Source organism: Oceanospirillum sp. (assembly GCF_982874595.1).
This window is the reverse complement of the sequence record NZ_CEYNZH010000001.1, coordinates 57,672-115,342: the sequence shown is the minus strand read 5'-3', so window position 1 is coordinate 115,342 and position 57,671 is coordinate 57,672. Positions and strand designations below refer to the sequence as shown.

General features: G+C 51.2%; 55 protein-coding genes (2 of these 55 cut by a window edge). 34 read left to right on the top strand and 21 right to left on the bottom strand.

Translation table 11 applies throughout. The features are described 5' to 3' along the window. Window positions 1–831, bottom strand: the 5' portion of a protein-coding gene (gene hemC / locus AC4GL5_RS00525) for a hydroxymethylbilane synthase (RefSeq protein WP_490380829.1). 108 nt of this gene lie to the left of the window's left edge; 831 of the gene's 939 nt are visible here — the first part of the coding sequence; the start codon lies at window positions 829–831; the stop codon falls past the left edge of the window. 347 nt (window positions 832–1,178) lie between these two features. Between hemC and argH the strand changes: the two genes are divergently transcribed. The 7 genes from argH to AC4GL5_RS00490 all read left to right on the top strand — a co-directional run bounded on the left by argH (window position 1,179) and on the right by AC4GL5_RS00490 (window position 7,387). Further along, complete coding sequence (gene argH, locus AC4GL5_RS00520; RefSeq protein WP_490380828.1) at window positions 1,179–2,609, top strand: argininosuccinate lyase; 1,431 nt, start codon at window positions 1,179–1,181, stop codon at window positions 2,607–2,609. A gap of 1 nt (window position 2,610) precedes the next feature. Beyond that, entirely contained in the window at window positions 2,611–2,733 is a 123-nt protein-coding gene (gene lptM, locus AC4GL5_RS00515; protein ID WP_490380827.1) for an LPS translocon maturation chaperone LptM, read from the top strand. A gap of 90 nt (window positions 2,734–2,823) precedes the next feature. Further along, on the top strand, window positions 2,824–4,077 hold the full coding sequence (lysA, locus tag AC4GL5_RS00510; protein ID WP_490380826.1) for a diaminopimelate decarboxylase: 1,254 nt from the start codon (window positions 2,824–2,826) through the stop codon (window positions 4,075–4,077). Between the two features lie 79 nt (window positions 4,078–4,156). Continuing rightward, window positions 4,157–4,987 (top strand): diaminopimelate epimerase, encoded by an 831-nt coding sequence (gene dapF / locus AC4GL5_RS00505; RefSeq protein WP_490380825.1) that lies wholly within the window; start codon window positions 4,157–4,159, stop codon window positions 4,985–4,987. After that, window positions 4,984–5,682: a DUF484 family protein gene (locus AC4GL5_RS00500; protein ID WP_490380824.1), complete on the top strand. Its 699-nt coding sequence runs from the start codon at window positions 4,984–4,986 to the stop codon at window positions 5,680–5,682. Before dapF ends, AC4GL5_RS00500 begins: the two co-directional genes overlap by 4 nt. 23 nt (window positions 5,683–5,705) lie before the next feature. Further along, window positions 5,706–6,665, top strand: a complete 960-nt coding sequence (gene xerC, locus AC4GL5_RS00495) for a tyrosine recombinase XerC (protein ID WP_490380823.1) — start codon at window positions 5,706–5,708, stop codon at window positions 6,663–6,665. 8 nt (window positions 6,666–6,673) lie between these two features. Then, the gene (locus tag AC4GL5_RS00490; protein WP_490380822.1) at window positions 6,674–7,387 is read left to right on the top strand and encodes an HAD family hydrolase; all 714 of its coding nucleotides are present in this window, start codon (window positions 6,674–6,676) and stop codon (window positions 7,385–7,387) included. A gap of 45 nt (window positions 7,388–7,432) precedes the next feature. On the opposite strand, the gene yihA is transcribed toward AC4GL5_RS00490, so the two are convergent. Next, window positions 7,433–8,020, bottom strand: a complete 588-nt coding sequence (gene yihA, locus AC4GL5_RS00485; protein WP_490380984.1) for a ribosome biogenesis GTP-binding protein YihA/YsxC — start codon at window positions 8,018–8,020, stop codon at window positions 7,433–7,435. Between the two features lie 404 nt (window positions 8,021–8,424). Between yihA and AC4GL5_RS00480 the strand changes: the two genes are divergently transcribed. The 6 genes from AC4GL5_RS00480 (at window position 8,425) to AC4GL5_RS00455 (ending at window position 13,598) form a co-directional block, all read left to right on the top strand. Then, entirely contained in the window at window positions 8,425–9,027 is a 603-nt protein-coding gene (locus AC4GL5_RS00480) for a c-type cytochrome (protein WP_490380821.1), read from the top strand. A gap of 200 nt (window positions 9,028–9,227) precedes the next feature. Beyond that, window positions 9,228–9,860 carry a thiol:disulfide interchange protein DsbA/DsbL gene (locus AC4GL5_RS00475; RefSeq protein ID WP_490380820.1) on the top strand — a complete coding sequence of 211 codons (633 nt, stop codon included), beginning with the start codon at window positions 9,228–9,230 and terminating at the stop codon, window positions 9,858–9,860. A 261-nt stretch (window positions 9,861–10,121) separates the two neighbouring features. Next, the gene (locus AC4GL5_RS00470) at window positions 10,122–10,679 is read left to right on the top strand and encodes a TRAP transporter small permease subunit (protein ID WP_490380819.1); all 558 of its coding nucleotides are present in this window, start codon (window positions 10,122–10,124) and stop codon (window positions 10,677–10,679) included. Continuing rightward, entirely contained in the window at window positions 10,679–12,073 is a 1,395-nt protein-coding gene (locus AC4GL5_RS00465; protein WP_490380818.1) for a TRAP transporter large permease, read from the top strand. The genes AC4GL5_RS00470 and AC4GL5_RS00465 overlap by 1 nt, the downstream gene beginning before the upstream one ends. Before the next feature lie 103 nt (window positions 12,074–12,176). Beyond that, window positions 12,177–13,022: a DUF2971 domain-containing protein gene (locus AC4GL5_RS00460; protein ID WP_490380817.1), complete on the top strand. Its 846-nt coding sequence runs from the start codon at window positions 12,177–12,179 to the stop codon at window positions 13,020–13,022. An 87-nt stretch (window positions 13,023–13,109) separates the two neighbouring features. Further along, complete coding sequence (locus AC4GL5_RS00455; protein ID WP_490380816.1) at window positions 13,110–13,598, top strand: DUF411 domain-containing protein; 489 nt, start codon at window positions 13,110–13,112, stop codon at window positions 13,596–13,598. Between the two features lie 97 nt (window positions 13,599–13,695). Here the strand turns inward: AC4GL5_RS00455 and ettA are convergent, their stop codons facing one another. Together ettA and lpxL are read right to left on the bottom strand one after the other, a co-directional pair. After that, on the bottom strand, window positions 13,696–15,357 hold the full coding sequence (ettA, locus tag AC4GL5_RS00450; RefSeq protein WP_490380815.1) for an energy-dependent translational throttle protein EttA: 1,662 nt from the start codon (window positions 15,355–15,357) through the stop codon (window positions 13,696–13,698). Window positions 15,358–15,507: 150 nt separating this feature from the next. After that, window positions 15,508–16,419 carry an LpxL/LpxP family Kdo(2)-lipid IV(A) lauroyl/palmitoleoyl acyltransferase gene (gene lpxL, locus AC4GL5_RS00445; protein WP_490380814.1) on the bottom strand — a complete coding sequence of 304 codons (912 nt, stop codon included), beginning with the start codon at window positions 16,417–16,419 and terminating at the stop codon, window positions 15,508–15,510. A gap of 244 nt (window positions 16,420–16,663) precedes the next feature. Here lpxL and AC4GL5_RS00440 point away from each other — a divergent pair, with 244 nt between their 5' ends. Then, a complete protein-coding gene (locus AC4GL5_RS00440; protein ID WP_490380813.1) occupies window positions 16,664–18,070 on the top strand; it encodes a cache domain-containing protein in 1,407 nt (468 codons plus the stop codon). A gap of 101 nt (window positions 18,071–18,171) precedes the next feature. On the opposite strand, the gene fabI is transcribed toward AC4GL5_RS00440, so the two are convergent. Further along, complete coding sequence (gene fabI, locus AC4GL5_RS00435) at window positions 18,172–18,939, bottom strand: enoyl-ACP reductase FabI (RefSeq protein WP_490380812.1); 768 nt, start codon at window positions 18,937–18,939, stop codon at window positions 18,172–18,174. 225 nt (window positions 18,940–19,164) lie between these two features. Continuing rightward, entirely contained in the window at window positions 19,165–20,964 is a 1,800-nt protein-coding gene (gene olsF / locus AC4GL5_RS00430; protein WP_490380811.1) for a bifunctional ornithine lipid synthase OlsF, read from the bottom strand. Window positions 20,965–21,146: 182 nt separating this feature from the next. Between olsF and AC4GL5_RS00425 the strand changes: the two genes are divergently transcribed. Continuing rightward, complete coding sequence (locus AC4GL5_RS00425) at window positions 21,147–21,578, top strand: PaaI family thioesterase (protein ID WP_490380810.1); 432 nt, start codon at window positions 21,147–21,149, stop codon at window positions 21,576–21,578. Window positions 21,579–21,605: 27 nt separating this feature from the next. Here the strand turns inward: AC4GL5_RS00425 and AC4GL5_RS00420 are convergent, their stop codons facing one another. The 4 genes from AC4GL5_RS00420 to AC4GL5_RS00405 all read right to left on the bottom strand — a co-directional run bounded on the left by AC4GL5_RS00420 (window position 21,606) and on the right by AC4GL5_RS00405 (window position 25,032). Further along, window positions 21,606–22,259: a class I SAM-dependent methyltransferase gene (locus tag AC4GL5_RS00420; protein WP_490380809.1), complete on the bottom strand. Its 654-nt coding sequence runs from the start codon at window positions 22,257–22,259 to the stop codon at window positions 21,606–21,608. Window positions 22,260–22,375: 116 nt separating this feature from the next. Next, window positions 22,376–22,948 carry an LPP20 family lipoprotein gene (locus AC4GL5_RS00415; protein ID WP_490380808.1) on the bottom strand — a complete coding sequence of 191 codons (573 nt, stop codon included), beginning with the start codon at window positions 22,946–22,948 and terminating at the stop codon, window positions 22,376–22,378. 242 nt (window positions 22,949–23,190) lie between these two features. After that, a complete protein-coding gene (gene serA / locus AC4GL5_RS00410) occupies window positions 23,191–24,420 on the bottom strand; it encodes a phosphoglycerate dehydrogenase (protein WP_490380807.1) in 1,230 nt (409 codons plus the stop codon). Window positions 24,421–24,717: 297 nt separating this feature from the next. Next, the gene (locus AC4GL5_RS00405) at window positions 24,718–25,032 is read right to left on the bottom strand and encodes an MGMT family protein (protein ID WP_490380806.1); all 315 of its coding nucleotides are present in this window, start codon (window positions 25,030–25,032) and stop codon (window positions 24,718–24,720) included. A 244-nt stretch (window positions 25,033–25,276) separates the two neighbouring features. Here AC4GL5_RS00405 and AC4GL5_RS00400 point away from each other — a divergent pair, with 244 nt between their 5' ends. The 3 genes from AC4GL5_RS00400 (at window position 25,277) to AC4GL5_RS00390 (ending at window position 28,079) form a co-directional block, all read left to right on the top strand. After that, window positions 25,277–26,248 (top strand): ABC transporter substrate-binding protein, encoded by a 972-nt coding sequence (locus AC4GL5_RS00400; protein WP_490380805.1) that lies wholly within the window; start codon window positions 25,277–25,279, stop codon window positions 26,246–26,248. Window positions 26,249–26,397: 149 nt separating this feature from the next. After that, the gene (locus AC4GL5_RS00395) at window positions 26,398–27,288 is read left to right on the top strand and encodes an ABC transporter permease (RefSeq protein WP_490380804.1); all 891 of its coding nucleotides are present in this window, start codon (window positions 26,398–26,400) and stop codon (window positions 27,286–27,288) included. Then, entirely contained in the window at window positions 27,285–28,079 is a 795-nt protein-coding gene (locus AC4GL5_RS00390) for an ABC transporter ATP-binding protein (RefSeq protein WP_490380803.1), read from the top strand. The genes AC4GL5_RS00395 and AC4GL5_RS00390 overlap by 4 nt, the downstream gene beginning before the upstream one ends. Before the next feature lie 93 nt (window positions 28,080–28,172). Here AC4GL5_RS00390 and AC4GL5_RS00385 read toward each other — a convergent pair whose 3' ends face one another. The 3 genes from AC4GL5_RS00385 to AC4GL5_RS00375 form a co-directional block, all read right to left on the bottom strand. Beyond that, a complete protein-coding gene (locus AC4GL5_RS00385; RefSeq protein WP_490380802.1) occupies window positions 28,173–29,204 on the bottom strand; it encodes a type I asparaginase in 1,032 nt (343 codons plus the stop codon). An 89-nt stretch (window positions 29,205–29,293) separates the two neighbouring features. Further along, on the bottom strand, window positions 29,294–30,688 hold the full coding sequence (locus tag AC4GL5_RS00380; protein WP_490380801.1) for an aspartate ammonia-lyase: 1,395 nt from the start codon (window positions 30,686–30,688) through the stop codon (window positions 29,294–29,296). A gap of 179 nt (window positions 30,689–30,867) precedes the next feature. Continuing rightward, window positions 30,868–32,358 carry an alanine/glycine:cation symporter family protein gene (locus tag AC4GL5_RS00375; RefSeq protein ID WP_490380800.1) on the bottom strand — a complete coding sequence of 497 codons (1,491 nt, stop codon included), beginning with the start codon at window positions 32,356–32,358 and terminating at the stop codon, window positions 30,868–30,870. Window positions 32,359–32,589: 231 nt separating this feature from the next. Here AC4GL5_RS00375 and AC4GL5_RS00370 point away from each other — a divergent pair, with 231 nt between their 5' ends. Further along, complete coding sequence (locus AC4GL5_RS00370) at window positions 32,590–33,405, top strand: helix-turn-helix domain-containing protein (protein ID WP_490380799.1); 816 nt, start codon at window positions 32,590–32,592, stop codon at window positions 33,403–33,405. 158 nt (window positions 33,406–33,563) lie between these two features. Next, entirely contained in the window at window positions 33,564–34,088 is a 525-nt protein-coding gene (locus AC4GL5_RS00365) for an outer membrane beta-barrel protein (RefSeq protein WP_490380798.1), read from the top strand. A gap of 69 nt (window positions 34,089–34,157) precedes the next feature. Here AC4GL5_RS00365 and radA read toward each other — a convergent pair whose 3' ends face one another. Then, window positions 34,158–35,534, bottom strand: a complete 1,377-nt coding sequence (radA, locus tag AC4GL5_RS00360) for a DNA repair protein RadA (protein WP_490380797.1) — start codon at window positions 35,532–35,534, stop codon at window positions 34,158–34,160. Window positions 35,535–35,806: 272 nt separating this feature from the next. On the opposite strand from radA, the gene AC4GL5_RS00355 reads away from it, so the two are divergent. The 3 genes from AC4GL5_RS00355 to AC4GL5_RS00345 all read left to right on the top strand — a co-directional run bounded on the left by AC4GL5_RS00355 (window position 35,807) and on the right by AC4GL5_RS00345 (window position 38,535). Beyond that, entirely contained in the window at window positions 35,807–37,078 is a 1,272-nt protein-coding gene (locus AC4GL5_RS00355) for an O-acetylhomoserine aminocarboxypropyltransferase/cysteine synthase family protein (protein WP_490380796.1), read from the top strand. Between the two features lie 94 nt (window positions 37,079–37,172). Beyond that, entirely contained in the window at window positions 37,173–37,787 is a 615-nt protein-coding gene (locus AC4GL5_RS00350; protein ID WP_490380795.1) for an acyloxyacyl hydrolase, read from the top strand. A gap of 160 nt (window positions 37,788–37,947) precedes the next feature. Next, window positions 37,948–38,535, top strand: coding sequence for a peroxidase-related enzyme (locus AC4GL5_RS00345; protein WP_490380794.1), 588 nt, complete (start codon window positions 37,948–37,950; stop codon window positions 38,533–38,535). 94 nt (window positions 38,536–38,629) lie between these two features. Here the strand turns inward: AC4GL5_RS00345 and AC4GL5_RS00340 are convergent, their stop codons facing one another. Both AC4GL5_RS00340 and hemE read right to left on the bottom strand, forming a co-directional pair. Beyond that, the gene (locus AC4GL5_RS00340) at window positions 38,630–38,986 is read right to left on the bottom strand and encodes a hypothetical protein (RefSeq protein ID WP_490380793.1); all 357 of its coding nucleotides are present in this window, start codon (window positions 38,984–38,986) and stop codon (window positions 38,630–38,632) included. A gap of 65 nt (window positions 38,987–39,051) precedes the next feature. Then, window positions 39,052–40,116, bottom strand: coding sequence for a uroporphyrinogen decarboxylase (gene hemE / locus AC4GL5_RS00335; protein WP_490380792.1), 1,065 nt, complete (start codon window positions 40,114–40,116; stop codon window positions 39,052–39,054). Between the two features lie 274 nt (window positions 40,117–40,390). On the opposite strand from hemE, the gene ribA reads away from it, so the two are divergent. Beyond that, window positions 40,391–41,038: a GTP cyclohydrolase II gene (gene ribA, locus AC4GL5_RS00330; RefSeq protein ID WP_490380791.1), complete on the top strand. Its 648-nt coding sequence runs from the start codon at window positions 40,391–40,393 to the stop codon at window positions 41,036–41,038. 99 nt (window positions 41,039–41,137) lie between these two features. On the opposite strand, the gene dxs is transcribed toward ribA, so the two are convergent. The 3 genes from dxs to AC4GL5_RS00315 are packed head-to-tail and all read right to left on the bottom strand — an operon-like array spanning window position 41,138 to window position 44,230. Beyond that, complete coding sequence (gene dxs, locus AC4GL5_RS00325; RefSeq protein ID WP_490380790.1) at window positions 41,138–43,084, bottom strand: 1-deoxy-D-xylulose-5-phosphate synthase; 1,947 nt, start codon at window positions 43,082–43,084, stop codon at window positions 41,138–41,140. 18 nt (window positions 43,085–43,102) lie between these two features. After that, window positions 43,103–43,978, bottom strand: coding sequence for a (2E,6E)-farnesyl diphosphate synthase (ispA, locus tag AC4GL5_RS00320; RefSeq protein ID WP_490380789.1), 876 nt, complete (start codon window positions 43,976–43,978; stop codon window positions 43,103–43,105). Between the two features lie 9 nt (window positions 43,979–43,987). Further along, window positions 43,988–44,230 carry an exodeoxyribonuclease VII small subunit gene (locus tag AC4GL5_RS00315; protein WP_490380788.1) on the bottom strand — a complete coding sequence of 81 codons (243 nt, stop codon included), beginning with the start codon at window positions 44,228–44,230 and terminating at the stop codon, window positions 43,988–43,990. Between the two features lie 348 nt (window positions 44,231–44,578). Between AC4GL5_RS00315 and pomA the strand changes: the two genes are divergently transcribed. Both pomA and AC4GL5_RS00305 read left to right on the top strand, forming a co-directional pair. Further along, window positions 44,579–45,355, top strand: coding sequence for a flagellar motor protein PomA (gene pomA, locus AC4GL5_RS00310; RefSeq protein WP_490380787.1), 777 nt, complete (start codon window positions 44,579–44,581; stop codon window positions 45,353–45,355). Window positions 45,356–45,442: 87 nt separating this feature from the next. After that, the gene (locus AC4GL5_RS00305) at window positions 45,443–46,363 is read left to right on the top strand and encodes a flagellar motor protein MotB (RefSeq protein ID WP_490380786.1); all 921 of its coding nucleotides are present in this window, start codon (window positions 45,443–45,445) and stop codon (window positions 46,361–46,363) included. A 113-nt stretch (window positions 46,364–46,476) separates the two neighbouring features. Here AC4GL5_RS00305 and AC4GL5_RS00300 read toward each other — a convergent pair whose 3' ends face one another. Continuing rightward, window positions 46,477–48,408: an ATP-binding cassette domain-containing protein gene (locus AC4GL5_RS00300; protein ID WP_490380785.1), complete on the bottom strand. Its 1,932-nt coding sequence runs from the start codon at window positions 48,406–48,408 to the stop codon at window positions 46,477–46,479. Between the two features lie 98 nt (window positions 48,409–48,506). On the opposite strand from AC4GL5_RS00300, the gene AC4GL5_RS00295 reads away from it, so the two are divergent. From AC4GL5_RS00295 to bamJ, 3 genes are all read left to right on the top strand, one after another. Further along, complete coding sequence (locus tag AC4GL5_RS00295) at window positions 48,507–49,073, top strand: TIGR02444 family protein (protein ID WP_490380784.1); 567 nt, start codon at window positions 48,507–48,509, stop codon at window positions 49,071–49,073. A gap of 3 nt (window positions 49,074–49,076) precedes the next feature. Then, a complete protein-coding gene (locus AC4GL5_RS00290) occupies window positions 49,077–49,601 on the top strand; it encodes a DUF4124 domain-containing protein (protein ID WP_490380783.1) in 525 nt (174 codons plus the stop codon). Between the two features lie 63 nt (window positions 49,602–49,664). After that, the gene (gene bamJ, locus AC4GL5_RS00285; protein ID WP_490380782.1) at window positions 49,665–50,354 is read left to right on the top strand and encodes a BamJ family beta-barrel-assembly machinery protein; all 690 of its coding nucleotides are present in this window, start codon (window positions 49,665–49,667) and stop codon (window positions 50,352–50,354) included. 146 nt (window positions 50,355–50,500) lie between these two features. Here the strand turns inward: bamJ and typA are convergent, their stop codons facing one another. Continuing rightward, window positions 50,501–52,321, bottom strand: coding sequence for a translational GTPase TypA (gene typA / locus AC4GL5_RS00280; RefSeq protein WP_490380781.1), 1,821 nt, complete (start codon window positions 52,319–52,321; stop codon window positions 50,501–50,503). 393 nt (window positions 52,322–52,714) lie between these two features. Between typA and AC4GL5_RS00275 the strand changes: the two genes are divergently transcribed. The 5 genes from AC4GL5_RS00275 to glnG form a co-directional block, all read left to right on the top strand. Further along, window positions 52,715–53,764, top strand: coding sequence for a tRNA (5-methylaminomethyl-2-thiouridylate)-methyltransferase (locus AC4GL5_RS00275; protein ID WP_490380780.1), 1,050 nt, complete (start codon window positions 52,715–52,717; stop codon window positions 53,762–53,764). 186 nt (window positions 53,765–53,950) lie between these two features. Further along, entirely contained in the window at window positions 53,951–54,181 is a 231-nt protein-coding gene (locus AC4GL5_RS00270; RefSeq protein ID WP_490380779.1) for a sulfurtransferase TusA family protein, read from the top strand. A gap of 277 nt (window positions 54,182–54,458) precedes the next feature. Beyond that, window positions 54,459–55,865 (top strand): glutamate--ammonia ligase, encoded by a 1,407-nt coding sequence (glnA, locus tag AC4GL5_RS00265; RefSeq protein ID WP_490380778.1) that lies wholly within the window; start codon window positions 54,459–54,461, stop codon window positions 55,863–55,865. Between the two features lie 442 nt (window positions 55,866–56,307). Then, on the top strand, window positions 56,308–57,390 hold the full coding sequence (gene glnL, locus AC4GL5_RS00260; RefSeq protein ID WP_490380777.1) for a nitrogen regulation protein NR(II): 1,083 nt from the start codon (window positions 56,308–56,310) through the stop codon (window positions 57,388–57,390). Then, window positions 57,374–57,671: the start of a nitrogen regulation protein NR(I) gene (gene glnG / locus AC4GL5_RS00255; RefSeq protein WP_490380776.1), read on the top strand. It continues 1,130 nt past the right edge of the window; only the first 298 of its 1,428 coding nucleotides appear in the window; its start codon is at window positions 57,374–57,376; the stop codon falls past the right edge of the window. The genes glnL and glnG overlap by 17 nt, the downstream gene beginning before the upstream one ends.

The window sequence follows — 57,671 nt, the reverse complement described above, 5'->3', positions numbered from 1 at the left end:
CTCGGCGCGCAGCAGCTTGGTTCCATCCGGTTCGCCAACCAGAGCACGCAGGTGAGTGTTTTCACCGTTATCGACCAGTACTGCGTAACCACCGATCGGCACCTGACAGCCACCTTCCAGATGACAGTTCATGGCGCGTTCAGCGCGTACGGTGTTCCAGGTGTCTTCGTGTTTCAGAGGTTCCAGCAGTTTGATGATCTCGGCATCGCCTGCGCGGGTTTCGATACCCAGAGCGCCCTGACCAACGGCTGGCAGGCTCTGTTCCGGCGTCATCTCGTGGCGGATGCGCTCGTCCAGCTCCATGCGCTGCAGGCCGGATGTGGCCAGCAGAATGCCGTCATATTCACCGGCATCCATTTTCGCCATACGGGTCTGGATGTTGCCGCGCAGACTTTTGACCTCAAGATCCGGGCGGTTAGCGCGGGCCTGCAGTTCACGGCGCAGACTGGACGTACCCAGTACGGCACCCTGCGGCATCTCGTCAAAACTGGCGTATTTTGCGGAAACAAAAGCATCGGTTGGTGCGTGACGTTCGCAGATCACCGGCAGGGCAAAACCTTCCGGCAGCACCATAGGCACGTCTTTCATGGAGTGCACGGCGATATCGGCACGGCCTTCGCTCATCGCCAGTTCCAGCTCCTTCACAAACAAGCCTTTACCGCCAATCTTGGCCAGAGGGGTGTCCAGAATTTTGTCGCCCTGTGTGCTCATAGGCACCAGTTCAACTTTCAGACCGGGGTGCAGCGCCTCAAGGCGGGCCTGAATATGCTCAGCCTGCCACATGGCCAGAGGACTTTTACGGGTGGCGATACGGATAACTTGTTGGCTCATGGAGATAGAAACTCTTGCTTGTCTGTGGGTGGCATTCCCTGATGCTTACAGCAATGGGGCTGCATGGGATGGCTGTGAGGCCGGAGGCCACCAAAAATGGGCGTTACACTGATTCTAACAAAGCCGTCTGCAATAGACACCGATACAAATCATTTCGCGGTTTTTTTTCCATAAAATCTGACGATTAAAGCGAAATATCAGGGGATATGACCATGCCATTCTGAGCAGCCTTACTGTTATAATGCTGACAAAAGTTAGCTTACCTCTGCGGCCTGAAGGACGCGCCGGCGATTACCCTGCCGGTGGCTCAGGCATTACAGGCAGAGTCTCCGGCATGAGGAATTGAAATGAGCGTTAAGCAAGAGAACAGTGCACAGAATTCATCGGCACAGGCCACTAACCAGCAATGGGGCGGCCGCTTCAATGAGCCGACGGATGCGTTTGTTGCGCGTTTTACCGCGTCGGTTGATTTTGATCAGCGTATGGCGAATCAGGATATTCAGGGTTCTATCGCCCACGCGAAAATGCTGACCAAGGTTGGCGTGCTGACTGAAGAAGAACGCGACCAGATTATTCAGGGGCTGACCGAGATCCGTGAAGAGATCGCAAACGGTGAGTTCCAGTGGTCTGTGGAACTGGAAGATGTTCACATGAACATCGAAGCGCGCTTAACGCAAAAGATCGGTATTACCGGTAAGAAACTGCATACAGGTCGCTCCCGTAACGATCAGGTTGCGACGGATATTCGTCTCTACCTGCGTGATGAGATCGACGTGATTAGCGCTGAGCTGAACCGCCTGCAGGAAGGTCTGCTGGGTCTGGCTGAAAAAGAAGCTGACACCATTATGCCGGGCTTTACCCATCTGCAGACTGCGCAGCCGGTGACCTTTGGTCATCACCTGATGGCATGGTTTGAGATGCTGCACCGTGACTACGAGCGTCTGCAGGATTGCCGCAAGCGTATCAATATTCTGCCATTGGGCGCTGCAGCGCTGGCGGGTACGACCTACCCGATTGATCGTCACATGACCTCTGAACTGCTGGGCTTTGACCGCCCGACAGAGAACTCGCTGGATTCCGTATCCGATCGTGACTTTGCCATTGAGTTCTCCTCGGCGGCGAGCCTGATCATGATGCACCTGTCCCGTATGTCGGAAGAGCTGGTGCTGTGGACGTCGGCGCAGTTCAACTTTATCAACCTGCCGGATCGTTTTTGCACCGGTTCTTCAATCATGCCGCAGAAGAAAAACCCGGACGTGCCGGAGCTGGTGCGTGGTAAGAGTGGTCGCGTCTTTGGTCACCTGTTCTCGCTGCTGACGCTGATGAAGTCTCAGCCGCTGGCGTACAACAAAGACAATCAGGAAGACAAAGAGCCGATCTTTGATGTGGTCGATACCCTGCAGGGTTCTCTGCGTGCGTTCGCCGATATGATTCCGGCGATTGAATCCCGTAAAGACGAGATGCGTGAAGCGGCACTGCGCGGCTTCTCTACCGCAACCGATCTGGCGGATTATCTGGTTCGTAAGGGCATCGCGTTCCGTGACTCTCACGAGATCGTGGGTAAGTCTGTAGCCTACGGCATCGAAACCGGTAAAGATCTGGGTGAGATGACTCTGGAAGAGCTGCAGCAGTTCTCCGATACCATCACTGAAGATGTGTTTGAAGTGCTGACACTGGAAGGCTCGGTCAGTGCCCGTGACCATATCGGTGGCACCGCTCCGGATCAGGTTCGTGCAGCCGTTAAGCGCGGTCGCGAAGCACTGGCGGCACGCAGCTGATATGCGTCGTCTTAAAGCGATTGTGAGCCTGTGTCTTGTGACATTAGCGCTGGCGGGCTGTGGTCAGAAAGGCCCGCTCTATCTGCCGGACGAGCCGGCGGCTACGAATACACAGGCACAATAAGGCTTATGTTGTGCAGGATGCGTTGTCATCCTGCTCACTTCAAATTTTTGGTATTTGCTGCGGGCAGATACCCACTTCGGTGAGACAGTTATGGATTTTTTTAACTATCAGGGCGATACCCTGTTTGCAGAAGATGTCGCGGTAAACCAGCTGGCTGAGCAATACGGTACGCCGCTTTATGTCTATTCCCGCGCGACGCTTGAGCGCCATTACCGCGCCTATGATGAGGCGCTGGCGAACCAGCCGCACCTGATCTGTTACGCCGTAAAAGCCAACTCCAATCTGGCGGTACTGAATGTACTGGCGCGTCTGGGTGCCGGTTTCGATATCGTTTCTGTGGGTGAGCTGGAGCGTGTCCTGACCGCTGGTGGTGATCCGGCAAAAGTAATCTTCTCCGGTGTGGGCAAGCAGGCGCATGAAATGCGTCGCGCGCTGCAGGTGGGTATTAAGTGCTTCAACGTAGAGTCTGAAGCTGAGCTGGATCGTCTGAATGATGTTGCTGAGTCCATGGGGCTGCAGGCCAGCGTTTCTCTGCGTGTGAACCCGGATGTTGACGCCAAGACGCACCCGTATATCTCCACCGGTCTTAAAGAGAACAAGTTTGGTATCTCTATTGACCGTGCGGAAGAGGTTTACCTGAAAGCCGCCAGCCTGCCGAACCTGAAAGTGGAAGGCGTCGATTGTCATATCGGTTCTCAGCTGACTCAAAGCTCCCCTTTCCTGGATGCACTGGACCGTCTGCTGAACCTGATTGCTAGACTGGGTGAGAAAGGCATCAACATTAAACACCTGGATCTGGGTGGTGGTCTGGGCGTTCGTTATGACGATGAAACGCCACCGGAGCCACGGGATTACGCCACCAAGGTACTGGAGCGTCTGGGTGACAGCGACCTGACCCTGATTATGGAACCGGGTCGTTCCATCGCTGCTAACGCTGGTATTCTGGTCACCCGCGTGGAATACCTGAAACCAACAGAAGCTAAAGACTTTGCCATTGTTGATGCGGCCATGAACGATCTGCTGCGCCCGTCACTGTACAGCGCCTGGCAGAAGATTATTCCGGTGGTACAACCGGCGGCAGATGCGAAAACATCAAATTATGATCTGGTTGGCCCGATCTGCGAAACCGGCGACTTTATCGGTAAAGATCGTGAGCTGGCGCTGGAACAGGGTGACCTGCTGGCCGTGCGCTCAGCCGGTGCTTATGGTTTTGCGATGTCTTCCAACTACAACAGTCGTAATCGTGCTGCTGAAGTGATGGTAGATGGTGATCAGAGCTTCCTGGTGCGTCGTCGCGAAACCTTTGAACAGCAAATTGCCGGTGAAAATGTTCTTCCGGCCTGAGTAACCCGATCGGTTTGCAAAAACGATTGAACAGTGGAGTGAGCCGATTTTGGGCTGGCTCCGCAGGAGATCAAGCAAAATGCTTTTAAAATTTACCAAAATGCATGGACTGGGCAACGACTTTATGGTGGTTGATCTGGTCTCGCAGCGGGCGAAAATTTTTCCGGATCAGGTACGGCAGCTGGCGGATCGTAACTTTGGTATCGGCTTTGACCAGTTGTTGATTGTGGAGCCGCCGACCGACCCGGATATGGACTTCAAATACCGTATCTTTAATGCCGATGGCAGCGAAGTTGAGCAGTGTGGTAACGGCGCGCGCTGTTTTGCCCGCTTTGTTTACGACAAGCGCCTGACCAGCAAAAAGACCATTAATGTAGAAACCTCCGGTGGCAATATTCAGCTGAACCTGACCGATGATGGCGGCGTGACCGTGGATATGGGTGAGCCGCGACTGGTACCGGATGCGATTCCTTTTGTTGCTGATGCTCAGCAGGAAAAGTATGAGCTGGAAGTTGATGGTCAGTCCTATACCGTCGGTGCGGTTTCTATGGGCAATCCCCATGGCGTACTGGTGGTGGATGATGTGGATACCGCGCCGGTAGAACGCCTTGGCCCGCTGATTGAAAGCCACGAGCGTTTCCCGAATCGGGTGAATGTGGGCTTTATGCAGATTGTGAGCCGGGACGAAGTTCGTCTGCGGGTTTACGAGCGCGGAGCTGGTGAAACCCTGGCTTGTGGAACAGGGGCTTGTGCCGCTGTTGTTGCAGGACGGTTACAAGGGTTACTAAATGAAGTGGTAGAAGTACATCTTCCTGGTGGTACACTGAAAATCCGTTGGTCCGGTGAAGGTCAACCCGTCATGATGACGGGCCCTGCGGCACGGGTTTTTGAAGGACAGATCTACCTATGACATTCTCCAAGAGCGGTTCAGACTCAAAAAGCGTGATCGATGCTCAGGCGGTTGCTGATTACCTGAAAGAGAATCCGGAATTTTTCCAGCAGCATGAAGATCTGCTGCTGGAATTAAGCCTGCCCCACGCTAGTGGTTCGGCGGTTTCTCTGTTAGAGCGTCAGATGATTCTTATGCGGGAGCGCCTGGCTGATCGTGAAGATCATCTGGAAGACCTGCTGGATACCGCGCGTCACAACGATATGCAGCTGTCCCGCGTGCGCCGGTTAATTCTGGCGCTGCTGGAGGCGGATGATCTGAATGATCTGGCTTCGACCCTGTCCGAGCAGTTGCGCAACAGTTTTGGCACCGGTCATAGCCGACTGGTTCTGACCGACTCGAACAGTGATGACACCATCAATACCTCGCAGCTGGTGACTCAGGCGGATAACAGCCTGACGGCTCTGATTCAGGCGCTGCTGCAGAGTAACCGCACCTTCTGTGGGCAGGTTTCTGCAGAACAGCTGGAGCAGTTGTTTGAGCTGGGCATGGTCGCCGATGGTTCAGCGGCGGTGATTCCGCTCAATCAGGATGATGTAAAAGGCTATCTGTTACTGGGTAGTGAAAACCCGGACTATTTCCGGTCAGAAATGGGCACTGAGTTTGCCGCATATGTGGCTGATGTGGTTGCCCGTCTGCTGCATCATCTGAGCTAGATCTCTGCGGTTAAGGTGCTCTGATGGATCATCCTGCCCCATTGTCTGATCCGTATCTTGAGCAATTTCTGGTAAGCCTTGCCCAACAGCAGGGCTCACCTCATACCCTGAGTAATTACCGGCGGGATCTGGAGCAGTTTCTGTCTTACCTGCAGCTGCAGGGTTTTCAGCATGACTGGTGCCTCCTGAGCCGTAAGCAGATTCGGCATTATCTCGCCCATCGCCACCAACAGGGTTTAACGCCCCGCTCCCTTCAGCGACACCTTTCCAGCATTAAGGGGTTTCTGAACTTCCTGATGCAACAAAAGATCCTGACAACGAATCCCGCTGATGGTCTGCGTGCGCCGAAAGCCGGCCAGCTGCTGCCTAAACCTGTGGATATTGATCAGCTGCAGGGGCTGCTGGACAAGCCTTCTGCTGACCCCAAAGGTGAATCGGCGGAGGGTTCTGTTATTTCGATCAGAGACCGCGCCATGCTCGAGCTGCTCTATGGCTGCGGGTTGCGTTTGGCTGAGCTGGTCTCGCTGGATCTGAGTGCGGTGGATTTCCCCCAGCAACAGATCCGGGTGATGGGTAAAGGCCGTAAAGAGCGCTTATCCCCGTTAGGGCGTAAGGCGTCAGATGCGGTAAAAGCGTGGCTGTCGGTTCGCGGGCAGTGGCTGAAAAATGAACAGCAAGAGGCGCTGTTTATCAGTCAGCGGGGGAACCGGATCTCGCCGACAACGGTTCAGCAGCGGGTTGCAAAAGCCGGACAGGATGCGGGGATTGCTGACCGGCTGCATCCCCACCGGCTGCGACACTCTTATGCCAGTCATCTGCTGGAATCCAGCGGTGACCTGCGGGGGGTGCAGGAGTTGCTCGGACATGCGGATATCAGCAGTACCCAGATCTATACCCGGTTGGATTATCAGCATCTGGCACAGGTTTACGATAAAGCGCACCCCAGAGCGCAGCGTAAAAAGAAACAGGATAACGAGGGTTAAGCAGAAACATGAGTATTAAAGCGGTCGTTTTTGATCTGGACGATACCCTCTGGGATGTGAATCCCGTGATTGTGCAGGCGGAGCGCGCCCATTATCACTGGCTGAATCAGCATGCGCCGAAGCTGACCGCCCGTTTTACCGAGCGTGAGTTACGGGGTTATCGCATGAGCCTTGCCCGCCGCCATTCCGAGCTGACTCACTTTGTCACCCGCTCCCGTATGCGGGCGATGGATGAGTGCCTGCGGTTGTCGGGTTATTCCGATGATGAGGCGGCAGCGCTTGCGGAGCAGGCATTTGCGGTTTTCTGGCAATACCGCAATAAGGTTGAGCCTTTCCCCTATGCCTTTGAGGCAGTAGAAGGCCTGAAACGGACGTATATTGTGGGCGCATTGAGTAACGGTAATGCCGATGTCTTTCAGACGCCGCTGGGAGAGTGGTTCGACTTTGCCTTTAGTGCTGAGGGGCTTTCAGTTGCAAAACCGGACCCGGAAGCCTTTCAGGCTGTGCTGGATCATCTGAAGTGCGCGCCGCAGGAGATCCTGTTTGTCGGGGATAATCCTGAGCATGATATTGAAGGGGCGTATCGGATGGGGATGAGAACGCTCTGGGTGCAGGTGAAACCTTCAACCAAAAGCCCTGCGTTTTATGACGCCCGTATCGATTGCCTGAGTCAGCTGCATCAGGCCGTGACGCAACTCGATAAGTCATATGCCGAAAAATAAAAACCAGAGCCGGGCTCTGGTTTTTATCAATCTGATGCGCTGCTTTTAAGCTTCAGGCAGCTCCAGCTGAAGCCACTCGTCCAGCTTTTGGCGTAGTTGTGGCACGCCATCTTTTTTGAGTGCGGAGAATTGCTGCACGCTGACCAGATCTTCCCACTCATGCAGGGCTTGTTTCACTTCCAGCAGCGCTTTTTTGGCGGCACCCTTCTTGAGCTTATCAGCCTTGGTCAGCAGGATATGAACGGGTTTGTTCACCTGGTCTGCCCACTCCAGCATCATCTGGTCAAATTCGGTCAGCGGGTGGCGGATATCCATCACCAGCACGATACCGCGGAGCACCTGACGATTCAGCAGGTACTGGGACAGGTGGCGTTGCCACTCCAGTTTGACCTTCTCCGGTACTTTGGCATAGCCATAACCCGGCAGATCCACCAGTTTTTGATCTGTGCCGTTGTGCAGACCAAAAAAGTTGATAAGCTGCGTGCGCCCCGGTGTTTTAGAGGTGCGTGCCAAGCGGGAGTTCTGTGTCAGGGTATTGATCGAACTGGACTTGCCAGCATTAGAGCGACCGGCGAAGGCAACTTCGGCACCAAAGTCCGGAGGACACTGAGCCAGCGTCGGGGAGCTGATCATATAGCTCGCTGACTGATAGTTCAGTTTTGGCGCGCGATTATCAGTGGTGTTTTGGTTCTGTTCGTTGTTTTGGTCTTGGCTTGAAACTTCAGTCATGGTGTATTCAACTAATGGGGCAAAAGACAGGTTATATGGGGCGTTCACGTTTCCCTACGGATTAGTATATAATGCCACCACTTTTTAGATGGTAGTGTACCATTCAGGTTGATTTGGCACGAATAGAAACGTCTTGTTGTTAAGTAAACACGGGGCGGATAAATTGATCTGGCACTGCCAGGGCTTTCCGGCAGGAGCCTCCCAAGGTTTCGGCCTATCAGAGATCTTAGCTGCTCAAAGAAGCAGACTCTGGTAAGCCTCAGGAAAATAACAGTAATCACCTTAAAATTAGCAAGATTGGATTAGCAATGAAGAAATTACTGGTAAGTCTGGCAGTTACTCTTGGCCTGGTAAGCTTTGCGCACGCCGCTGGTGATGCAAAAGCAGGAGAAGCAAAAGCAGCCGTTTGTGCGGGTTGTCATGGTGTTCAGGGTATCGCGATGATCCCTAACTACCCTAGTCTGGCGGGTCAGCATGAAAGCTACCTAGCGAAGCAGATTATGGAAATCCGTGATGGTGTTCGCAAGGTTCCTGAGATGACCGGTATGGTTACTGGTTTCAGTGATCAGGATGCTCAGAACGTTGCAGCTTACTTCTCGGCTAAGCCTAAAAATCTTGGACAGGCTGATCCTGCCCTTCTGGCTCGTGGTCAGGAACTGTACCGCGCTGGTGACATGGCGAAAGGCATCCCGGCTTGTACCGCGTGCCATTCTCCAAACGGAATGGGTAACGCACAGGCGAAATATCCTGTACTGAGCGGCCAGAACCCTGCATACACGACTGCGGCTCTGAACAAGTTCCGTGCGGGTGACCGTGCAAATGATCCGAACAACATGATGCGTGCTATCGCTGCAAAAATGAGCGATAAAGACATCGAAGCCGTTTCAAACTATGTGTTTGGTCTTAACTAAACATTTGTAGTTGAAAAAGGGGCCGCAAGGCCCTTTTTTTGTGTCTGTTCATCGTGGCTTATTGATGTCTTGGGGAACTTTATACGTCTTGCGACGTATAGTAAGTTAACGTCATAACGCAATACCGAGACTGCTTCTGTAGGCCTCATCGGTTAAATTCCCGGGCGCAATGTCGCTCTGGCCCTAAAGGATTATAAACAATGGTAAAAAAACTGATTCAGCAGTTCAGCGCACTTTTTCTGTTTGCGGCTGTTTCCCTGACGGCTCAGGCAGAGACGTTCAAAGAGGGTGTTCACTACATCAAGTTGGCTACACCGGTTGCGGTTTCTGAGCCGGGTAAGATCGAAGTTGCCGAGCTCTTCTGGTATGGCTGCCCGCACTGCTTCGAATTTGAGCCATATATTGAGCCTTGGATTGAGACGCTACCTGAGGATGTTAATTTCGAGCGTGTTCCGGCAACTTTCAGCAAAGTGTGGAAAATCCATGCCAATGCTTTCTATGCGGCTGAAGCATTGGGCATTGGTGAAAAATTGCACAAAGACTTCTTTAACCGTGTGCATCGCCAGGGCCAGCGCCTGACCAGTACTTCAGATCTGGCGGAGTTCTTCGCTGAATATGGCGTGAGTGAGAAAGAAGCGGAGCGTGCACTGAAATCTTTTGGTGTGAAGTCCAAGGTGAATCAGGCTGGTGCTCGCATTCGTGGCTATCAGGCACTGGGTGTTCCGGCGATTGTGGTAAACGGAAAATATCGTATTGATACCAGTACAGCAGGTAGCTGGACTAATATGCTGAAGATCACAGAGTTTTTGATCGAAAAAGAGCGTCAGAGTTGATTTTCCAGCAGATAATAATGAAACCGGCCAGCTTGGCCGGTTTTTTTGTGCCTGAAAGAGAGGTTGTCAGCACCAAAAAGCCTTTAAGGAAAACTTTTCGCAGGCAAAGGGTACAGAGTATGATTAAAAGGCTACTCTGCAAATTAAGCAATTAGTCTTGCAGCATACGAATTCGTAGTTTTTCTTCTTGGAAAAACCGTTAAAACGGATGTCGTTAATAAGAATTATTGGCTAACAACTAATTAAAAAAAGAGGTCAACCATGACAAATGGTTCTGGAGCTCTGGGTCAGGCCGTCAACAAAATTGACGCCTTGACTGAGCTTGTCGGACGATCTATCTCCTGGCTAACCCTTGCCATGATGATCGTTATGTTTGCGGTTGTTGTACTGCGTTATCTTTTTAATACCGGATCGATTGCGATGCAGGAGTCAGTGATGTACCTGCATGCGGCTGTTTTTATGCTTGCTGCCGGTTATACACTGAAGCACGACGGTCATGTCCGTGTGGATATCTTTTACCGTGAGATGACTCCGGAGCGTAAAGCAATGGTGGATTTTTTCGGTTCTATCTTTTTGCTGATTCCCGTGATGGTCTTTATGGGTTGGATCAGCTGGCAGTATGTGATGAATTCCTGGCACGTGATGGAAGGTTCGCCGGAAGCCGGTGGTATCCACGGCGTTTATCTGCTGAAGACCCTGATTCTGGCAATGGTTGGTCTGATGTTGCTACAGGCGCTTGCCGAGGCTCTGCGTAACCTTCTGGTTCTGTTGGGCAAAGGTCCGCAGATTGAACATCACGTCAATGAGGAGAAAGTCTAGTGGTTGAGTTCCTGCCTCTGTTTCTGTTTGCCGCGGTTTGCGTGGTGCTGATGTTTGGCTATCCGGTTGCCTTGTCATTGGCTGGTACAGCGCTGGTATTTGCCGGTGGCGGTATGGTTTTTGGTGTGTTTGATATGGCCTTCCTGCAGGCTTTCCCAAACCGACTGTACGGTATTATGACCAATCAGACGCTGATTGCCGTGCCGCTCTTTGTTCTGATGGGGGTGCTGTTAGAGAAATCCAAAGTTGCTGAAACCCTGCTGGATGCAATGGCGCTGCTGTTTGGCTCTATGCGTGGTGGTCTGGGTATTTCCGTGGTTGTCGTTGGTATGTTGCTGGCCGCCAGTACCGGTATTGTGGGGGCTACCGTGGTGACCATGGGGCTTATCTCTCTGCCGACGATGCTGAAGCGGGGTTATTCACCATCGCTGGCAACGGGTGCGATCTGTGCCACCGGAACTTTGGGTCAGATTATTCCTCCTTCTATCGCGCTGGTTCTGCTGGGTGATGTACTGTCCAGTGCATACCAGCAGGCGCAGTTGAATATGGGCGTATTCAGCCCGAAAACTGTTTCGGTTGGTGATCTCTTTGTTGGTGCCATGATTCCTGGGCTGCTGCTGGTTGCTGCCTATATCCTTTATATGGTGGTGGTTGCCTGGCTGAAGCCGGAAGCCGCGCCTGCGGTAAGCCGTGATCAGATTCAGGCGGACCGTCATGTACAGGAGCCTTTAGCAGTAATCCTGCTGAAAGGGCTGGTACCACCAGTTATTCTGATTGTTGCGGTATTGGGTTCTATTCTGACCGGTGCGGCGACACCAACGGAAGCAGCGGGTGTGGGTGCTTTTGGTGCGGCTATTCTTGCCGCAATGCAGAAACAGCTGAATCTGAAAATGCTGGGTGAAGTGGTGCGTTCTACCACCAACGTCACTGCAATGGTGTTTCTGATTCTGATCGGCGCGTCGATTTTCTCGCTGGTGTTCCGTGGTTTTGGCGGTGAAGAGCTGATCCATCACTGGTTTGAACAGATGCCGGGTGGTGTCGTCGGGGCCATGATCATTGTTATGGCTGTTATGTTCCTGTTGGGTTTTATCCTCGACTTTATTGAGATCACCTTTGTTGTCGTGCCGATTGTTGCACCGGTACTGATGATGATGGGCTTAGATCCGATCTGGCTGGGTATCATGATGGCGATCAACCTGCAGACCTCCTTCCTGACGCCACCATTTGGCTTTGCCCTCTTCTATCTCAGGGGGGTCGCACCGGCATCGGTACCGACCTCTGCCATCTATAAAGGCGTGATTCCGTTTATTCTGATTCAGGTCTCTATGCTGCTGGCCCTCACTATCTGGCCGGAACTGGCCACCTGGTTACCAACAGTTGTTTACGGCGAGTAACCGCAAAAGCATCTGCTCCATCTAAACCCCGGCTACTGAGAAGTAACCGGGGTTTTTATTAGGATGCTTGGTTGCCCTAGATTGAATAATAAGGAAATAGCAAATGGAACATTCAAGGGAAATAACAGGGGTTCCGATTTATCGCTTTGAACCTATTGTTAGCGATGATTCACAGTGCCGAATTGAGTCTCTGCGTGATGGCAAACTGTATATATCAGACCCCGGAAAGTTTAATGATCCGTTTGATATTCAGTTAATTATCCGAGATCTGTCCTATCGCAGTAGTTTTGAAAAGGATGAGCTGAAAGCTGCGTTGAAGGAGCTGTTTAAAAACTACCAACCTGAAAAAGCTCACTGGCTATTCAATGAGAATATGCTTGAGGAGCTTAATCTCTGGCTTAATGATGATTTGTTGGCTACGCAGGGGGGGATTATTAGTCATATAGAAAAGCATTTGAAAACTTTTGGAGTCCAGTGTTTCTCAAGTAGTTATGAGATTCCATTAAGCTGGGCACACTATGCATCGGGACATAGTGGTTTTTGTATTGAATATGACATGAGCAAAATGAGCTTTTCACTCACCAATAGGCATGAGCTTGCAATGTACGATGTGACTTATAGCAGCTTGTTACCGGAGGTGTGCCTTTCTGAAGCGTTGTTCGCGCCCCATCAGGCAATCAAAAAGCTGCTGGCAACAAAGACAATTGATTGGGCTTATGAACAGGAATTTCGTTTGATTCATTTCACCAAAAAAGCTCAAAAAATAGATATGCCGGAAGGTCTGCGTATCAATTCTCTGATAGGTGGCTTGAAAATGTCGGAGGAGCATTTGGATAAACTGCGGCAGGTGGGAGAGGAGCTCAAAGTGCCAGTTTATAGAATGGAGAAATGCACACACCCTATCAGTGGTAGGCTGTGGGAGAAAATCCGCATCTCATCCGGCGATTAAGCTGTTGCATCGACGGGATCAATACATCTGTTTCAGGGTCTGATAACGTATCTGAAATAATCTGTTGATGGCTCTGGAGATAACCGGATGAAAAAACTGCTTCTGACTCTGACAACCGGTGCCCTGATGGCACTGCCTGTGGCCGCGGTGCAAGCTGCAGATCCGGTCTGGCTGGAAGGGAAAACCGATCAGGTTTACAACATTAAGGTCTATCACAGTCCAAGCTGTGGCTGTTGTAAGGGCTGGATTGATCATCTGGAAGATCATAACTTTCAGGTTGAATCGATCAAGATGAATGATGTGAACCCGATCAAGCAGCAATACGGTGTCCCTCAGCAGGGAGCGTCCTGCCATACCGCTGTGGTGAACGGCAAGGTCATTGAAGGCCATGTGCCTGCGCAGGATATTAAGACTTTGCTGGCATCACAGAATAATATTCACCTGCTGACGGTTCCGGGTATGCCATCCGGTGGCCCGGGCATGGATTTTGAGGGTGCCCGTAAAGATAACTTCTCGGTTTATGCCATGGATAAAAGCGGCAAGGTGAGTACCTATAACCGGTATGAAGATTATTAAGATCTGGTCTGGCCATCAGATATAAAAAAAGGAGCCCGAGGGCTCCGTTTTTTGTTTGGCGATAAAGCCTTAAGCGTCAATGCGCTTGGCTCTATGTTTACGCGTCAATACGCTTATATTTCACACGCTTAGGCACATCAGTACCCACTCGCTTATGGTAGTCCGCTTCATACTCGGTGTAGTTACCGGTGAAGAATTCCACTTTGGACTCGCCTTCGTACGCCAGAATATGAGTGGCGATACGGTCAAGGAACCAGCGGTCGTGCGAGATCACAAAGGCGCAGCCTGGGAACGTCAGCAGTGCTTCTTCCAGTGCACGCAGGGTTTCGATATCCAGATCGTTTGACGGTTCATCGAGCAGCAGCACGTTGGCACCCTGTTTCAGGGTTTGTGCCAGATGCAGACGGCCACGTTCACCACCGGACAGGTCTTTTACAAACTTCTGCTGGTCGTTGCCTTTAAAGTTAAAGCGACCGGCATAAGCACGGGATGGCACCTGATAACTACCGATGGTCAGGATATCCTGTCCGTCAGACAGTGCTTCCCAAACGGTCTTGGAACCGTCGAGGTTTTCGCGGCTCTGGTTTACAAAGGCCAGCTTCACGGTTTCACCGATTTCCACGGTACCGGAATCCGGTTGTTCTTCACCAGCGATCATCTTGAACAGAGTCGATTTACCGGCGCCGTTACCACCGACGATACCCACGATAGCACCCTGAGGGATGCTGAAGTCCAGATTGTCAATCAGCAGCTTGTCACCAAAGGCTTTGGTAACGCCTTCAAAATTAACCACCTTGTCGCCCAGGCGAGGTCCGGGCGGAATGTAGATCTCGTTGGTTTCGTTACGGCTCTGGAATTCCTGAGACTGCATCTCTTCGAAGCGTGCCAGACGGGCCTTGCTCTTGGCATGACGGCCTTTGGCGTTAGAGCGAACCCACTCCAGCTCTGACTTCATCGATTTCTGACGGGATACTTCCTGCTTGGCTTCCTGTTCCAGACGGGCTTCTTTCTGTTCCAGCCAGCTGGAGTAGTTGCCTTCCCATGGAATGCCGTGACCACGGTCAAGTTCCAGAATCCAGCCTGCTACATTGTCGAGGAAGTAACGGTCGTGGGTAATCGCCACAACAGTACCTGCGTATTCATGCAGGAAGCGCTCCAGCCAAGCTACAGATTCTGCATCCAGGTGGTTGGTTGGTTCGTCCAGCAGCAGCATGTCCGGGTTAGACAGCAGCAGGCGACACAGGGCGACACGACGACGCTCACCACCAGACAGATGCTCTACCTTGGCATCCCAGTCTGGCAGGCGTAGCGCTTCAGCTGCCACTTCCAACTTACGCTCTAGGTTATGCGCATCAGACGCTTCGATAATGTTTTCCAGGCGAGCCTGTTCCGCGGCCAGCTTGTCAAAATCGGCGTCAGGTTCAGCGTAAGCTGCGTAGACCTGGTCCAGTTTAGCCTGGGCGTCTTTGATTTCGGACAGCGCTTCTTCAACCACTTCGCGTACGTTTTTGCTGTTATCCAGCTCAGGCTCCTGTGGCAGGTAGCCCACGTTGATACCAGGCTGTGCACGAGCCTCGCCATTATATTCGGTATCGACGCCTGCCATGATACGCAGCAGGGTGGATTTACCCGCACCGTTCAGACCGAGCACACCGATTTTTGCACCGGGGAAGAAGGATAGTGAGATATCTTTCAGAATCTCACGCTTCGGTGGGACAACTTTTCCCACACGATTCATGGTGTAAACAAACTGTGCCATAGCAGCAAAATGCTCCTGATAGTAATCTTGATAAGTAGCGTTGGGCCCTGAAAAGTGTAACGGGCAAAGAGTATAACGGGCAAAGTATGAGTCGGTTTGTCCTGACCCGAATCTGCCTATGATACCTCAGCTAGTAAGAGATAACGAAGGTCAGTAAAAACCTTTCTCACCTTCTGGTCGTGTCTTGAAGCGACGGTGCATCCACATATATTGCTCCGGATGTTGGCGGATGATTCCCTCGATAATGCTGTTGATCCTGCCTGCATCTTTAACATCGTCACCGGAAGGGAAATTGTCCAGCGCTGGAAAATACTCCAGTTCATAACTATTGTCTTTCAGGCGACGGACAGCCAGAGGAACGGCAGCACAACCTGTCATTTTAGCGAGTCGGGCTGTCATTTTGATGGAGGCGGCCTGGATGCCAAAAAAAGGGGTAAAAACACTGACTTTGCGGCCAAAATCCTGATCGGGCGAGTACCAGATTGCACGACCACTCTTGATGCGTTTGAGAGCACCTTTAAGGTCATGCCGGTCAATGGCTGCTCCGTAAATGCGTTTGCGGGATCGGGTCATGATCCATTCGAAAACAGGATTGTCATGCTTGCGGTAAAAGGTATCGATATCAAACCAGAGTTTATTGATTGCACCGGCCAGATCCAGCGTGCTGAAGTGGATTCCTATGATGATAGCTCCTTTACCCTGATCAAGGGCGGCCTGAAGGTGCTCTGCCCCTTTGATTCTGGTGGTTGGGCGAAGATATTCTGGATCCCGAAACCAGGCAGTAGCGGTTTCAAGTAACCCGATACCATTGGCAATAAAAACATCCTTAACCCGCTGTTTTTGCTCTGCGGGGCTGAGCTCAGGAAAGCAGAGTGCGATGTTTACCTCGGTAATATGTCGGCGGCTTTTTGCCAGAGCCCACAGCATATAACCCAGTCCCCTACCCAATCCGCGCTTCACTGGCCAGGGCATAAACGCGGCCAGCCAAATAAAAAAGAATCCCGCCCAGGTTGGCCAGTAGCGTGGGTGCCAGAAGCTTGCAGGGTAACGTTTTTTAGCCATCAGATTTCCTTGGGTTTAGCGGAGCGGACATTTTAAAGTTACTGCTCTGATGCGGCAAAGTTTTTACCCCTATACTCAGATCTCAACTAAGGTTAATGGCAAAAGTGTACACTTTGTGGGGATATTAAATGTGCTTCAACTTGAATAAAGTTAAAGATGCATTAATCTTGAGCCAAATTTTAATTACTCACAGACTGTTATCGCGTTTAAAGGGACTGGAACGATGTAACGGAGATTTCAGTGCATGAAGCGTACATCCATTTCTACCCGTGTCTGGCTTATTCTTGCCCTCTTTGCTGGCGGCATGCTAGCGAATTCCTATCTTGAAATAACCAATACCCGTAATGCTATCCAGAGTTGCTATGAGGGCAATGTGGAGCATGTGGTTGATATTGCTAAGAGTATTCTGCAGCACTACCACAACCGCCAGCTATCCGGAGAGCTGACGCAGGAAGAAGCCCAGCGTTTGGCTCTGGAGGTTATTTCTGCGATTCGTTATGACGGAGGCAACTATGTCTTTATGGGTGATGAATCAGGCATAGCCATCAGTAACGGCATAAAAGAGTTGGTGGGGACTAATATTTTGGGTATGCAGGACCCTACAGGTCTCCCCTTGGTGCGTAATCTGTATGAGGTTGCTTCCGGTGGCGGAGGGTTTGTTGACTACCAGTGGCCTGATCCGGATAACAAAAGTGTCCTTCAGCCCAAGACCAGCTATGCGGACTATTTTGCGCCTTGGCGCTGGACTTTGGGTAGCGGTCTGAATTTGGCCGCATTGAAACAGGAAGTGAATGATTTTCAGCTGGATAGTCTGATCAATCTGATCCTGGTGATGATCAGCGTAGGGGTAATCGTGACCTTTTTTGTTCACAGTGTGAATATTCAGATTCGAAAGTTGGTCGGGTCTATGCGGGAGCTTTCCGGTGGGCATGGTGACCTGAAGCATCGTTTATCTCTGGAAGGTGGCAAAGAGGTGGCTGAGGTTTCTGATTCCTATAATCAGCTGGCCTCGTCATTGGAAGAGATGGCACAGCAGGTTCGACAGGAAAGTGAACGTTTTCGGGCAGCCGTTGAACGTATGCAACCTGATGCGGTAATTCCCCGGTCGGATCATGGTGATGAGCTGACCCTTGTTAGCGTTCGCCAGATGGTCAGCCAGATCTGCAATCAGGCAGAGGCTCTTGAGCAAGCTCACGAATCACTGAAAGAGATGGCCGAGCAGGACCCGGCAACCGGTTTATTAAGTCCTCAGGCATTTGAGCAGAGGGTTTGCGATCAGTTACGTCATCTGGATAGTAATACACCCAATACGTTTGCCCTTGTTGGCTTAGATAAGAGGTTGGAGTCTGATCAGGTTGCTATGGTTGCCGTTACGATCCGGCATATACTGCCCAATGATGTTTTGGCCAGTTATCTGCCGGGCACTGGTTTTGCCTATTGGTCCAGTTTTACTGATGCCTCTGAAGGAATGCGTCTGGCGGTTTCTCTGCAGCAGCAAATCAGTACGGAATTGGGCGAGTCATTGGATATCAGCCTTGGAATCAGCAGCATGCTTGGTGGCCATAAGAGTTATGACCTGCTTCACAGCGAGGCGGAACGCGCGTTGATTCGGGCCGAGAAAGAAGGTGGCAACCGGGTCTATGAATACTGAGGCCGAAATGGCGACATTATCAGATTCCGATAATAAATCCGGATACCACAAAAAAACGCGGCATTAAGCCGCGTTCTTTGTCGCCAAAGTAAGGTGACTGCCTACGCCATAATGTGATGGCCGGCATCGACATAATGCAGCCCGCCCGTTACTGCAGACGACAGTGAGCTGACCAGGAAGGTTGCCATATTACCAACCTCTTCCGGTGTGCCCAGTCGACGCAGTGGAGAGTGACTTTCAGCGCTTTCAACCAGTTTGTCGAAGTGATCAATACCCGATGCGGCACGGGTCATCATAGGGCCAGGGGACACACAGTTAACGCGGATGTTCTTTTCACCCAACTCTGCTGCCAGATAACGTACAGAGCTTTCCAGAGCCGCTTTGATCGGGCCCATCATGTTGTAGTGATCGACCACTTTCTCAGCACCGTAGTAACTCATGGTGATCAGGGAGCCGCCCTCTTTCATTAGCGGCTCAGCCAGTTTGGCCATGCGCACAAAAGAGTGGCAAGAGATATCCATCGCTTTACTGAAGCCTTCAGACGTTGAGTCCACCACGCGCCCGTGGAGTTCATCAATTGGTGACCAGGCGATGGAGTGGATAACAAAATCGATCTGTCCCCAGGCTTCCTCTGCGGCTTTAAACAGCTGCTCCAGTTCATCCTGTTTCACTACGTTGCACGGCATAAAAATCCTGGCATTCACGGCTTCAGCCAAGGGTTCTACATGGGAACGTGCCTTTTCATTCAGATAGGTCATCGCAATTTCAGCGCCCGCCTCATGCAGCGCTTTTGCACATCCGTAGGCGATGCTGCTTTCATTGGCAACACCTACAACAATTCCTTTTTTACCTTCCAGGGATAACGACATTTCTTTTACTCCATTTTTTCCGCAGGTTGTGCAGAACCATATTTAGAACTGTTAGTGAGCTTAGTCTCCCCAGATGCCAAAGCGTTGACAGCTGGGAGACGTTTTAATGACATTATTTTTATAGGGATATTATGACTGATAATTTGTGCATGTGCGAAGCAATAACACCGCACGGTCACAGTAAGTGCCCGTGCGGTTTTTGAGGCAGGGTTATATCTCAGGTGGTCAGGCTGTTAGCGGCGTTGGATTGCGCTCAAGGCCTGCGGTGATATAGCGTTCCCGTTTACGCGCTTTCACTTTATCAATGTCTACCAGAATCAGGCCGTCGATACAGTAGCCAAAGTCAGCATCAACACTGAAGTCGAGAAATTCAATGCCTCCGGGCTCGCAAAGCTCGGTGTACTGTTTATAAAGTGTTGGAACGGTAACGCCCAGATGGTCGAGTTGCTCGCGCAGAATCAGAAAGTCTTCCTGCAGGTTGTCACCGGCAAACAGTTCGTACATCTGCTGCTTTTCACTCGGGTTGAGAACATAAGGCGCATTAGCTCTGGCTAAGGGATGAGCGGAGCTGTAATAGTGGCTGTAAAAATGCACAATCAGGTCTTTTGCCGCCTGTGGATAGCTGTTGCTCAGACTGACCGGGCCGAACATATAGCGTACTTTGGGGTGGTGGCGCAGGTAGGCTCCGATACCAAACCAGAGGTAGTCCAGGCTACGTTTACCCCAGTATTTCGGCTGTACGAAACTTCGACCCAGTTCAATACCCTGTTCAAGCTTGGGTGTCAGACCTTCTGACAGACTGAACAGACTGCTACAGTAAAGGGCTTTAAGACCTTCATTTTCGATGATGCGGTTAGCTTCAGCGATTCGGTATGCCCCGACAATTTCCAGTTCTTCCTCATCCCAGAGAATGATGTGACGGTAATAGTGATCGTATTTGTCCAGATCCCGTTTCTCGCCACTGCCCTCACCCACTTTACGGAATGAGATCTCCCTAAGACGCCCCAGCTCTTTCATCACAGCGGAGTCCCGAAAGCTATCGAACAGATAGATCTGTTTGCCATCCTTGGTTTCGCCCAGCATTTGTGACTGTTTCAGCTCGCGGCGAAGAATCCGGCGATCTTCCGGGTGGGCAATGCACTTCTCGGTTTGAAACAGAGGCTTGCGGTTTTTTGCCAGACGATAGACGTGTTTTTTCAGCAGTTTGATTTTGTCCCGGTTAGACAAAGCGTTAATGTCGAACTGAGCCAGGGGAATCAACCGACCAATACGGACCGGTAGTGTTACCTGATGCTGTTTAAACATTTCACGCATCAGCATCAGTGTGCCGATCGGTTTCGCCAGTGTGGAGAGGCTGTAAAACAGGGAGGAGTTTCGGCCGCCAAGGTGAATCGGCAAAATCGGACTATTGGTCTTGCGGGCAAAATGCAGGAAACCACTTTGCCAGCGGGCGTCCTTTATACCGGCCGGACCTGCCCGGGAAACCTCGCCAGCGGGGAAGATAATGACAGCTTCATCGTTTTTCAGCGCGTCTACAATGCGGGCAGTGCTCTCTTTGTAACCGGTCTGACTCATGTTATCCACAGGCAGTAGCAGAGGCTGTAGAGGCCTAAACTGCATCAGAATATCGTTGGCGACAATACGGACATCAGGACGCACACTGCGGACCAGTTTCAGTAAGGCTAAACCATCCAGGGTGCCGATGGGATGATTGGCCACAATAACCACGCGGCCTTCGGTGGGAATGTTCTCTCGCTCGTTCTCATTGATCGACAGGCTGAAATCAAAATAGTCGAGCACGTGGTCGACAAATTCCGGGGCACTGGCATCCTGATGCTGACGCATAAAACGGTTGATCTCATGCTCCCGTGAAAGCCAGCGCAGAAAACGAAACAGGCCATTTTTGATCAGGGGAGGCCTGCGTGAAATGGCTGGAAAGTTCTCGCTGACAATACGCTCAATACTGATCGCTTTATCAGCGGGGGCAGATGTTTCAATTCTGACGGTATGCTCACTATTAACCACAGACCTATCCTTTATAGACGCTTTTGTGGCCACATTAAGCGGATAAAATGACAGAACGCTGACGCAGGCGTGTCGTTTTGGTGACAGCTCAGAGCGGTTAATCCGGGCTTAATGGCAGCTCCGGTGTGCTAACACTTTGATATGATGAGTATTTAAAACGTAAGTCGAAAGGGAGTATGAAGGTGACTCAGGATCATTTTGAAAAACTGGAAAACATGTACCTTTCCGGTCGTTGTAACGATCTTTATCAACCGGACATCAGTGTCAGTAAGGGTGAGGCTGAGATCCGTTTTCAGATACAGGAAAGCTTCTTTCATGCCGCTGGCGCAGTTCATGGCTCTGTGCTGTTTAAAGCGTTGGATGATGCGGCTTATTTTGCGGCGAACTCTATGGAAAGGCGTTTCTTTATGGTGACGGCAAGCTTTACCACCTATTTTCTGCGCCCTGTGAGTAAAGGTCACTTAACGGCAAAAGGTAAAGTGGTTAACCGAGGTAAGAATCAGCTGATTGCCGAGTCTGTGGTTTATGATGAGCGCGGTAAAGAGGTTGCACGGGGCAATGGTGTGTTTGTTGCCAGCACGACCCCTCTGAGTCCAGAGGTGGGTTATGCATGATCCTCAGGTGGGTATTATTGTCTGCTTTCAGACTGGCTTCCGCAGTAGAGCCACATCCTGATCAACAAGAGCCAGCGTCAGACCATATTGTGCTGCGATCCAGTGGAAAGTGCGGTCGCTGAAGAAGGTGATATGGGTCGGGTCATTTTTATAGTGCCAACGTTTGAATGCCGCCTGATCAATCACCCGTTTGGTCATTAGCCCCAGCCAGCCGCCGGGTTTCAGAATAGGCAGGAGTTGCTCCAGAACATCTTTCGGTGAGGAAAGGTGTTCAAAGACCTCGGTGCTGGTGATGAAGTCGTATTCCTGGCTCAGAACATCCGGATTATTGGCAAAGTAGGGGTCATAAATCGCCATGCTGTGTCCGGCTTCTTCAAACATCAGTGACAGGGTTGGACCAGGGCCACAACCAAAATCTAATCCGTGGCTGAGGGGTGGGATGCGTTCAAGCATTGGCTGAGACATCCGGCTGAGAAATTTGCGATAACCTGCATCATCGGGATTGTTTTCATGCTGTTGATAAACCGCCTTTTCTTCCTCATGACTCAATTGCTGTGATTTATCCACAAAGACCAGGTCACAGGTCAGACACTGCCAGTAATCACGCTTTTTGTCCTGAGCGTAGTGCTCGATGCTGCTGTTAGTACAGAGGGGGCAGGTATCCGGGTGATAAGCGGTCATAGTGAGCCTGAAACGTAATAGATCGGAAGGTAAGGTCTTATGGGCGGAATGAAAAAAACGGGCCATAAAGCCCGTTTTTTCTAACCTCAAGTCATGCTTGCTGAGGTTGTCAGTGCTTAGCGCAGAGACTCTTCCAGCTCCTGCTGAGCTTTATAAGCACGGAACTCTTCGTACATAGCACGCTCAGAAGTCGGGCTCATTTCAGCTTTAGCTGCTTTCATCGCGTTTTCGAATACTTCTCTGGTTTGCTGCTGACCAAAGCCAACCATGACGCAGTACTGGTTTTTCTCATTGATCTTGAAGTAGCCGCTCTCAACGACTTTTGTCCCGCTCAGGCTCTGATCCGTAACCTGCTTGGAAACACTCTCAAAGGTCGATCCTGAGGTCATCGCTTCTTCGCTCTCGGTGACGCGCTGGTAGGTCTTGTCCATGGCTTTGATGCGGGTCTCAATGGACTGAGCGATCATTGAACGGGCGTTAGCCGTGGCGCGTTTCTTATCTAGGGTCATGTTACCGCTGGAGCTGACGCAGGCGCTTTCTGCGATACCATCAGCAACAACGGGCTGATCAATCCAGGCAGGGTATGCGCGTGCAGCCGGAGCGTCTTCTTTTTCAGGTGATCCACCGCAAGCTGCGAGACCTAACGCCAGAGACAGCGCAGACAGTTTTAACCAAGATGCTTTTTTCATGATTCCGAATCCTTTGACAACAACCTATGAAACAGTTTGAGGATGCAGAGTTCTCGTACTGCTTTCGGGTTGGCAGAAACGCTGCATTAAGTTTGATGGCAGATTAGCAAAAAAAAGAGAAAGCGAACATAAAGCAAAGGCCTAAAAAGCCCGCGCGGTTCACCTTTTAATGATCCGGGCGGGCTTTCAGAGGGATTCGCGAGGTTCAGCTCAGAAGCTGAACCTGTCTGAGTTCTGTTTTATCAGAACAGAACTCGTGCGCGGATGGTACCTGCTACGGTGCGCAGAGCTTCCAGCGCTTGCGGGCTGTACTCTTTTTCAACATCCACAACCACATAGCCCACTTTTTCGTTGGTCTGCAGGAACTGGCCGGAGATGTTGATGCCGTTGTCAGACAGCACCTTGTTGATCTCAGACAGAACACCCGGCACGTTCTCGTGCAGGTGCAGCAAACGGTGCTTGCCAGGGTGAGAGGGCAGCGCCACTTCCGGGAAGTTAACCGCGCTGGTGGTTGTACCGTTGTCGCTGTACTTGATCAGCTTCTCGGATACTTCAACACCGATGTTTTCCTGAGCTTCCATAGTGGAACCACCCACGTGCGGGGTCAGGATCACATTGTCGAACTCACGCAGTGGAGAGATAAACTCGTCATCGTTGGAGCGTGGCTCAACCGGGAATACGTCAATGGCAGCACCCAGCAGTTTGCCGCTGCGAACTACTTCTGCCAGCGCGTCAATATCCACAACGGTGCCGCGCGCAGCGTTGATGAAGATGGAGCCTTGCTTCATTTCAGCAAACTGTTCCGGGCCCATCATCCACTTGGTTGCTTCGGTTTCTGGTACGTGCAGGGATACGATATCCGCCGTGTTCAGCAGCTCTTTCATGCTGCCAACCTGCTCTGCATTACCCAGAGGTAGCTTAGTGATGACATCAAAGTAGATCACTTTCATACCCAGAGACTCAGCCAGAACCGACAGCTGAGAACCGATGCTGCCGTAACCGACAATACCCAGCGTCTTACCGCGAATCTCGAAAGAGTTCTTCGCAGACTTCAGCCAGCCACCGCGATGGCAACCTGCGTTTTTCTCAGGAACACCACGCAGCAGCATGATGGATTCAGCCAGAACCAGTTCCGCTACAGAACGGGTGTTGGAGTAAGGTGCGTTAAATACTGCGATGCCACGGATCATGGCGGCTTTCAGGTCAACCTGATTGGTGCCGATGCAGAAGCAACCCACGGCAACCAGTTTCTCAGCCGCATCAAAGATCTCTTCGGTCAGCTGAGTGCGGGAGCGAATGCCAATAAAGTGGGCGTCTTTGATCGATTCTTTTAGCTGTTCTTCCGGAAGTGAAGCAGCGTGATATTCGATATTGGTGTAACCGGCTGCCTTGAAGTTATCAACGGCAGATTGGTGTACACCTTCCAGAAGAAGAATTTTGATCTTGCTCTTGTCAAGAGACGTAGTAGCCATGGTGCTGGAACCCTCTAACGGTCACGGCAGATCGCCGGTCTGAAATAAGCTGTAGCGAACTTCTGTTGTGGGTCAACGCGGTACAGGAGGGGCGCTCCGTACTGGGAGTGTTGTTGCGTTTCGCAGGGGTAACAGAGAAGTTTTGTTACTTATCCCAACAACAGGCGCAACATGGTAACACAACCCTGTGTAATTTCTGTTCAAGATTTGCTCATTTATCAATGAATCTGGCTCACTTTTGGCTTTCATCTGACAAAAAGTTTCACCGGGTTAGCCGCGATATTTACGGATTGATTCTCAGGGGGTATCCGGCCAGACCTTGTCAGCTGGCAGTTTGCCCGCTGAGGATATCAGCAGTCCTTCTGAGCGAAGACGCTGAGCTTGTTCGTCACACTTGCCGAATTGTGAAACTTTGAATTGGCTATTAACTACCCGATGCCAGGGAAGCTGAGTACCCTCTGGCAGTTGGCTGAGCAGGCGGGCGACCTGTCTTGCGGAGGTTGCCATCGGGATCAGTTCTGCCAGCCGGCCGTAGGTGGTAAAGCGCCCTTCCGGGATCTGGTGCAGCACCAGATAAAGAGCCTCTTTGATGGTGTGGGGGGATGTGTTCATTTATTTTTCCGGCAATTTATCTGTGCGCCGAATTTTTCGTCCGGCATCATTTTCGATCATAGGGAATATTAAGGTATAGTTACGCTCCATATTTTGCCGTTTTACCGAAGAATCGACTACAAACCTCCGGCATTGCCCGAGTGTTTATTATAAAAAAACAGCTTGCAGGTTCAGTGACGAGCCATGTGAGATCGCCCTAATGTTTCAGGCAACTCTAAGTCAGTTGCAATCTCTGGAGACGACCATGTTTAAAACCAAACTTCGTAAGTTTATTGCGGGTTCTTTGCTGCTGGCTTCCGGCCTGACAAGTTCACTGGTGCAGGCCGATGCTTCCGTCGCGATCACTCAGATTGTTGAGCACCCTTCTCTGGATGCCATCCGCCAGGGGGTTCAGGATGAGCTGGCTGAGCGTGGTTATGTGGTTGGAGAAAACCTGAAATGGAACTACGAAAGTGCTCAGGGCAGCCCTGCAACAGCGGCTCAGGTTGCCAAGAAGTTTGCCGGTGATGCACCGGATGTGATCGTGGCGATCACCACACCGTCTGCCCAGACGGCGGTATCCGCTGCCCGTGGTATTCCGGTTGTTTTCTCTGCTGTAACTGACCCTGTCGGTGCCAAGCTGGTTAAAGCACTGGACAAGCCAACCCGTTGGGTGACCGGTACCACGGATATGCTGCCGATGGATAAGCATATGGAACTGGTTAAAAAGATCGTTCCAAACGCGAAAAAAATCGGTGTGATCTTCAATCCGGGTGAAGCGAACTCGGTCAGCTCCGTACAAATGGTTCATGAGGCAGCACCTAAGCAGGGTATGACCGTGGTAGAAGCGGCAGCGACCAAGTCTTCGGATGTACTGGCATCAGCCCGTTCTCTGGTGGGTAAAGTGGATGTGATCTATCTGCCGATCGACAATACGGTTATCTCTGCGCTGGAAGCGGTACTTAAGGTTGCTGAGCAGTCTGATATCCCGGTGATTACCGGTGATACTGACTCTGTAAACCGTGGTGCGATCGCGGCCGTTGGTTTTGATTATTATCAGGTCGGTCGTCAGACCGGTGTGATCGTAGAGCGTATTCTGAAGGGTGAATCGCCAAAGAACATTCCGGTTGAGGGTGTTCAGACGATGGATCTGGTGATCAACCCGGCAGCGGCTGAGCGTATGGGTGTCACCCTGCCTCAGGAGCTGATCGATCAGGCGAAAAAAGTTATTCAGTAAGTTGTAGTCCTGAGAGAAAGCGGCCGTAAGCGCCGCTTTTTCTCGTTAAGGCACGACTGATTTTTTTGTGGATAGAATTGATTCATCATTAACTTTATCTGCTTAGTTAACCGCTCTTCCCGAGCCCCAAACCTCTTAATGGGATCACCGTGAGTTCAATTGCCTTTTTTGGTGCTGTGGAGTCAGGCCTGCTGTTTGGTCTGGTTGCCTTTGGTGTCTTTATCGCCTTTCGTGTGCTGGATTTTCCGGACCTGACCGTTGATGGTAGCTTCCCTCTGGGAGCCGCAGTCGCTGCAACGCTGATTGTAAGTGGATGGAACCCCTGGCTGGCAACGGCGATGGCAATGGTGGCGGGCTGTATGGCGGGTGTTGTCACAGCGTGGCTGAATGTCCGGCTGCAGATTCTTAACCTGCTAGCCTCGATTCTGACGATGATTGCGCTCTATTCGATCAATCTGCGCATTATGGGTAAACCCAATGTTGCACTGTTGGGTGATGAAACCGTTTTTACCCCCTTTGAGAACTGGGATATTCCTTTTTATCTGATCAACCCGATTATCCTCAGTGGTTTCGTGCTGGTGGTTTATCTGCTGTTTGTCCGTTTTATGACATCAGAACTGGGTCTTGCGATGCGGGCGACTGGTGTGAATGCCAAAATGGCCCGTGCCAATGGTGTGCATACCGGACGGCTGACCATCCTGGGTGTTGCTGTCGCAAACGGTATGGTGGGACTGGCAGGTGCTCTGTTCGCCCAAAGTCAGGGCACGGCTGATGTGACCATGGGTGTCGGTACGATTGTTATTGGTCTGGCTGCGGTGATCGGTGGTGAAGCGATCCTGTCGACACGCACCATCGCCCGCTGGATTTTCGCCTGCCTGATTGGGGCGATTCTTTATCGTCTGGCGATTGCCGTTGCCCTGAATGCGGACTGGATCGGTCTGAAAGCTCAGGATCTTAACCTGATTACCGCTGTGTTGGTGACGCTGGCCATTGTGATGCCGCGCATGAAACTACTGAAACGCAAAGGAGGTCAGGCATGATTCAGGTTGAACAGCTTGCAGTAACCTTTGGTGCCGGAACGCCTCTGGAAAACCGCGCATTAAGAGGTCTGAATCTGACCATTCCGGAAGGTCAGTTCGTGACGGTGATTGGTAGTAATGGTGCCGGTAAGTCGACTTTTCTTAACGCTCTGGCCGGTGAAGTTCTGGCGGATCAGGGCAAAATTCTGATCGATGATCAGGATGTAACCCGCTGGCCCACCAATAAACGTGCAGGGCTGGTTGCCCGGGTATTTCAGGACCCGCTGGCAGGAACCTGTGAAACCCTGACCATTGAAGAGAATATGGCGCTGGCGCTGAAACGCGGTTTTGGTCGTGGTCTGAGTCGTTCTATTCGCCATGAGTATCAGGAGATTTTCAAAGAACGCTTGTCCCGCCTCGGACTGGGTCTGGAGAAGCGCCTTGGTGATCGTATGGGGCTGCTGTCCGGTGGTCAGCGTCAGGCGGTTAGTCTGTTAATGGCGACCCTTCAGCCGATGAAGATCCTGTTGCTGGATGAGCACACGGCCGCACTGGATCCTAAAACAGCCGCTTTTGTGCTGGAACTGACCAAAAATATTATTGAAGAGCAGAACCTGACAGCGCTGATGGTGACGCACTCTATGCGTCAGGCGCTGGATGTGGGTGACCGCACCCTGATGCTGCATGAAGGTAATATCGCCTTTGATGTTGAGGGTCATGAGCGGGAGGGGCTGGATGTGCCGGACCTTCTGGCTCTGTTCTCAAGAACCAAAGGGGAAGAGCTGAGTGATGACAGCTTGCTGTTGGGGTAGCCGGTTCCTCTTGTGGAAATCGGTGACTTAGCCTGTTTTCAGGCAGAGTCACCGATAGTCTGTACGCCTTCACGCCTTCACGCCTTCACGCCTTCACGCCTTCACGCCTTGAGCGGGCACTGTTATTTCACCGCGAAGATCCTGCTGTATCAGTTGCTGAACCTGCTGCCTGTCATAACCCTGAGCCAACAGGACGTGCAGCTTGGTAAAAGCTGCTTCCAGAGTCATGTCCTGTCCGGAAATCGCACCCATGCGATTGAGCTCCGAACCGGCTGCATAAGCCCCTTGCTTAATGCCACCGTGGGAGCACTGGCTGATGTTCACCAAAACTTTGCCGGCCTGACTCAACTCGTGCAGTACTGCGATCAGCTCCGGATCAGAGTCTGGCAAATTGCCTGCACCGTAGGTGAGCAGAATCAAAGCCCGGGCATCCTGTGCCATAGCTCTGATGCTCCGGGGGCTGATACCCGGATAGAAGTGGACCAGACTAACGGCATCGGGTATTAGCCCTTTTATCTGGAAGGTCGGTTGGCTACCTGTTAGCAGGTACGGCTGATTTAAGCGCAGATCGATGCCTGCCTGACCGAGATTCGGATAGTTGGGGGAATCAAAGGCGGTCATCGCCATACTACTGACCTTGCTACTGCGATTCCCTCTTAGCAAGCGGCCGCCGAAGCAGATACAGACCTCGCTAATCTCATTTTGGGCTGCAAAGCGCATGCTGGTCAGTAGGTTGTTCAGACCGTCGCTACGCTCAGATCGGAGTGGGATCTGAGCACCTGTCAGCACGACCGCTTTATCCTGGTCAGCCAGCATAAAGGACAGTGCCGACGCGGTGTAGGCCATGGTGTCAGTGCCGTGCAGAATGACAAAACCATCATAGGCGGCCCAATGCTCGCGCAATAAGATCGCCAGTGACTGCCAGTCAGATGGCTGGATGCTGGCGCTATCAATCAGTCTGTCCAGCTCCAGAAACGTATAACGGGGCAAGCTGTCCTGGGGGTAAAGATTCAGGGCGCGGGCAACCTGTTGTTCAAATCCTTTACCTGGCTGAAAGCCCTGATCTGAATGTTGCATACCGATCGTACCACCGGTATAGATAATCAGCAGATGCTTTTGATTCATCGTTGTTCTCCGTCTGCGGGCGGGTTACGGCAAGGTGGTCAAATGGCATGGAAGTAAGCTTCCATGCCATTGTTGGAGGGGCTGAATGATCAGGCTCCCGGTGCCAGCATGTTCTGAGGGCTCAACAGATGCTCAAGGCGTTCCTCGCTTAGTAATCCTTCTGCCAGAATCAGCTCCCGAACGGTGCCTCCGGTATGAAGGGTGGTTTGGGCAATTCGGGAGGCATTGGCGTAACCGATATGAGGTACTAACGCTGTGATGCTGCCAATACTGATATCCAGAAGCTCTGCGCAACGTTCACGGTTGGCCTTGATTCCGCGAATGCAGCGATGCTCCAGCATGCGACAGGCTTCACCCAGCATGCGCATGGAGTTGAGCAGGTTGTAAATAATCAGAGGCTCCATGGCATTCAGCTGCAGCTGACCCGCTTCGGCGGCCAGAGTGACGGCCATATCATTGGCGATCACCTGAAACGCAGTCTGGTTAACCGCTTCAGGGATAACCGGATTGACCTTGCCCGGCATAATGGATGAGCCGGGCTGCATCGGTGGCAGTTGGATCTCACCCAGCCCTGTGCGTGGACCGCTGGACAGCAAACGCAGATCGTTGGCAATTTTGCTGAGTTTGATCGCGAAACGACGCAGTACACCGGAAAAGAGTACAAAGGCCCCCATATCTGAAGTGGCTTCAATAAGGTTGGCAGCCGGAACCATCGGTTTTCCGGACAGCTCCGCCAGATAGCGGATCGCTAACCGTGAGTAATCCGTATGGGTGTTGATTCCGGTGCCAATGGCGGTGCCCCCCAGGTTAACCTCGCATAACAGCTGGCAGGCTTCATGCAAGCGATCAATGTCTTCGGACAGATTAACGGAAAAGGCTTCGAACTCCTGACCCAGAGTCATGGGCACCGCATCCTGCAGCTGGGTACGTCCCATCTTCACCACATCGGAAAACTCCTGTCCTTTCTCCGAAAAAGCCTGCACCAGACTTTTGATCGATACGACTAAGGGTTCAGCGGCAAACTGAATCGCCAGACAGGCAGATGTAGGATAAGCATCGTTAGTGGATTGCGAGCAGTTGACATCATCATTCGGGTGCAGGTGTTGGTAGCTCCCTTTTTCATGGCCGAGTTTGGCCAGTGCCAGATTGGCGATGACTTCATTGGCATTCATATTGGTGGATGTGCCTGCGCCACCCTGAATCAGGTCCACGACAAACTGATCCTGCAGGCTTCCCTGAGCGATAGCTTCACAGGCGTTATTAATCGCCTCTGCCTTTTCCGTGGATAAGAGTCCCAGGTCGTAGTTTGCTTTCGCCGCCGCTTGCTTGACCAGTGCCAGCGCCCTCACCAGTTCCGGAAAATGGCTGATAGGCACACCGGTAATGGAGAAGTTTTCCAGTGCGCGCTGAGTTTGAATGCCATACCAGGCATCGCTTGGTACGGGCAGATCACCCAGAAGATCATGTTCAATACGGGTTGCCATAATAGACTCCGAAAATAGTGCGCAACTTACGCGCTGATCAGAATTGAGTAAGAAAAAAAGGGGGGGAGACCGACCCTATAGTGCATTAGCTCACCCCCCTGCGCCCAAAAAAGGCGCGACAACAGAGAGCGTGCTTCAGGATGCCTGAAGCACGTACTGCAAGAGCTCGTTGATAAGTGTTAGTGGTTCAGGGTGACGTCTGCCTGGGTTTTCCGGAGAGCTGATGCCGCAAGTTCATTTACCCTTGCCTGATGTTCCGGTTCCAGTTCCCAGGCGGCTTTATCCAGATCAAGGTCTGAAAAGTTTTCCGGGTTAAATACCGGAATCTCATCACTGCGTTTCAGCTGCTGATCGTAATCTTTCATAATGCGCAAGCCGGTCGGGAAGAGCATGGCCAATGCCAGCAGGTTTGCCAGAGCCAGTAAGCCCATGGTGACATCGGCAAAGGCGAAGACGGTGCCCAGGTCCATAATGGCACCCCAGCAGCACAGGCAGATAATGGCGACCCGGAACGCGTTAAACAGTGTCTGATTTTCTTCACTGAAGAAGTTAAGGCTGTTTTCACCCAGATAGTAGTTGTAAAGAATGGTGCTGAAGCCAAATAACAGCAGGGCAACGCTGACAAACATACGACCCCATTCACCCACATGCTCTGCCAGCGCGATCTGAGTCAGAGCAACGCCACCCAGGTCTCCGGTAGTGGCAGGGTCATAGATACCGCTGAGAAGAATAATGAAGGCGGTGCAGGAGCAGAGAATAACCGTATCAATAAACACGGAGAATGATTGCACAATACCCTGGCTGGCCGGGTGAGGCACATACGCGACAGCTGCAACGTTGGGAGCACTGCCAAGGCCCGCTTCATTGGAAAACAGGCCTCGCTTAACGCCCATAAGAATCGCAGCACCTATGCCGCCACCAATAGCAGGTTCCAGACCAAAGGCACTTTTTACGATCAGAGTGATCACGTCCGGGATCTGCTGGATATTCATCCCCAGTACCACCAGCGCGATAGACAGATAACCCAGTGCCATAATGGGCACCAGAACTTCCGAGATTCGGGCAATACGCTTAACACCACCGAAGATGATTAAGCCCGTGATCAGTGCCAGTGCAATGCCGGTGTAGTAAACGGGAATCCCAAAAGCATCCTCAAAAGAGGTGGCTACTGAGTAGGATTGAAGTGCCGTAAAGCCAAAACCAAAGGTTACCAGAAGCAGTACAGAATAGACTGCGGCCAACCAATACCACTTCTGACCCAGACCTCGGGCGATATAGTAGGCCGGGCCACCGCGATAGGTACCGTCGGGCTCAGCTTTCTTGTAAGTTTGTGCCAGCGTGCATTCAAAGAAACTGGTGGCCATACCCATCAGACCAACGATCCACATCCAGAAAATAGCCCCTGGCCCACCAAGAGTGATCGCCACGGCTACCCCTGCAATGTTTCCACCGCCAACACGACCCGCAACGGATAGCAAGAGCGCCTGAAAGGAGCTGAGATGACCGTACTGGTCTTTTTTAAATGCCTGTTTCGAGCCGAGAATCCGGAACATTCGGCTGAAATAGCGAAATTGAACGAAACGAGACGCCAGGGTAAACCAGACGCCGAGAGTGAGCAGAACGGCGATTAACACCTTGCTCCAGAGTAAATCATTTAGAAAATCCAGCATAAGAGATGCCTCCGCTGCGCAGCTGTGCGCTTATTCTTGTTAGGGAGCGGCTATTCAAGCAGAGAGATAGGCGGAGCAATATTTGGCGATCTGTATCGTTTTGATGCTGTTTGGTGCTTTATTAGCATCAACTAGCATCATATTGAGCTGGGCGAGGTTAAATGCCTGTCTTATGATGAGAGCAGTGTCTGGCGTTATAAGGCAATGACTAAGTAGGGGGGTGAAGCGACAATGACGGATGATTTTCCACAGAACCTGCGACTGCTGTGCGGTTACTATAAATCGATCTCTGATGTGTGCCGACGTTTGGGTATTAATCGTTCGCAGTTCAACCGTTATCTGAATGGTCGCAGTCAGCCATCGGCTAACATGATGCTGAAACTGTGTGATTTTTTTGGTGTCGAAGAGCATGAGATCCACCTGCCCCATAGCCAGTTTGAGCGCTTAGTTAAGGTGCGCCCCCGCAGAATCGAAGAGGAGGCAGCCTCGCCATTGTCTGATAGTTTTGATCAGCTAAAGGCTCTGAACGCCTTGTCCCGGCTGGAGAAATATCTGGGCTATTATTTCGAGTATTACCAGTCCATGGCTTGCCCTGGGCGTATATTGAGGACCCTTATCTGTCTTGAGCAACATGATGATCAGGTCTTCTACCAACGTACCGAGCGATTAAGGCCCACTCCGGGAGAAAAGATCTGTCATGGGGTGTATCGGGGTATGGCTCATCTGTTGGTCGACCGTATCTTTCTGGTGGACTACGAAACCCAAACCGGTAATGAGATGACCCAGACCATTCTATTTCCCTCGTTCAAAAACCGGCTGACCCGGTTAAATGGCCTGAAGCTGGGGGTATCCGGTAGCGGTGAGCGTATGCCTTGTTGTGCCCGCGTTGTGTATGAGTATCTGGGAACTGATGTTGATAAACACAAAGCCCTGTCACTTTGCGGTTTATACGATCAGGACACAGATGAGATTGATACAGCATTAAAACAAGCGATCACCAATAGCATCAGTCCTGAAGAGTGGCATTTTCGGGCACTGCCTTATTAACCCAAGTCATGCTGGGGAAATAGCTCCTGTAAAGCATAAATGACAGTGTAATCCTGTTAAAAGAGGCTACAGAAAGGCATTTATTGTAAAGGGGCAAAGAAATTTAATTTAATTTGTGAGACGCTTATTGTGTAAATATTTTAAGGGAAGGTTCTGTTTTGGTCCGAGTATTACTGGCCACTGTTTTATTGCTCTTGAATACCCCTCTGTTTGCCGCAACAAGCCACGGTTATTTGGGGGTATTTGGGGGGGAGTTAAAGGTGGACGGTATGGAAACCAAGAAGGCTAAGCCTCTGATTTATACCCTTGGATATCGATTGAGCTCGCTTTTGGCTTTTCAGCTGGAATATTCAGAGTCAGAGTTTATAGGCGAGTTGGGTACTGGCCGCAATGCGGTGCCTTTAGATATCGATTACTCAACAACGGGGGCTTATCTGATGATGATTCACCCGCTGGGAAGTTGGGTCGATCTTAACCTGAAGTATGGTTATGTTGAGATCGATTATAATTTCTTAAAACCTGATGCGAATGCTGTTTATGAAGAGCGTTTTTCATCACAAGGTCAGGCTTATGGCGGTGGTCTGACATTAAAAACGTCTAACTCTCTTGTACTGACTTTCGATTATACTCAATTGCGGGATGACGCCTCGCAGATCAGTGCGGGTGTTGAGGTCGATTTATAGTTACTAAGCAGAATAAAAATGCCCCGATTCAGTCGGGGGCATTTTTATATCAGAGAGATAAGGGTTACTTTACAAAGCATCTAACGCCTCAGAAAGCTTGGTCACACCGATAACCTCCATCCCTTCGATTGCTGCTTTTGGTTTGTTCGCTTTAGGAACAATCGCCCGCTTGAAGCCATGTTTTGCCGCTTCGCGAATACGTTCCTGACCACTTGGGACAGGACGGATCTCTCCTGATAAGCCGACTTCACCAAATATCACCAGATCATGAGGCAGCGGTTGGTTTCTGAGGCTGGATACCACCGCCAGCAACAAGGCAAGATCCGCACTGGTTTCCAGCACTTTGACCCCGCCAACAACGTTAACAAACACATCCTGATCACCGGTAAACAGACCGCCATGTTTATTCAGAACCGCTAGCAACATCGCCATTCTGTTGGTATCCAGGCCGACACTGATACGGCGAGGGTTGGCCATATGGGACTCATCCACCAGCGCCTGAATCTCCACCAGCAGCGGGCGGGTGCCTTCCCAGATCACCATCACGACGCTGCCTGGTGCTTCCTCTTCTTCTCTGCTCAGGAAGATAGAGCTGGGGTTTTTGACTTCCCGTAAGCCATTTTCCAGCATAGCGAATACGCCAAGTTCATTGACAGCACCAAAGCGGTTCTTCTGGCCACGCAGTGTCCGGAAGCGGCTGTCCTCTGAGCCTTCCAGCAGCAGGGAGGCATCGATCATATGTTCCAGCACCTTAGGACCTGCCAGAGAACCATCTTTGGTGACATGGCCCACCAGTAACAGCACGGTACCGGTTTGTTTGGCGAAGCGGGTCAATGCTGCAGCGCATTCCCGTACCTGGCTGACACTGCCGGGAGCGGACTGTATATCATCAAGATGTACAACCTGAATTGAGTCCACCACAAGAACCTTGGGCTTCATCTGTTCAGCGGTATTCAGAATGGCTTCGACGCTGGTTTCAGGCAGCATCTTAAGGCCCTGAGTAGGTAGATTGAGGCGCTGGGCGCGCATGGCTACCTGCTGCAGAGATTCTTCACCGGTAATGTAGAGGGCTGACATCTGCTGGGATAGCTGGCAAAGAACCTGTAGCAGAAGCGTAGACTTACCGGCTCCCGGGTGGCCGCCTAACAGGATGGCGGAGCCCGGTACCATACCGCCTCCCAAAACCCGGTCAAACTCACTGATGGTGCTGCTGAAGCGTGGCAGCTCCTGTAGATTGACCTCAGACAGATCCTGAATCTGACCATTGGCCGCCCCGGCGTAGCCGCTTCGGCCTCCCCCTGAATTCGCCGTTTTCCGGCTATTAGCGGGAGCCAGGCGGACCTCCTGTACTGTATTCCACTGACCGCACTGGCTGCACTGCCCCTGCCATTTCTGATAGTCTGCGCCACAGTCGATGCAGACGAAACCGGTTTTTGCTTTTGCCATGATGATGCCTTGTTGTCTCTCTAGTGCAATCAGAAGTGGGTAAATATACAGTATTTATCCAGGCTTGTAGATGTCCGATGTCCCCTGTGTTGATCGGCTTCAATACCTGCAGTAATAGCCAATAGTTGTGAGAGTACGAATCTGTCAGCGCACAATTTGGACAGAAGCGTGTAGGTCTTTAATTCCTTTATGCTATAAGTGGCTTGTTTTTTCTGCGTTAAAGGCATATAAAACAGAGAACAGATAATAAAATCATGGAGCTAAACAACCTTATGAAACGTGAAACTATCGCCCTGCACCACGGCTATACCTCTGACAACCAGAATGCGGTTGCCGTGCCGATTCACCAGACAACGTCTTTCTCTTTTGATGATGCCCAACATGCTGCAGATCTGTTTGATCTGAAAGTGACCGGTAACATCTATTCGCGCATTATGAATCCAACCTGTGATGTGCTTGAACAGCGTGTTGCCGCGCTGGAAGGTGGTATTGCGGCACTGGCGGTTAGCTCCGGTATGGCTGCGATTACTTATTCGATCCAGACCATCGCCTCTACCGGCGATAACATCGTTTCTATCAGTGAGTTGTATGGTGGGACCTACAACCTGTTTGCTCATACACTACCGCGTCAGGGTATTGAGGTTCGTTTTGCTGACAAAGATGATTTTGCCGGTATCGAAGCACTGATCGATGACAAAACCCGTGCGGTTTACTGTGAGTCCATCGGCAATCCATCCGGGGGTATTGTGGATGTTGCCAAGCTGGCTGAGATCGCTCACAAACATGGTGTGCCGGTGATTGTGGACAATACCGTTGCAACGCCTTTCCTGTGGCGTCCGATTGAACAGGGGGCTGATATTGTTGTTCACTCTGCCACCAAATATATCGGCGGTCACGGTACAACCATCGGTGGTGTCATTGTTGATTCCGGTAAATTCCCTTGGGCAGAGCATGCTGATCGCTTCCCTCTGCTGAATGAGCCTGATGTTTCCTACCACGGTGTGAGCTATACCCGTGACGTGGGTGAGGCGGCCTTTATTGCCCGTGCCCGTGTTGTGCCTCTGCGTAATATGGGGGCTGCATTGTCAGCTCAGAGCGCATGGAATCTGTTGCAGGGGCTGGAAACGCTTTCTCTGCGTGTTGAGCGCATCTGCGAAAATACCCAGAAAGTTGCCGAGTTCCTGCAGAAACATGAGCAGGTAAGCTGGGTGAAATATGCGGGTCTTTCAGATCATAAAGACAATGCACTGGCTAAAGAGTACATGGGTGGTCATGCCTCCGGTATTCTGAGCTTTGGTATCAAAGGCGGCCGTGAAGCGGGTGCTAAATTCTACGATGCTCTGCAGCTGATTTTGCGTCTGGTTAATATTGGCGATGCGAAAAGTTGTGCGGCGATTCCTGCAGCAACGACTCACCGTCAGCTGAATGATGAAGAGCTGCTGTCTGCGGGCGTCTCTGCGGATATGGTGCGTTTGTCGATCGGTATTGAGCATATCGACGATATTCTGGCGGATCTTGATCAGGCGCTTAAAGCAGCGGTTTAATTTTCGGATCAATAAAAACAGGAGCATAAGGCTCCTGTTTTTATTAGCATATTTGTTCATTATCTATTAATTACTAAAAACTAGTTGAGTCTTGATGATGTCCCTGGGAAGGTTGGGTACCCTATTTTTTTTGTTGTCGGTGTCGCAACTTTCTGTTGCCGGGTCTCCTCCTTCATCCGTGTGGCGACTGGGCATTCCTGTTTGGTTGGGAGCTATCGCTACCTCTAATGTTGTTAATGCAGATTCATTTTCACTGGGGAGTGGCAGCTCCGGGCGAGTCATATCAAATGAAATTACGCTTCGCTGGAATAGCGAATCTGGTTACCGGTTTGATGATGGCTTTTGGCTGAGCAGTTACCAGCAATTCAGCTACACCATGTGGCAGGTTGAAGGCCTTAAGTTGAGTCATGAGACTGCTAATAATACTGTTGATATTATTCAGGGGTTTCGCTGGAATTTTGCCGATTTTAGACTGTTGAGTTATGTTGATACTTCTTTAGGTCTGAGCGTGCAGGCCAATGATGAAGTAGGCGGGATTAAGCTTGGTGATGTATTACAGTTCACTGAATATACGGGTATCGGAGGATATTTTTCGCCTCGTTGGCAGTGGGATTTTGGTGTCCGGCATTACTCCAATAACTATATGTATCGTGATAATAACGGCATAAATTTTTACCGCTTCATCATCAGTTATAATTATCAGAAATAGATTAGTGTTTCTCTCCTGACCCCCAAGTCATCCCTTTCTCTTGTTTATCAGCAATTGCTTGATTACTCTATTTGTCATACAAATATAAGTATGTCTTGCAGTCCATTGCAGGATAATGTGTGCTAACAATAAAAATGCGAAGCAGTGAAAGGAGATTTACATGGCTCAGTTTTTAAGTCGTTTCCCGGTGCCGGAAACTATTGAACATCTGCCGGAAGATCTGAAAGAGCGTATTCTGGGCGTTCAGGAAAAGGCCGGTTTTGTTCCGAATGTTTTCCTTATGCTGGCGCATCGCCCGCTGGAAGCCCGTGCATTCTTCGATTACCACGATGCGCTGATGGATCGTGAATCGGATACGCTGACACCGTCTGAGAAAGAGATGATTGTGGTGGCGACCAGTTCGCGCAATCAGTGTCTGTATTGTGTCGTTGCCCACGGTGCAATCCTGCGAATCTACAGCAAGAACCCGCTGGTTGCAGATCAGGTGGCAGTCAACCATAAAACAGCAGATATCAGCGAGCGTGAGCGTGTCATGCTTGATTTCGCTTTCTATATTTCCCGTGAGGTTGGTGAGCTGAATGAGGAGTGGGAGCAGAAACTGCAGTCTGTCGGTTTCAGTCAGGATGATATCTGGGATATCGGTTCGATTTCAGCCTTCTTTGGCTTGTCGAATCGACTGGTTAGTCTGACTAATACGCCACCAAATCCCGAGTTTTATCTGATGGGGCGGATACCGAAAGAGAAATAAAGATCTGCTTTGGCTGATACAAAAAAACCGCGGGCATTTGATTATGGCCGCGGTTTTTTTATGGCTTGTAGAGGCGTTACGCGGTAGCGAAGACTCAGTGTCCCGCTTTAAACATGACAGCAACGGCAAATAGCATCAGTAGCATGGTCGAGATCATCCAGAAGCTGAACAGTCTATCCAGACGGCGACTTAGCGTATCGACCCGACTTCCGAGCTTGCCGGCTCTCTCATTGAGTTGTTGCTGATTAGCTGTCCGGTCATCATCCAGGCTTTGGCGCAGTCGCTTTTGCTTGTCGTTTAGTTCGGTCACCTTCTCCCGAAGATGGCGATTCTCCTCTTCAAGCCTAACCAGACGTTCCCGGGTTTCCAGCTGAAGTTGCAGGCTGGTCAGCTCATGCTCCGGTGACAGATCCTGATGTGAGGCCGGTTCCGAACGCGTTTCTGTGTTCATACTACTTCCTTACCGGATCTGCTCCGGATCGATGGGACAATTCCCTGCTTCAGTAAAAGATCGGTTTACTGGTGGTAACGCGCACTCAGCTCGTGAACCGCATCAACGAACACCTTAGCCTGCTCAGGATTCGCAAACTGGTTGATACCATGGCCCAGGTTGAATACATGACCGTTGCCATAACCGTAGCTGTCCAGAATGCGGGCAACTTCAGCTTTAATGCCAGCCGGTGAGCCAAACAGGACGTTAGGGTCCATGTTGCCCTGCAGAGCAACGCGGCCTTTGGTACGGGCACGAACATCGCTCAGTTCTGTCGTCCAGTCCAGACCCACAGCATCAGCACCCGCAGCGGCGATATGCTCGATCCACTGACCGCCATTCTTGGTGAACAGAATAACCGGAATTTTACGGCCTTCATGTTCACGGATCAGGCCGTGTACGATCTGCTCCATGTATTTCAGGGAGAACTCCAGATATGCCGGTGTACTCAGTGCACCACCCCAGGTATCAAAGATCTGTACTGCCTGAGCGCCTGCCAGAATCTGGGCATTCAGGTAGCTGGTAACGGACTCGGCCAGTTTATCCAGCAGCTGGTGCAGGGTATCCGGCTGGCCGTACAGCATGCCTTTGATATGACGGAATTCTTTGCTGGAGCCACCTTCAACCATATAGGTGGCCAGTGTCCAGGGACTGCCGGAGAAACCGATCAGAGGTACACGACCATTCAGCTCGTTACGAATGGTGGATACCGCATTCATAACATAGCCCAGATCTTTGTTAGCATCCGGAATGGGCAGAGCATCAACGTCAGCCTGAGTGCGAACCGTCTTTCTGAATTTAGGGCCTTCGCCTTCTTCAAAATAGAGGCCAAGATCCATCGCATCCGGAATGGTCAGGATGTCGGAAAACAGGATAGCGGCATCCAGATCGAATCGCTCCAGAGGCTGAATAGTTACTTCGCAGGCCAGATCGGCATTGCGGCAAAGATCCATAAAGCTGCCAGCCTGTGCGCGGGTTGCTTTGTACTCAGGCAGATAACGGCCCGCCTGACGCATCATCCAGACAGGGGTTACATCGACAGGTTGGCGCAGCAGCGCGCGGAGGAAACGATCGTTTTTCAGTTCAGTCATGATCTCATAAACCGGTTTAGACGTATGACATCGGCCTGCGGAAACTGTGTTCCCGCTGCCGGAGTATTTGTGCCTATTGTACCGGAGACAGCCCCTCTCGCTAGCATAAAAGTCAAAGTTCCTGCAGGTAAAATTGAGCAATAGCACTTAAGTCGAGTTTCGGGTTAACACTGTTTTAAGTTGTTGAAAGGATGACAAATGTCAACTCGCTGCTAGAATGCTTGGTCTTCTAAGCCAGAAAAATTGGCCTTCTGATATCCGGTAGAGGTGAACCGTGTCTGTAACATTTATCGCATCCTCCAAGCTGCCCACGCCATGGGGAGTATTTTCTATGCACGGCTTCGAAGATCCGGAAACCGGGAAAGATCATGTGGCTTTGTCCATGGGCGACTTTTCCGATGGCGAGCCGGTACTGGCGCGGGTTCACTCAGAGTGTCTGACCGGTGATGCTCTGTTCAGCATGCGTTGTGATTGTGGCTATCAGCTACAGGAAGCTCTCAAACGTATTGCGACAGAAGGACGTGGTGTACTCCTCTATCTGCGCCAGGAAGGTCGTGGTATCGGCCTGTTGAATAAGATTAAGGCTTACCATCTGCAGGATGCTGGTGCGGATACCGTTGAAGCAAACGAACAACTGGGTTTTGGCGCTGATATGCGCGAATATACCATGTGCCAGCCGATGCTGAGTCATCTGGGGGTTAAAAGGGTTCGCCTGATGACCAATAACCCGCGCAAGGTGAAAGCGCTGGCTAATTATGGTGTTGAAGTGGCAGAGCGGGTGGCGATTCAGACCGGTATGAATCCTCACAACGAAGGCTATCTGGCGACAAAGGCAGGTAAATTGGGCCATATGATGGATCTGGATAACTTTACTCAGGCAGACGATGTGGATATCAATCGCACTAAGCCGGTGGATATCTGATCAGAGGTTAAGCCGCAATCTGCAGTAATGAAAAAAGGATGCCACTGGGCATCCTTTTTTGTCTTTGCGATCTCACGCTGTGCTGAGAACTGAGCTGTTTTAGTCCAGCTTACTCAGATAGGTCTGGATACTGGCTTCGATACCCTTGGCATCAAGCCCGCATTCACTCAGTAATTGAGCCGGACTGCCCTGATCGACCCAGCGATCCGGTAAACCCAGATTCAGCACGGGGCGAAGAACGGCCTGTTGCATCAGTAGCTCAATAACGCCGCTACCGGCACCGCCTGCAATGGCATTTTCTTCTACGGTTACTAACAGGTCGTAATCTTTGGCGGCTTCCAGTATGGCATTCTGATCCAGCGGCTTAACAAAGCGCATATTGATCAGGCCATAGCCATGCTTCTCGGCGACTTCCTGAGCCGGTGCCACCATGGAGCCAAAGGCCAGAATAGCAACCTTTTTACCCTGAGCATTTGCTGTGCCCGACAAGCGCTTTTCGGCCTGGCCTATCGGCAATGCCGTCATCTGTTGTTGAATCTCAACGCCCGGGCCGGTACCCCGTGGATAACGAACCGCCGCAGGGCCTTCATACTGATAGCCGGTATAGAGCATCTGACGGGTTTCGTTTTCATCCGCCGGAGCCATGATGACCATGCCGGGAACGCAACGCAGGAAGCTCAGGTCTAGCGTACCGTGGTGGGTCGGGCCATCTTCACCGACAAGACCGGCACGGTCGATGGCGAAAAGAACGTCCAGATTCTGAACTGCAACATCATGCACCAGCTGATCATAGCCACGCTGCAGGAATGTCGAGTAGATCGCTACAACGGGTTTTAGCCCGTCACAAGCCATACCGGCCGCCAGTGTGACAGCATGTTGTTCCGCGATAGCCACATCAAAATAACGCTCAGGGTATTGCCTGGAGAACTCGATCAGATCCGAGCCTTCCCGCATCGCCGGGGTGATACCCATCAGGCGTTTATCCTCAGCCGCCATATCGCAAAGCCATTGCCCAAAAATATTGGAGTACTTAGGTTTTGATATAGGCTTAGGCGCTGGTTTTACAACGGGTTCACTGGCTTCAGATTGGTGTTCTTTTTCCAGTTTGGTAATGGCGTGGTAACCAATGGGGTCTGCTTCAGCAGGTGCAAAGCGTTTACCTTTGCGGGTAATCACATGCAGGAATTGTGGGCCGCTCAGGTCTTTGACGTTGTTCAGGGTGTTAACCAGTGAATGCACATCGTGACCATCAATCGGGCCGATATAGTGAAAGCCCATCTCTTCGAACAGGGTGCTGGGCGATACCATACCTTTCATATGTTCTTCGGTCTTGCGCGCCAGTTCCCAGGCCATCGGCAACTTGGACAGCACTTTTTTGCTGCCCTCACGCATCCGTGTATAGGCTTTGCTGGAAAGAATCTTGGCCAGATAGGTGGCAAAGCCGCCGACATTCTCCGAGATCGACATCTCGTTGTCGTTCAGAATCACCAGCAGGTTGGCATCAACGTGGGCGGCGTGAGACAGGGCTTCAAACGCCATGCCTGCCGTCATCGCGCCATCGCCGATAATGGCGGCAACATGACGGTTCAGCCCCTGTTCTCGAGAGGCAATGGCCATGCCCAGCGCGGCGCTGATGGAGGTGCTGGAGTGACCGACACCAAAGGTGTCGAATTCTGACTCAGCACGCTTCGGAAACGCCGCGATGCCATCGTACTGGCGGATTGTGTGCATCTGCTCGCGACGGCCGGTCAGGATCTTATGGGGATATGCCTGATGGCCGACATCCCAGACCAGTCGATCATCAGGGGTATTAAAAGCAAAGTGCAGCGCTACCGTTAACTCAACCACACCCAGTCCGGCACCAAAATGCCCGCCGGTCTGGCCAACAGAATACAATAAGAACTCCCTAAGCTCGTTCGATAGCTGAGGGAGTTGATTGATATCCAGTTTGCGCAGATCTTCAGGCAGGGCTATCTGATCCAGCAAGGGGGTTGCTGGCCGGGTTAGCGGAATTTCCTGGAACAGTGTGTAGTCGGGCATAGGCATAAATTCTGTTCTAACCGTTTAGTGATTACGCTGAATCACATAACGAGCCAGCTCTCTCAAAAGATGGGCTTCCGGGCCGAAACCTTCCAGTGCAGACAAGGCTGTCTCAACCAGTTCGTGTGCTTTGGCTTTTGCCTGTTCAAGCCCCAGCAGGGCCGGATAGGTCGGTTTATCCAGTGCGGCATCAGCACCAGCCTGTTTACCTAGTGTGGTGGTGTCACCCTCAACATCAAGAATGTCATCCTGTACCTGAAAGGCTAGTCCCAGCGCCTGAGCGTATGTTGTCAGTGATTCCAGTTGCTTGGTGGAGGCGTTACCGGCTATAGCGCCCATACGGACGCTGGCTCGGATCAGAGCACCGGTTTTATGACGATGCATATTCTCCAGCGCTGAGACATCAAGCGTATGCCCAACGGAAGAAAGGTCAATCATCTGTCCGGCAACCATGCCCAGTGCCCCACTTGCTTGCGTCAATTCGGTCAGCAATGATAACAGGTGTTCAGGGGTGCTGTGTTGCAGTAGTGCTGAGAATGCTGCTGTCTGCAGTGCATCACCGGCCAGAATGGCAGTTGCCTCATCAAACTTTATGTGACAGGTCGGCTGACCGCGACGAAGATCGTCATCATCCATTGCCGGTAGGTCGTCGTGGACAAGGGAATAGGCGTGAATCAGTTCTACGGCAGCAGCTGGAGCATCGGCGGCTTCAATCTGACCTGTAACGGCCTGGCACGCGGCATAGGCCAGAATAGGTCTAAAGCGCTTACCACCATTGAATACGCTGTAGCGCATCGCTTCCAGCAACTGGCCGGAGGCTGAGTCGGACGAAGAAAGAAGCTGGTCAAGCTGGCGGTCAGAACGCTCCATTAGGGGCCTGATTTGTTCTTGGATGCTCACGTTGGGTTACTATTCCGTAATGGTAGGTGGTGATAAAGGCACTTCGCTCAGCTGGCCATTGTCTTCCAGTAACTGGCCGACTTTCTGTTCGGCCTGGGTGAGCTTATTCTGGCAGTCTCTGATCAGGCGGATACCACCTTCAAAGGCTTTCAGAGATTCTTCCAGAGAGAGTTCACCCGCCTCAAGCTGGGAGACCAGTTGCTCCAATTCGGCCATTTTACCCGCAAAGTCTTTTGCTTTGGGTTGAGCCATCACCAAACCTCCGAATGTCTACCGCTTAGCGCAAATCGGCAGACGTTACCGGAGAATATCCATTGGTTCAATAGCGAAAAATAAGCGAATAAAATTAGGATTATAAACTCTAATTAAATCAAGAGGTTGTAATTTTATTAAGGCCTTGAATAAGAGAAATACCAACCGAGCATTGCTGTGTCACTAAAACTCTTGGGGCAAAGCCATTCAACACATGAGGAAAAGCCGCTATTATACGCGCAGAATTTAAAAAGTTGCATAATGTTACAAAAGCTTCTCTAAGCTGAATTATGTGCTATTTCTTTGTTAGAACCACCAACTTCGTATCAAGGAACCAAGGAGTTCTCTGTGGATATAGCTACCCTGCTTGGTATTATCGGCGCAATCGGTATCGTTGCTATGGCAATGGTTCTCGGTGGCGACCCCGTAATTTTTGTCAGTATTCCATCCATTCTTATTGTTGTTGGTGGTTCGCTGTTCGTGGTTCTTGCAAAGTACAGTTTGGGGCAGTTTTTGGGTGCGATTAAGGTTGCAGCCAAGGCGTTTGCATTCAAGCTGGAGTCCACAGAAGAGATTATCGGCGTACTGGTTGATGTTGCCCAGGTGGCTCGTAAAGGCGGTCTGCTGGCTTTGGAAGATAAAGAGGTTGATAACAAATACCTGAAAAACGGTATGCAGCTGCTGGTTGATGGCCAGGACCGTGAAGTGGTGCGTACCATGCTCAGCAAAGATCGGGCAATGACGCTTGAGCGCCACAAGTGGGGGGCTAAGGTATTCTCCTCTATTGGGGATGTTGGTCCTGCCATGGGGATGATCGGTACCTTGATCGGTCTGGTTCAGATGCTATCAAACATGGATGACCCTAAATCCATTGGGCCTGCAATGGCGGTCGCTCTGTTGACGACATTGTATGGTGCTATGCTGGCGACGATGATTGCGATTCCTATTTCCGACAAGCTGACATTGCGCATGACGGAAGAAGCTCAGATTCAATCGATTATTATTGATGCTTTGCTGGCCATTCAGTCCGGTCAGAACCCGCGGGTTATTGAGGATATGCTGCGAACTTATCTACCAGCCGGTGTGCGTGATGATGCAACCTTTGACCAGCCTGCTCAGGAATAAGTGGGTCTGACGGATACGCAGGATTGTTCATAAAGCCCGTATTTTTCGGGCTTTATGCCGAAGCATTAGGTATTTCAGGATTCAAGTATGAGTGATGATGTAGAAGAGTGCGATTGCCCCCCACCGGCTGCCGCCTGGGTAATGACCTTTGCCGACCTGATGTCGCTGCTGATGTGCTTTTTTGTACTTCTGCTCTCCTTTTCTGAGATGGATGTCACTAAATTTAAGCGCCTTGCTGGTGAGTTATCCAAAGCTTACGGCATTCAGCGCCAGATTCAGGCAAATGATATCCCTATGGGAACCAGCGTGATTATGGAGAATTACACGCCGGGTAAGCCTGAGCCAAATCCGTTGGAAATTATTCAGCAAAAAACCACGGAGCTGGAGTCAAAATTAAGAACCGAGAATGTTGATACGGTAACTGAGCAGCAGGTTCAGACTCAGGCCGATGCTGAGGCGATTGCCCAAATTCTCAAAGAAGAGATTGAAGAGGGCAAGATTCAGGTCGAGACCCGCAAGCGTAATATTATTATTCGGGTTGAAGAGAAAGGCTCTTTCTCTCCGGGTAGTGCGGTGCTATCTGAGCAGTTTGAGTTAGTGATGGATAAAATTCGTCAGGCCCTGGCATCGACCCCCGGAAAGATCACTATTGAAGGGCACACGGATGATATTCCGATTAATACGGATCGCTTCCGCTCTAACTGGGATCTGTCATCCGCGCGTGCATCTTCTGTGGCTTTTGAGTTAGAGCTGGATAATCTGGTGGAGTCATCCCGGATGAAGGTGATCGGTTTTGCTGATACTAAGCCGTTGGTGCCGAATGACAGCCGTGAAAGCCGGGCAAAAAACCGCCGGGTAGAGATTGTGGTTGATCAGGGTGCCAATGAAGAAAACGGTGCCATCAGCTTCCTTGAGGAGCAGAACGAAGAAGCTAAGGCTCAGGGGAGTGAGATCAATCTTGAGATTGAAGAACGAGTGTTTGAGTTAAAACCGGAAGAGGTTTTTTGATCTCGTAGAGCGTGATCGCTAAGTGGTTTTTATGTGAGCCCCATACCTGATGACTGCTTGGGTATGGGGCTTCTGTTTTATATGGTGTTATTTACTTGGGTTGAGTTAAGTGCTCAGATCTCCAGTTCAGCCTGAGCCTCTTCCAGCTCTTCCGACAGTAGCATCCACTCTTCTTCAATGGTTTCGGAAGCGGTACTGAGCTCACCCTGCTTTTTCAGCAGCACTTGCAGCCGGTCTTTGTTTTCATCCTGATAGATCTCAGGTTCTGCCAGTTCCATCTCGATCTTGCTCAGTTCGGCCTGAACCTTATCCAGCTCTGCTTCCAGCTTATCGACCTTTTTCTTCAGCGGCCGCAATTGCTCCCGACGCTGAGCCGCCAGGCGGCGCTCTTCTTTCCGGTCCCGCTTCTCTTCGACAGGTGCAGCGGAGTCAGTCTCAGAGCTATCCCCCTGAGGCTCCTTCTGCAGCGCCAGTGTCCGGTTTTTCAGCCAGACATGGTAATCCTCCAGATCACCCTCAAACGGCTGCACAGCGCCATCACACACCAACCAGAACTCATCAACCGTATTGCGCAGCATGTGCCGGTCGTGGGATACCAGAATGACGACACCGGGAAATTCCTGCAGAGCAAAGGTCAGTGCCAGACGCATCTCCAGATCCAGGTGGTTGGTCGGCTCATCGAGCAACAGGAGATTCGGCTTCTGCCAGGCGATCAGCGCCAGCGCAAGACGCGCCTTCTCACCACCGGAGAAGCGACTGACCTCGGTCTCGACATCATCACCCCGGAAGCCAAAGCTCCCCAGATAGTTACGGATCTCCTGTTCGGAAACCTTCGGTGACAGGCGCTGAATATGCAGCAGTGCCGAAGCGTTAAGGTCCAGCGACTCCAGCTGGTGCTGGGCAAAGTAGCCCACCTGCAGATTCTCACCCGGCGTGTAGATCCCGGAGACCACGGGCAGGTCGCCCACCAGCGTCTTAATCAGGGTCGATTTACCGGCTCCGTTCGGCCCCAGAAGACCGACACGCATCCCCGGCAGCAGGGTGAAGTTCACCTGATTCAGAATCACACTGCTGTCGCCGTAACCGATATTGGCATCATCCATCACCAGCAGGGGTGACGAGGTTTTCTCGGTGCAGGGAATGGTGAACTGAAAAGGTGAATCCACATGGGCCGGAGCGATCTTCTCCATACGCTCCAGCTCTTTCACCCGACTCTGCGCTTGTTTGGCTTTGGACGCCTTGGCTTTAAAACGACGGACAAAGTTTTCGATCTCGGCGATACGGGTCTGCTGCTTCTCAAACTGTGCCTGCTGTTGCGCCAGACGCTGAGCACGCATCACCTCAAAGGCTGAATAGTTACCGCGATACAGGTTAATCTTCTGCTGCTCAAAGTGGGCGATATGCTCCACCACACTATCCAGAAAATCCCGGTCGTGGGAGATCAGCAGCAGAGTGCCGGGGTACTGACGCAGCCAGTTTTCCAGCCACAGAGTCGCATCCAGATCCAGGTGGTTGGTAGGCTCATCAAGCAGCAGCAGATCCGACGGCATCAAAAGCGCCTGTGCCAGATTGAGGCGGATACGCCAACCACCGGAGAAGGACTGCACCGGCTGCTGCGTCTGCTCCATGGTAAAACCAAGACCTAACAGCAGCTGCTCCGCCCGGTTAGGAGCCGTGTAGCCATCCAGCGTTTCCAGCTCGGCGTGCAGCCGGGCGATGGCATGGTTGTCACCCTCTGCTTCCGCTTTAGCCAGATCTTCCTGCACTTTGCGCAACGGCTTATCGCCGTCCAGCACATAGTCCAGCGCGGTTTTGTCACGGGCATGAACTTCCTGCGCCATGTGGGCGATACGTAACTGAGCCGGAATCAGCAGCTCACCGGCATCCTGATGCAGCTCACCTAAAAGCAGTTTAAACAGACTGGACTTACCGGCACCGTTGGAGCCGACAACACCGATTCGCTGACCACGGTGGATAATCAGGGAGGTATTTTGCAGGAGAGAGAGACTTCCCCGTTGCAGGCTCAGGCCTTCTAATGTAATCATGTGATTTTACTGTCAAAAATTGTAGCGTGCGGGAATTGAAGCCTGGATCAGATCGCGCAAAACAAAAAGAATAATGATGAGCCCGGAGGCCGGCAACCATGTCAGAACTTACCTTGGCGTATGATAACCCATTCTGGCGTTTTTCTACGAAACTCTATCGCCTTGAAAGTGTAGAGTCGGCCTGTATTTACCTGCAGGACCATCAGGGCGTCATGGTTAACCAGCTGCTGTTCAGCTGTTGGCTGACCACACAGAATGTCTGTTTTACCAAAGATTGGCCACAGCAGGTTGAACCCGTCCTTGGTTGGCACAATCAATTTGTCGTCCCCCTACGCAAACAACGCCGCCAGTTAAAGCCAATGGCGGATATGGAAACTCATCTGGCCGATATGCGCGAACATCTGCTTTCTGCAGAGTTGATCGCAGAACAACACGAACAGGCTCTGCTTTACCTGCTTTACTCTCTGAAGAAAGGCATGCAAAGCTGCCATGACAGAGAAACAGCCCTTCGAACCAATATTCGCTTTACTCTCAAAGACGCCCAAATGACGGCCACTGCTCAGCAGCAGTTGAAAAACCTGCTGGAACTGGTGGTTGATGAGGATATCGCCCAGTCGATCATCGTCGGTCTGGCGGCAGACCTGGATCAGAACGCTCAGGACTAAGTTGTGAAACTTATTATCAAACTGCTGATTATTCTGGTTATCAGCGCGGTCATTGCCCCCCTCTATATCAAAGGCCCCGATGGCAAGCCCTTAATGCAGATCAGCGACCCGCTACCTGCGAATATTCTGCCGCGTGCGATGATTGAGCCACTGGGTATAACACCTCAAACAAGCACTGTCAGGGCATCATCATCTGAGCCTCAAAGCGCTATCTATCGGTGGCAGGATGAGAAGGGACAATGGCACTACGGTGACACCCCACCTGCCCACACCGCAAGCGAAAGTGTTACCCTACAATCAGTGAACACCCTGCCTGCGCCTAAAAAACAGGTGCAACAAAACAGGAACACAGGCGTTCAGCTGCAGTCTGATGTTAAATCCGAAGATAAAGCGGCAGACCTGATCTCCGGACTACCGGACAGCATCGACCCAGCGGACACCGCAGCCCTGCTGAAACAGGTTCAAGAGACACAACGCATTATTAAGGAACGTCAGGCCCGTATCGACGCCCTGATAAACGATCAATAACAGAAGGCCGGAGGCGGCAAACGCAGCCCGACCGGAAATAAGCAGACCCATTAAGGAGTTTTCATGAAAAAAGTGCTACTCACCCTGACCCTCAGCAGCCTGCTGGCCGCTCCGGTTATGGCGGACACTACCCCAAAAACTGAAGAGGATCGCCTGAGTTATAGCCTGGGTCTGATTATGGGTCAGCGTCTGCAGCAGGATTTCGAAAACCTGGATGTAGATATGCTGGCTCAGGCCATCAAGGACACCTATGCTGGTGACCTGAAAATGACCGAAGCCGAAGTGCGTGAAACCATGCAGGCATTCCAGCAGAAGAAAATGTTGGAGCAGCAGGAAGCACAGGCTAAAGCTGCCGAAGCTAATCTGAAAGCCGGCCAGAAATTCATGAAGGAAAACGGTAAGAAGAAAGGCGTTGTAACCACAGAGTCCGGTCTGCAGTATCAGGTTCTTACCGCTGGTAGTGGTGCAAAACCTGCACTAACCGATCAGGTTAAAGTGCACTATGAAGGCAAACTGTTGAACGGTGAAGTGTTCGACAGCTCTTACAAACGTGGCGAGCCTGTCACCTTTGGTCTGAATCAGGTTATTCCGGGCTGGCAGGAAGGTCTGCAGCTGATGTCTGTAGGCAGCAAGTGGAAGATCTTCATTCCGTCTGATCTGGCTTATGGCCCGGGCGGAACCGGTGGCCCTATCGGTCCGAATGAAACGCTGATCTTTGAAGTGGAACTGCTGGATATCAATCCGGAAGCTTAAGCCTCATATCTGAGGTTTAAACCTAAAAGCCCCGGACAAACACTTTGTTTGTCCGGGGCTTTTTTATGGTCAAAAAAAGAGCCGTAGCGGATAACCGCTACGGCTCTTTCGGTGCAGACTCCGGTTAAAACCGAAACAGCAACTGCTTACTTATTCTTCGCGCGCTTACGCTCATTTTCAGTCAGCAGTTTCTTACGAATACGGATCGATTCCGGTGTTACTTCTACCAGCTCGTCGTTTTCGATGAACTCCAGTGCCTGCTCCAGCGTGTGCTTGATTGGCGGAGTCAGCGTCAGCGCTTCGTCCGTACCGGAAGCACGTACGTTGGTCAGCTGCTTACCTTTAGTCGGGTTAACCACCAGGTCGTTGCTGCGGGAGTGAATGCCGATCACCTGACCTTCATACACTTCTGCACCGTGACCCAGGAACAGACGACCACGATCCTGCAGGTTAAACAGGCCGTAAGACAGGGTCTTACCTTTCACCATAGAAACCAGAACACCGTTCTGACGCTTGGCAACCTCACCATCTTTAACCGTGTCGTAACGGTCAAATACGCTGGTCATGATGCCGGAACCGGATGTCAGAGTCAGGAACTGGCCACGGAAACCGATCAGACCACGGGAAGGAACGGTGAACTCAAGCTTCACACGACCTTTACCGTCCGGCTCCATGTTGGTCAGCTCACCTTTACGCAGACCCATCTCTTCCATGATGGAACCCTGATGCTGATCTTCAACGTCGATCACAACATTTTCATAGGGTTCCATCATAACGCCGTCAACTTCCTTACGGATAACTTCCGGACGGGATACACCCATCTCGAAGCCTTCACGACGCATGGTTTCAATCAGAACCGACAGGTGAAGTTCACCACGACCGGAAACGATAAATTTGTCCGGAGAATCACCTTCAGCAACACGCAGCGCAACGTTGTGAATCAATTCCTGATCCAGACGCTCTTTGATGTTACGAGAGGTCACGAACTTACCTTCTTTACCGGCAAACGGAGAATCGTTTACCAGGAAGGTCATGCTTACGGTTGGTTCGTCAACGGTCAGAGGCGGCAGTGCTTCAACCAGCTCAGGATCACACAGAGTGTCAGAGATGCTCAGGCCATCAATACCATTGATACAAACGATGTCGCCCGCATTCGCCAAATCCGTGTCAACACGATCCAGACCCATGTAGCCCTTAACGTTCAGAACCTTACCTTTACGCTCGTTACCGGCGATGTTCTTAATCACAACCTGCTGGCCCGGCTTAAGCTGACCACGGGTGATACGGCCAATACCGATAACACCTACGTAGCTGTCATAGTCCAGTGCAGAGATCTGCATCTGGAAAGCACCTTCCGGATCAACGTCTGGCGCAGGGACACGGTCAATGATCATATCCAGCAGAGGCTTCATATCATCAGCCATCTCTTCCGGGTCATCACCCGCAATACCGTTCAGTGCAGACGCGTATACCACCGGGAAGTCCAGCTGCTCGTCAGTCGCACCCAGGCTATCGAACAGATCAAAAACCTGATCCATAACCCAGTCAGGACGAGAGCCCGGACGGTCAATTTTGTTGATCACAACAATCGGTTTCAGGCCACGCTCAAACGCTTTCGAGGTTACGAAACGGGTCTGAGGCATAGGACCGTCCTGCGCATCAACCAGCAGCAGTACACAGTCAACCATAGACAGAACACGTTCTACTTCACCACCGAAGTCAGCGTGCCCAGGAGTATCAACAATGTTGATCCGGTAATCTTCCCACTTGATGGCGGTGTTTTTCGCCAGAATGGTAATGCCACGCTCTTTTTCCTGATCGTTGGAATCCATAACACGCTCGGAACCAGCGTCTTTACGATCCAGGGTGCCGGAAAACTGAAGCAAAGAATCAACCAGAGTAGTTTTACCGTGGTCAACGTGCGCAATAATTGCGATATTGCGTAACTTATTGATATCTGAAGACATTCGGAGTATTTCGCCTGCTCAAAAATATAAGAGACCTGCCACACCAAACGATAGATAAACCCTAAAGCAACCTAAAGAGCGGACCCAGATCTCTGGAAGTTTTTGCCATCTGAAAGATGGCAAAGGAAAAATCAAAAGGTTGGAAATTGTACACACTTTACGGTTGCGGTTATATGAATTTCTTCGTCAGTACAGCAGATACCCCCTGCCTGAGCATCCATTTCCTGCAAGTCTCAAGCAAAAACAACCGGTTACGAAACACCTGAACAGACAGATCATCTCCAGTGGATAAAAAGTCGCTATTTTAACTTTCTATCTCGTCACGATCCGGTAGAATCCTGCGTTTTTTGTCGCTTTCGACACTTATCACTGCTTTAAGAAAATGGGTGAGACATGACCAAACAACGCAAAGCCGTATCTCTGATTTCCGGCGGACTGGATTCCATGCTGGCTACCAAAGTCATTCAGGATCAGGGCGTTCACGTAGAAGGGATCAACTTTTATACCGGCTTTTGTGTTGAAGGACACACCCATGCCATCCGCAAAAAAGACAAAGAAAAACAGAAAAAGAACAGCTCGCTGTGGGTTGCGGAGCAACTGGGTATCAAGCTGCACATCATCGATATCTCCGAAGAGTACAAAGATATCGTACTGAACCCTAAGCACGGCTACGGTCAGAACCTGAACCCCTGTCTGGATTGTAAAATCGATATGGTCGCCCGTGCTTGGCAATGGTGTCAGGACAACGACTTTGATTTTGTCATCACCGGTGAGGTGATCGGCCAACGTCCGAAATCCCAGCGTAAGGCCACCATGCCGATTATCGCCCGTGAATCTCTGGTCGAAGATCGTCTGGTACGTCCTTTGTGTGCCCAGCACCTGCCGGAAACACACCCGGAGCGCGAAGGCTGGATCAAGCGTGAAGAACTGTACGACTTCAGCGGCCGAAACCGTAAACCTCAGTTTGCGCTGGCGAAGAAGCTGGGTATCGATGAGTGGTCTCAGCCGGCCGGTGGCTGCTGCTTCCTGACCGATGCCAGCTACAGTAAGAAGCTGCAGGATCTGTGGGATGCCCGTGGCGAACGCCGCTACGAGGTTGATGATATTATGCTGCTGAAAGTAGGTCGTCACATCCGTCCGGCGAAAAACTTCAAACTGATCGTCAGCCGCGAAGAGGGTGAGAATAACTTTATGCGCGGTTACCGTTCTCAGTTCACTTATCTTTATCCAACCAGCCACGGTGGTCCGCTGACCCTGATCGACGGCACACCTACCGAGGAAGACCTGGAACTGGCAGCACGCATCGTTGCCCGCTTCAGCCAGGGTCGTAACGAAGATAAAGTGACACTTGAAGTCGTGCGCGAACATAATCAGCCCGCTCAGGTGGTACATGTAACGCCGATGCCTGCGGAAGAAATCCCTGAAGAGTGGTATATCCACTAACACCTGTTTAGGGTTTAACCAACACTAAAACGCACCTGATCACTCTGGTGCGTTTTTTTTCGCCATTCGTCTAAAATACCCCTCATTGCACAAATAGTGCGCGCCCTAACTTTTACCGCACGCCCTGTTTTAAAGCCGAACGTGCCCCCGTTATCACATGACTGCTTCTAAACTGAGAGAGTCTCCATGAACCAACACGAACTCAACGCCCGCAATCTGCTTTGTCCGATTCCTGTCATCAGAACTCAGAATAAAATCAGCGAACTATCTCCCGGCGATCAGCTGGTGGTTTACTGCACCGACCCGGGAACTCTGCACGATATTCCAGCCTGGTGCCGGGTTCACGGTCATACTTTAGTCTCAGCAGAAGAGCAATCTGACGAGATTGTGATTACCATTGAGGTTAACGACGCATAGCTTGCACCATAAAACAGCACGCAGCATTGCATGCGCACCAAAATATAGCACAAAGAGCGCTATAACACGCTCCAAGAGCAAACAGAGACCCCGTAAGAAACCGTATTATCAATATAACGCATTGGTATTGTTCAGTTTTTAGCAAATGGCATCCAACTTGCTTTATAGATAATAAATATGAAAAACCTGACGACAGGTTTTCAACGATCCGAGTAAAAAAACGATTACGTCAATCGATTTTGACAACAAACGCGAAAGCTCCATTGGAGGACAAGCAATGTCAGAGAACACCCTTAACCTGATTAAAGAACATGACATCAAATGGGTTGACCTGCGTTTTACCGATACCAAAGGTAAAGAGCAGCACGTAACTATCCCTGCACGCTACGTTGACGAAGAGTTCTTCGAAAACGGCCAGATGTTTGATGGTTCTTCTATCTCTGGTTGGAAAGGTATCAACGAATCCGACATGATTCTGCTGCCAGACGACACTACCTGCTTCATCGACCCGTTCTTTGAAGATAAAACTCTGGTACTGCGTTGCGACATCATTGAGCCTGCAACCATGCAGGGTTATGAGCGTGACCCACGCTCTGTTGCTAAGCGCGCAGAAGAGTACCTGAAGTCTACAGGTCTGGGTGACACTGCTTTCTTCGGTCCTGAGCCTGAATTCTTCATCTTTGACGATGTTCGTTGGGACTCCAACATGTCCGGCAGCTTCGTGAAAATTGATTCTGAAGAAGCGGCATGGAACTCTGAGAAGTCTATGGAAGGCGGCAACATGGGCCACCGTCCACGCGTTAAAGGCGGTTACTTCCCGGTTCCACCAGTTGACTCGGTACACGACATCCGTGCCACCATGTGTAACGTGATGGAAGAGATCGGTCTGAACGTAGAAGTTCACCACCACGAAGTGGCGACGGCTTGTCAGAACGAAATCGGTGTAGCCTTCAACACTCTGGTTAAGAAAGCTGACGAAGTTCAGATGCTGAAATACGTGGTTCACAACGTTGCTCACGCGTATGGCAAAACCGCTACTTTCATGCCTAAGCCGGTTGTTGGTGATAACGGTTCCGGTATGCACGTTCACCTGTCTTACTGGAAAGACGGCGTAAACCAGTTCGCTGGTGACCAGTACGCTGGCCTGTCTGAGTCTGCTCTTTTCGCTATCGGCGGTATTATCAAGCACGCTAAAGCACTGAACGCTTTCTGTAACCCAGGCACCAACTCTTACAAGCGTCTGGTTCCAGGCTTCGAAGCGCCTGTTATGCTGGCTTACTCTGCCCGTAACCGTTCGGCTTCTCTGCGTATTCCTTACACTTCCAGCCCTAAAGCTAAGCGTGTTGAGGCTCGTTTCCCTGATCCGATCGCTAACCCATACCTGGCGTTCTCAGCGCTGCTGATGGCTGCTCTGGACGGTGTTCAGAACAAGATCCACCCTGGCGACCCAGCGGATAAAGATCTGTACGATCTGCCAGCTGAAGAAGCTGCAGCGATTCCAACAGTTGCCTCTTCTCTGGAAGAAGCACTGGCATGTCTGGATGCAGACCGTGAGTTCCTGACTAAGGGCGGCGTATTCACTGATGACATGATCGATGCATACATCGAACTGAAGAATGAAGATGTAGCACGTGTAAACATGACAACTCACCCAATCGAGTTCGATCTGTACTACAGCGTGTAAGCTGATTGATTACCAGCTGACAAACTTCCGCTCTTCAATGAAGAGACTTAACCCCTGCCACGGCAGGGGTTTTTTTATGCCTGAAAAACCATACGCACCAAAAAAGTGCGCCAATCGTAAAGACTGATGGTCAGAAAATACCAGTCATCACCTGAAGCAGAGCCGATCCAAAAAAGTATCGCGAATAAAACACCGCTCAGAGAAATAAAACGCCCAAGAACAGGTCAGGCAAAACACACAGAAAGCACAACTATGCACTATAGTTGTGCGCAGAGATTATGAATCGACATAACAACAACACCAGAAACTCATGGTGATCGCCCCAAAAGGCGCATTCCTATCGCAACAGTCTCTTTTTTCAGAAACTTTTTCTTACTGGTGCGTTTTTTGCTGTGTCATAGAGACCACAGATGCACCCGACCAACGCCCCGGAGGTTCAGGCGTGAGCAAAACCGATAACCACAAGCTACTGCTGGATAACCTCAGCACCGCCATCATTCAGGTAGATCATAAGCTTTGCTTAACCTACCTCAATCCTGCAGCTGAAATGCTATTCGCGTGCGGTGCCAGTCGGGCTATCGGTCTGCCTGTTGATCAGCTCTTCTTTGAAAATGACAGCACTCCGGATGCCTGGAAACAGGCTGCTGATGCAGGCCACCCTTTTACCAAGAGGGAGAGCCAGATCGTACTGCCCAACGGTACTCAGAATATTGTTGATTATACCGTCAGCCCTGTACTGACTCCGCAGGGCTATTGTCTGGTGGTTGAGCTGCAACCCCGGGATCGCTTATTAAAAATCAGTAAAGAAGAAGAGTTACTGGCTCAACAGGAAACACTACGAACCCTGGTTCGTGGGATGGCCCATGAGATCAAAAACCCTCTTGGTGGTATCCGGGGGGCGGCGCAACTCTTAGAGCGGGAACTGCCGAACGAAGGGCTTAAAGACTATACCGAAGTGATCATCAGCGAAGCAGACCGACTGAGAAATCTGGTGGATCGCATGCTGGGGCCGCGAAAGGTGCCAAACCTGAGTCAGTTGAATATTCACAAAGTCCTGGAGCATGTCTGTGCCCTGATCGCTGCCGAGTCCGATGGCAGCATTCAGATGGTTCGGGATTATGACCCCAGTCTGCCTGATCTGATTGGCGATCAGGAGCAACTGATTCAGGCCACTCTCAACATCGTCCGTAATGCGATGCAGGTGCTGGAAGAAACAGATCAACCACAAAAGCGCATCATTTTCCGCACCCGCGCCAAACGTCAGTTTACTTTAGGTGCGGAGCGCCACCGCCTGCTGTGTCAGGTTGAGATTATTGATAACGGCCCCGGCATACCACCGGAGCTGTTGGAAACACTCTTTTATCCTCTGGTGACCGGTCGTGCCGAAGGCACCGGCCTGGGGCTTTCCATTGCCCAAACGATTCTGCATCAGCACCACGGACTGATCGAATGCGAATCGACACCCGGAGAAACTCTTTTCAGACTTTTGATTCCGTTGGAGCCGAAAAATGACCAAACCCTATAACGTATGGATTGTCGACGATGACCGCTCTATCCGCTGGGTACTGGAACGCTCGATGGAGCAAGAAGGCATGTCCGTCAAAGTGTTCGAGCGGGCTGAAGGTGTTCTGAAAGCACTGGCCAATGAAGCACCGGATGCCATGATCACGGATATCCGCATGCCGGGTATGGATGGGCTGGAGCTTCTGGCTCAGATTCAGCAGCAACATCCGGCATTACCGGTTATCGTTATGACCGCCCACTCAGATCTGGAAAGCGCTGTTGCTTCCTATCAGGGAGGCGCGT

Coding starts and splice junctions, on each gene's coding strand:
- argH (WP_490380828.1), top strand. CDS start 1,179: ATGAGCGTTAAGCAAGAGAACAGTGCACAGAATTCATCGGCACAGGCC.
- lptM (WP_490380827.1), top strand. CDS start 2,611: ATGCGTCGTCTTAAAGCGATTGTGAGCCTGTGTCTTGTGACATTAGCG.
- lysA (WP_490380826.1), top strand. CDS start 2,824: ATGGATTTTTTTAACTATCAGGGCGATACCCTGTTTGCAGAAGATGTC.
- dapF (WP_490380825.1), top strand. CDS start 4,157: ATGCTTTTAAAATTTACCAAAATGCATGGACTGGGCAACGACTTTATG.
- AC4GL5_RS00500 (WP_490380824.1), top strand. CDS start 4,984: ATGACATTCTCCAAGAGCGGTTCAGACTCAAAAAGCGTGATCGATGCT.
- xerC (WP_490380823.1), top strand. CDS start 5,706: ATGGATCATCCTGCCCCATTGTCTGATCCGTATCTTGAGCAATTTCTG.
- AC4GL5_RS00490 (WP_490380822.1), top strand. CDS start 6,674: ATGAGTATTAAAGCGGTCGTTTTTGATCTGGACGATACCCTCTGGGAT.
- yihA (WP_490380984.1), bottom strand. CDS start 8,020: ATGATCAGCTCCCCGACGCTGGCTCAGTGTCCTCCGGACTTTGGTGCC.
- AC4GL5_RS00480 (WP_490380821.1), top strand. CDS start 8,425: ATGAAGAAATTACTGGTAAGTCTGGCAGTTACTCTTGGCCTGGTAAGC.
- AC4GL5_RS00475 (WP_490380820.1), top strand. CDS start 9,228: ATGGTAAAAAAACTGATTCAGCAGTTCAGCGCACTTTTTCTGTTTGCG.
- AC4GL5_RS00470 (WP_490380819.1), top strand. CDS start 10,122: ATGACAAATGGTTCTGGAGCTCTGGGTCAGGCCGTCAACAAAATTGAC.
- AC4GL5_RS00460 (WP_490380817.1), top strand. CDS start 12,177: ATGGAACATTCAAGGGAAATAACAGGGGTTCCGATTTATCGCTTTGAA.
- AC4GL5_RS00455 (WP_490380816.1), top strand. CDS start 13,110: ATGAAAAAACTGCTTCTGACTCTGACAACCGGTGCCCTGATGGCACTG.
- ettA (WP_490380815.1), bottom strand. CDS start 15,357: ATGGCACAGTTTGTTTACACCATGAATCGTGTGGGAAAAGTTGTCCCA.
- lpxL (WP_490380814.1), bottom strand. CDS start 16,419: ATGGCTAAAAAACGTTACCCTGCAAGCTTCTGGCACCCACGCTACTGG.
- AC4GL5_RS00440 (WP_490380813.1), top strand. CDS start 16,664: ATGAAGCGTACATCCATTTCTACCCGTGTCTGGCTTATTCTTGCCCTC.
- fabI (WP_490380812.1), bottom strand. CDS start 18,939: ATGTCGTTATCCCTGGAAGGTAAAAAAGGAATTGTTGTAGGTGTTGCC.
- AC4GL5_RS00420 (WP_490380809.1), bottom strand. CDS start 22,259: ATGACCGCTTATCACCCGGATACCTGCCCCCTCTGTACTAACAGCAGC.
- AC4GL5_RS00415 (WP_490380808.1), bottom strand. CDS start 22,948: ATGAAAAAAGCATCTTGGTTAAAACTGTCTGCGCTGTCTCTGGCGTTA.
- serA (WP_490380807.1), bottom strand. CDS start 24,420: ATGGCTACTACGTCTCTTGACAAGAGCAAGATCAAAATTCTTCTTCTG.
- AC4GL5_RS00405 (WP_490380806.1), bottom strand. CDS start 25,032: ATGAACACATCCCCCCACACCATCAAAGAGGCTCTTTATCTGGTGCTG.
- AC4GL5_RS00400 (WP_490380805.1), top strand. CDS start 25,277: ATGTTTAAAACCAAACTTCGTAAGTTTATTGCGGGTTCTTTGCTGCTG.
- AC4GL5_RS00390 (WP_490380803.1), top strand. CDS start 27,285: ATGATTCAGGTTGAACAGCTTGCAGTAACCTTTGGTGCCGGAACGCCT.
- AC4GL5_RS00385 (WP_490380802.1), bottom strand. CDS start 29,204: ATGAATCAAAAGCATCTGCTGATTATCTATACCGGTGGTACGATCGGT.
- AC4GL5_RS00380 (WP_490380801.1), bottom strand. CDS start 30,688: ATGGCAACCCGTATTGAACATGATCTTCTGGGTGATCTGCCCGTACCA.
- AC4GL5_RS00375 (WP_490380800.1), bottom strand. CDS start 32,358: ATGCTGGATTTTCTAAATGATTTACTCTGGAGCAAGGTGTTAATCGCC.
- AC4GL5_RS00370 (WP_490380799.1), top strand. CDS start 32,590: ATGACGGATGATTTTCCACAGAACCTGCGACTGCTGTGCGGTTACTAT.
- radA (WP_490380797.1), bottom strand. CDS start 35,534: ATGGCAAAAGCAAAAACCGGTTTCGTCTGCATCGACTGTGGCGCAGAC.
- AC4GL5_RS00355 (WP_490380796.1), top strand. CDS start 35,807: ATGAAACGTGAAACTATCGCCCTGCACCACGGCTATACCTCTGACAAC.
- AC4GL5_RS00350 (WP_490380795.1), top strand. CDS start 37,173: ATGATGTCCCTGGGAAGGTTGGGTACCCTATTTTTTTTGTTGTCGGTG.
- AC4GL5_RS00345 (WP_490380794.1), top strand. CDS start 37,948: ATGGCTCAGTTTTTAAGTCGTTTCCCGGTGCCGGAAACTATTGAACAT.
- AC4GL5_RS00340 (WP_490380793.1), bottom strand. CDS start 38,986: ATGAACACAGAAACGCGTTCGGAACCGGCCTCACATCAGGATCTGTCA.
- hemE (WP_490380792.1), bottom strand. CDS start 40,116: ATGACTGAACTGAAAAACGATCGTTTCCTCCGCGCGCTGCTGCGCCAA.
- dxs (WP_490380790.1), bottom strand. CDS start 43,084: ATGCCTATGCCCGACTACACACTGTTCCAGGAAATTCCGCTAACCCGG.
- AC4GL5_RS00315 (WP_490380788.1), bottom strand. CDS start 44,230: ATGGCTCAACCCAAAGCAAAAGACTTTGCGGGTAAAATGGCCGAATTG.
- AC4GL5_RS00305 (WP_490380786.1), top strand. CDS start 45,443: ATGAGTGATGATGTAGAAGAGTGCGATTGCCCCCCACCGGCTGCCGCC.
- AC4GL5_RS00300 (WP_490380785.1), bottom strand. CDS start 48,408: ATGATTACATTAGAAGGCCTGAGCCTGCAACGGGGAAGTCTCTCTCTC.
- AC4GL5_RS00295 (WP_490380784.1), top strand. CDS start 48,507: ATGTCAGAACTTACCTTGGCGTATGATAACCCATTCTGGCGTTTTTCT.
- bamJ (WP_490380782.1), top strand. CDS start 49,665: ATGAAAAAAGTGCTACTCACCCTGACCCTCAGCAGCCTGCTGGCCGCT.
- typA (WP_490380781.1), bottom strand. CDS start 52,321: ATGTCTTCAGATATCAATAAGTTACGCAATATCGCAATTATTGCGCAC.
- AC4GL5_RS00275 (WP_490380780.1), top strand. CDS start 52,715: ATGACCAAACAACGCAAAGCCGTATCTCTGATTTCCGGCGGACTGGAT.
- AC4GL5_RS00270 (WP_490380779.1), top strand. CDS start 53,951: ATGAACCAACACGAACTCAACGCCCGCAATCTGCTTTGTCCGATTCCT.
- glnA (WP_490380778.1), top strand. CDS start 54,459: ATGTCAGAGAACACCCTTAACCTGATTAAAGAACATGACATCAAATGG.